This window comes from Mycobacterium heidelbergense (genome assembly GCF_050205645.1).
Taxonomy (GTDB): domain Bacteria; phylum Actinomycetota; class Actinomycetes; order Mycobacteriales; family Mycobacteriaceae; genus Mycobacterium; species Mycobacterium heidelbergense_A.
On the sequence record NZ_JBNMQT010000002.1, the window covers coordinates 168,346 to 222,182 of the forward strand.

The following is a 53,837-nucleotide window of genomic DNA, read 5'->3' on the forward strand; positions in this document are numbered from 1 at the left end:
GAGAGCACTTCGAAATGCGGACCCACAAGCGGTTGATCGACATCCTCGATCCCACGCCGAAGACCGTTGACGCGCTCATGCGCATCGATCTTCCGGCCAGTGTCGACGTCAACATCCAGTAGGAGATCCAGAACTCATGGCAAGAAAAGGCATTCTGGGTACCAAGCTGGGCATGACGCAGGTGTTCGACGAGAACAACCGGGTCGTTCCGGTGACCGTGGTCAAGGCGGGCCCGAACGTGGTGACCCGCATCCGCACGCCGGAGCGCGACGGCTACAGCGCCGTGCAGCTCGCGTACGGGGAGATCAGTCCGCGCAAGGTCAACAAGCCGGTGACGGGCCAGTACAGCGCGGCGGGCGTCAACCCGCGCCGCTTCTTGGCCGAGCTGCGCCTGGACAACCCGGACGCGGCGGCCGAATACGAGGTCGGCCAGGAGTTGACGGCCGAGATCTTCGCCGACGGTGCCTATGTCGACGTGACGGGCACGTCGAAGGGCAAGGGCTTCGCCGGCACCATGAAGCGGCATGGCTTCCGCGGTCAGGGCGCCAGCCACGGTGCCCAGGCGGTGCACCGGCGGCCGGGTTCCATCGGCGGCTGCGCCACTCCGGCGCGCGTCTTCAAGGGCACCCGGATGGCCGGCCGGATGGGCAACGACCGGGTGACCGTGCAGAACCTGTTGGTGCACAAGGTCGATCCGGAGAACGGCGTGCTGCTGATCAAGGGTGCGATCCCCGGCCGCACCGGCGGACTCGTGATGGTCCGCAGCGCGATCAAACGAGGTGAGAAGTGATGGCAGCCAACACCCTGAAGATCGACGTCAAGACACCGGACGGCAAGGTCGAGGGCTCCGTCGAGCTGCCCGCCGAATTGTTCGATGCCCCAGCCAATATCGCGCTGATGCACCAGGTGGTCACCGCGCAGCGGGCGGCCGCCCGGCAGGGCACGCACTCGACCAAGACGCGCGGCGACGTCCGCGGCGGCGGCCGCAAGCCGTACCGGCAGAAGGGAACCGGACGGGCCCGGCAGGGTTCGACGCGGGCCCCGCAGTTCACCGGCGGTGGTGTCGTGCACGGCCCGAAGCCGCGCGACTACAGCCAGCGCACGCCCAAGAAGATGATCGCCGCCGCATTGCGCGGGGCGTTGTCCGACCGGGCACGCAACGGGCGCATCCACGCGGTCACCGAGCTGGTGTCGGGTCAGACCCCGTCCACCAAGAACGCCAAGGCATTTCTGGGCACCCTGACCGACCGCAAGCAGGTGCTGGTCGTCATCGGCCGCAGCGACGAGGCCGGCGCGAAAAGCGTGCGCAACCTGCCCGGCGTGCACATCCTGGCGCCCGACCAGCTCAACACCTACGACGTGCTGCGCTCCGACGACGTGGTTTTCAGCGTTGAGGCGCTGCGTGCCTACATCGACGCCGGCACGAGTTCTACCGAGGAGGTAACGGCGTAGATGGCGACCATCACTGACCCCCGCGACATCATCCTGGCTCCGGTCATCTCCGAGAAGTCCTACAGCCTGCTCGATGACAACGTGTACACCTTTGTGGTGCACCCGGATTCGAACAAGACGCAGATCAAGATCGCCGTCGAGAAGATCTTTTCGGTCAAGGTCGCCTCGGTGAACACGGCGAACAGGCAGGGCAAGCGGAAGCGCACCAGGACCGGTTACGGAAAGCGCAAGAACACCAAGCGCGCCATCGTCACGCTGGCGCCGGGCAGCAAGCCAATCGACCTGTTCGGAGCACCGGCCTAGCCGCGCGCGAGAGAAAGACACGATTAGACATGGCAATTCGCAAGTACAAGCCGACGACCCCGGGCCGTCGCGGCGCCAGCGTGTCCGATTTCGCCGAGATCACGCGGTCGGAGCCGGAGAAGTCGTTGGTACGCCCGCTGCACGGCCACGGTGGGCGCAACGCCCACGGCCGGATCACCACGCGGCACCGCGGTGGCGGTCACAAGCGCGCCTACCGGGTGATCGACTTCCGCCGCAACGACAAAGACGGTGTCAACGCCAAGGTCGCGCACATCGAGTACGACCCGAACCGCACCGCGAACATTGCGCTGCTGCACTTCCTCGACGGCGAGAAGCGCTACATCATTGCCCCGCAAGGTCTCTCGCAGGGTGACGTGGTGGAGTCCGGTGCCAACGCCGACATCAAGCCGGGCAACAACCTGCCGTTGCGCAACATCCCCGCCGGCACCCTGGTTCACGCCGTCGAGCTGCGGCCGGGCGGTGGCGCGAAGCTCGCGCGGTCGGCCGGCTCGAGCATCCAGCTGCTCGGCAAGGAGGGCAGTTACGCGTCGCTGCGCATGCCCAGCGGCGAGATCCGCCGGGTCGACGTGCGCTGCCGCGCAACGGTCGGCGAGGTGGGCAACGCCGAGCAGGCAAACATCAACTGGGGCAAGGCCGGTCGCATGCGGTGGAAGGGCAAGCGTCCTTCCGTCCGCGGTGTGGTCATGAACCCGGTGGACCACCCGCACGGCGGCGGTGAGGGCAAGACCTCCGGTGGCCGTCACCCGGTCAGCCCGTGGGGTCAGCCCGAGGGTCGCACCCGCCATCCGAACAAGGCCAGTAACAAGCTCATCGTCCGGCGCCGGCGCACCGGCAAGAAGCACTCGCGCTAGGAAGATCCAGGAGTAACGAGCCATGCCACGCAGCCTGAAGAAGGGTCCGTTCGTCGACGACCACCTGCTCAAGAAGGTGGACGCGCAGAACGAGAAGAACACCAAGCAGGTCATCAAGACCTGGTCTCGGCGTTCGACGATCATTCCGGACTTCATCGGCCACACCTTCGCCGTGCACGACGGGCGCAAGCACGTCCCGGTGTTCGTCACCGAGGCGATGGTCGGCCACAAGCTCGGTGAGTTCGCGCCGACGCGAACCTTCAAGGGGCACATCAAGGACGACCGAAAGGCCAAGCGCCGATGAGCACCACTACGGAATTTCCCTCGGCGGTCGCCAAGGCGCGGTTCGTCCGGGTGTCACCGAGAAAGGCGCGCCGGGTCATCGACCTGGTTCGCGGCCGCTCGGTGGCCGACGCGCTGGACATCCTGCGCTGGGCCCCGCAGGCCGCCAGTGAACCGGTCGCCAAGGTGATCGCCAGCGCCGCGGCCAACGCGCAGAACAACAACGGACTGGACCCGGCCACCCTGGTGGTCGCCACCGTCTACGCCGACGAGGGCCCCACTTCCAAGCGCATCCGTCCGCGCGCCCAGGGCCGCGCGTTCCGAATCCGCAGGCGCACCAGCCACATCACCGTCGTGGTGGAAAGCCGGCCCGCCAAGGACCAGCGGTCCGCGAAGTCGACCAGGGCGCGCCGCGCCGAGGCCAGCAAGGCCGCCGCGAAGGCCCCGGCCAAGAAGGCCGCCGCAAAGAAGGCGCCGGCCAACAAGGCTCCCGCCAAGAAGGCTCCTGCGAAATCGGCGGCCAAATCACCGGCCAAAAAAGCGGCCGCCAAGAAGGCTGCGGTCAAACCAGAGGCCAAAACCGCGGAAGCCGGAGAGACTTCTGAAGCGAAGGGAGGCTCCGACTAGTGGGCCAAAAGATCAATCCGCACGGCTTCCGGCTCGGGATCACCACCGACTGGAAGTCGCGCTGGTACGCCGACAAGCAGTACGCCGAGTACGTCAAGGAAGACGTCGCGATCCGTCGGCTGCTGTCCACCGGCCTCGAGCGCGCCGGGATCGCCGACGTGGAGATCGAGCGCACCCGCGACCGCGTCCGGGTGGACATCCACACCGCGCGTCCAGGCATCGTCATCGGCCGCCGCGGCACCGAGGCCGACCGGATCCGTGCCGACCTGGAGAAGCTGACCGGCAAGCAGGTGCAGCTCAACATCCTCGAGGTGAAAAACCCTGAGTCGCAAGCACAATTGGTGGCGCAGGGCGTCGCCGAGCAGCTGAGCAACCGGGTCGCGTTCCGCCGCGCGATGCGCAAGGCCATCCAGTCGGCGATGCGTCAGCCCAACGTCAAGGGCATCCGGGTGCAGTGCTCCGGCCGCCTCGGCGGCGCGGAGATGAGCCGTTCGGAGTTCTACCGCGAAGGCCGCGTGCCGCTGCACACCCTGCGCGCCGACATCGACTACGGCCTCTACGAAGCCAAGACCACCTTCGGCCGGATCGGCGTGAAGGTCTGGATCTACAAGGGCGACATCGTCGGCGGCAAGCGCGAATTGGCCGCCGCCGCACCGGCGGGCGCCGACCGTCCGCGCCGCGAGCGGCCGTCGGGCACCCGCCCGCGCCGTAGTGGCGCGTCGGGCACCACGGCGACCAGCACCGAGGCCGGCCGCGCTGCGGGCGCCGAAGAAACTCCCGCCCCCGAGGCCGCGGCGCCCGTTGAACCGCAGAGCACGGAGAGCTGAATCATGTTGATTCCCCGCAAAGTCAAGCACCGCAAGCAGCACCATCCCCGCCAGCGCGGCATCGCCAGCGGCGGCACACAGGTGAACTTCGGCGACTACGGCATCCAGGCCCTCGAGCACGCCTACGTCACCAACCGGCAGATCGAGTCCGCGCGTATCGCGATCAACCGCCACATCAAGCGTGGCGGCAAGGTGTGGATCAACGTCTTCCCCGACCGCCCGCTGACCAAGAAGCCCGCCGAAACCCGGATGGGTTCGGGTAAGGGTTCGCCGGAGTGGTGGATTGTCAACGTCAAGCCGGGCCGGATCCTGTTCGAGCTCAGTTATCCCAACGAGCAGACCGCCCGTGCGGCGCTCACCCGCGCGATCCACAAGCTGCCGATCAAGGCACGCATCGTTACCCGAGAGGATCAGTTCTGATGGCAGTGGGAATCTCGCCTGGCGAACTGCGTGAGCTCACCGACGACGAGCTGACCGAGCGCCTGCGCGAATCCAAGGAGGAGCTGTTCAACCTGCGCTTCCAGATGGCGACCGGGCAGCTCAACAACAACCGCCGGCTCCGGACCGTGCGCCAGGAAATCGCGCGCGTCTACACCGTGCTGCGGGAACGAGAACTGGGCCTGGCTTCCGGGCCCGACGGTAAGGAATCGTGATGGCAGAATCCAAGACCGCGTCCAAGGCCGCCGCAAAAAAGGCCCCGGCGAAAGCGGCGGCGAAGGCCGCTCCTAAGCGCGCCGCCGCGAAGGACACCGCGGCGACGGACAAGGGCCCCAAGCACACACCGGCCGCGCCGAAGACCCGGGGCCGGCGCAAGACGCGCATCGGTTACGTGGTGAGCGACAAGATGCAGAAGACCATCGTGGTCGAGCTGGAAGACCGCATGCGGCACCCGCTGTACGGCAAGATCATCCGGACCACCAAGAAGGTCAAGGCGCACGACGAGAACAGCACCGCGGGCATCGGAGACCGTGTCGCGCTGATGGAGACGCGTCCGACGTCGGCGACCAAACGCTGGCGGCTCGTCGAGATCCTCGAGAAGGCCAAGTAAGGCCAAACAGCCCGCGAGCGTAACGGCACTGCGAAAAAAGATCGCAATGTTCGCAGTGGCGTTACGCTCGGCGCATGTCGACTGACTCCCGAGCCTTTCAAGGCAAGATCGAGCTGGATATTCGCGATTCGGAGCCGGACTGGGGTCCGTACGCCGCGCCGACCGCACCGCCGAACTCGCCGAACATCCTCTATCTGGTCTGGGACGACACCGGCATCGCGACCTGGGACTGCTTCGGCGGCCTGGTAGAGATGCCCGCCATGACGCGGATCGCCGAGCGTGGGGTGCGCTTGTCCCAATTCCACACCACCGCGCTGTGCTCACCGACCCGGGCGTCGTTGCTGACCGGTCGCAACGCCACCACCGTGGGCATGGCCACCATCGAGGAATTCACCGACGGCTTCCCCAACTGCAACGGTCGCATTCCGCCCGACACCGCGCTGCTGTCCGAAGCGCTCGCCGAACGCGGCTACAACACCTACTGCGTCGGCAAGTGGCATCTGACGCCGCTCGAGGAGTCCAGCATGGCGTCGACCAAGCGGCACTGGCCGACCTCGCGCGGTTTCGAACGGTTCTACGGGTTCCTCGGGGGAGAGACCGACCAGTGGTACCCCGACCTGGTGTACGACAACCACCCGGTGAATCCGCCGGGCACACCGGAGGACGGCTACCACCTGTCGAAGGACATCGCCGACAAGACCATCGAATTCATCCGCGACGCCAAGGTGATCGCGCCCGACAAACCGTGGTTCAGCTACGTCTGCCCCGGCGCCGGTCACGCGCCGCACCACGTCTTCAAGGAATGGGCCGACAAATACGCCGGCCGGTTCGACATGGGATACGAGCGCTACCGCGAGATCGTCCTGGAAAAGCAGAAGTCGATGGGCATCGTGCCGCCGGACACCGAATTGTCGCCCGTCAACCCGTATTTGGACGTGACGGGGCCGCAGGGCCAGCCGTGGCCGCTGCAGGACACGGTGCGGCCGTGGGATTCGCTCAACGACGAAGAGAAAAAGCTGTTCAACCGGATGGCCGAGGTGTTCGCCGGGTTCCTCAGCTACACCGACGCCCAAATCGGCCGAATCCTGGACTATCTCGAGGAGTCCGGCCAGCTGGACAACACCATCATCGTGGTGATCTCCGACAATGGCGCCAGCGGCGAGGGCGGTCCGAACGGGTCGGTCAACGAGGGCAAGTTCTTCAACGGCTACATCGACACGGTCGAAGAGAGCATGAAGCTGTTCGACCACCTCGGCGGCCCGGAGACCTACAACCATTACCCGATCGGTTGGGCGATGGCGTTCAACACGCCCTACAAGCTCTTCAAGCGCTACGCCTCGCATGAGGGCGGCATCGCCGACACCGCGATCATCTCCTGGCCCAACGGTATTGCCGCGCACGGCGAGGTCCGCGACAACTATGTCAACGTCTGCGATATCACGCCTACCGTCTATGACCTGTTGGACATGGCGCCGCCGGAGTCGGTCAAGGGTGTCCCGCAGAAGCCGCTGGACGGCGTGAGCTTCAAAGCGGCCCTGGCCGATCCGAACGCCGACACAGGCAAGGCAACCCAGTTCTACGCCATGTTGGGTACCCGCGGGATCTGGCATCAGGGCTGGTTCGCCAACACGATCCACGCGGCGACACCGGCGGGGTGGTCGCATTTCGACGCCGATCGCTGGGAGCTGTTCCACATCGAGGCCGATCGCAGCCAATGCCACGACCTGGCCGCCGAGCAACCCGAGAAGCTGGAAGAGCTTAAGGCGCTGTGGTTTTCCGAGGCCGACAAGTACAACGGCCTTCCGCTGGCCGATCTGGACATCATGGAAACGCTGACACGGTTCCGTCCCTACCTGGTCGGCGAGCGAACCAGCTACACCTACTATCCGAACTGCGCCGACGTCGGCATCGGCGCCGCCGCCGAGATTCGCGGCCGGTCGTTTGCCGTGCTGACCGACGTGACCGTGGATACCACCGGCGCCGAAGGCGTTCTTTTCAAGCAGGGCGGCGCCCACGGCGGCCACGTGCTCTTCGTCCAGGACGGGCGCCTGCACTACGTCTACAACTTCCTCGGCGAGCGGCAGCAGCTGGTTTCGTCGTCCGACCCGGTTCCGCTGGGCCGGCATGTGTTCGGCGTCGCCTATATGCGGACGGGAACCGTGGCGAACAGCCACACGCCGCTCGGTGACCTCACGCTGTTCGTCGACGACAAGGAAGTCGGCCGGCTCGCCGATGTGAGCACGCATCCTGGAACATTCGGGCTGGCCGGTGCCGGCATCACGATCGGGCGCAACGGCGGTTCGGGTGTGTCCAGTCGCTACAAGGCGCCGTTCGACTTCACCGGTGGCACCATCAAGCAGGTCGACGTCGACCTGTCCGGCCGGCCGTACATCGACGTGGAAGCCGAAGTTGCGCTCGCGTTCTCGCGTGAGTGAGCGCTGCCCTCAGATGATCCTCGAAAATCGTTTGTTGGACGTCGGCCGCTGCTAGCATCTGGCCCCGTGATGCCTCTATGACCGCCGGACCTCTGCCGCCTCCGGCGCCGCCCGGGGGGCGTGGCCGCCAGCTCGCGATCGCGTTCGCGATCCTGGTGGCCGTCATCGTCGTCTATGTCCTTTCGCTGATCGCCGTGCACCTGCTGGCCAAGTCGGCGCCCCCGCTGCCCGCGGTGGACCTGAGCAAGGTCGAGGCCGAGGACAGCGTCGTGCAGGTACGCCTGGAGAAGCTGGATACCGTCGCCAACCGCTTGACCGTGAATGTTCTTGTCTATCCCAAGGATTCGTTGTACGACAAGAATTTCGGCGTGCTCACCACCGATGCCGCGGTTCGGCTGTATCCCGAGAACGACCTGGGGGACCTGCAGTACCCGGTGGGCAAGGCGCCGGCACAAGTCAGCACCACCATCGGCGCGCAGGGTGATCCCGGCAACTGGCCGTTCGACTCCTACAAGACGGAGGTCATCGCGGCCGACGTGTTCACCGGCTCCGGCCCCAACCGCGAAAAGGCGCCCGCCCGTGTCGAAGCCACCGGGAAGCTCGACGGTTGGGACGCCACCGTCACCCGCGTCCACGACCCCGACGATGCCAACCCGAACGTGCAGGACAACGTCATCATCACGTTGCACAGGGCCAAGGGGCCGCTGATCTTCGACGTCGGCATCTGCCTGGTCCTGATCGCCCTGCCCGTGCTCGCGTTGTGGGTGGCCATTCCCGTGGCGTTGGGCCGGACCCCGTTCTTACCGCCGATGACAACCTGGTACGGCGCGATGCTGTTTGCCATTGTCCCGCTGCGCAACATCCTGCCCGGCAGCCCACCGTACGGTTCGTGGATCGACCAAGCCATCGTGCTGTGGGTGTTGATCGGGCTGGTGGTCGCGATGGCGCTCTTTCTGGTCGGATGGTGGCGCCAACGGGAGCGAAGGCAAAAGACCTGACCTACTGCGGGTTCGGCGCTCCGGTGATGGCGTCGACGGCGCTGGATACCCGTGCCTGGAAGTCGGGCGACAGCGGGATGTAACCGCTTTTGTTGAGGTCGATCTGTCCGGGGCCGATGGCCGCCTGCAGGAATGCCTTGACCGCCTGGGCGACGTCGGGGTCGGGGTACTTCGAGCAGACGATCTCGTAGGTGGCCATCACGATCGGGTAGACGTCGGGTTGGGCAGGGTTGTAGAACGACGAAAGGTCGAGGACGAGGTCGTTGCCATTGCCGATGATCTTCGCGCCGGTGATGGTCTTGCCGACCGTGTCGGTGCCGATCCGGACCGGGCGCAACGCCCTACGGCTTGCCGGGGTTTTGATCTCGGCGGCGTAAAGCCCTTGCTGCAGCGCGAAAGACAACTCGTTGTAGCTGACCGCACCCTCGGTGGTTTTCACGGCCGCCGAGGTGCCGACGTTTCCCGCGGCGCCGGTGCCGACCCCGCCGTTGAATATCTTGCCGGCACCCTTACTCCAGGCACCGCCCGATGCGGCCTGAAGGTAGGACTGGAAGTTGTCGGTGGTGCCGGATGCGTCGCTGCGGTAGATGACCCGGATGTCCTCCGCCGGCATGGATGCGTTGAGCGCCGTCAGGGCCGGGTCGTCCCAGCGCGTGATGGTGCCGTTGAAGATCTTGGCCAGCGTGGGAGCGTCGAGCACCAACGAATCCACGGAGCTGAGGTTGTACGTGATGGCCAGCGGGCCGAAGACCACGGGCAGGTTCCAGGCGTCGGCGCCTCCGCATCGCTGCCTGGCGGCGGGGTATTGGTCGCCCGACAGGGGTGTGTCCGATCCGCCGAAATCGGTTTTGCCGCTGAGGAATTCGCTGATGCCCGCGCCCGACCCGTTGGCGGTGTAGTTGAGCGTCTGCCCGGCGCAGGCTTTCGTGTAGGCCGCGACGAATCGGGTCATCGCGTGTGCTTGCGCGGTCGAGCCGCTGGCGGCCAGGGCCTGTTTGCCGCCGCAGTCCACCTTGGCCCCGGCCGCATACGCGAGCGTCGCATGGGAGTTGCTGCAGGCGGTGAGGGCGATGGCGCCCGCCGCGAGCACGCTCACGGCCGCGGCTGATCGCTTGTGCTTCACACGGAGACATTTACCGCCACCGAATTAACAGGCAAACCAACACCGGATGAACGGGTTCGCTGGGAGGCGAATCGCCGTTTGAGGGTTAGCCGAAATTGCCTATTGATCGCGGAAATTTCGATTCTCGGCGCGGACCGCACCGGTTCGCTACCATCGAATCCTCGTGTGCTTGCCCGCCGGGCCGCCGCAATCCCACGGAGGTGTTGACCGATGACCCACCAGGCTCCACCAGCGCCACCGCCCTCGACGCCTCCCACGCCGACGCCCGAGACCGCGCCCGATGCTCCCGCCAAACGGGGGGGACGGCGCACGCTGTTAGTAATCGGCATCCTGGTGGCTTTCGTCATCGTCTACGGGCTGTCGCTCTTTGGCGTCCACCTGCTGTCCAAATCGGCGGCACCGATCAAGCCGCCGGACTTGAACGCCACCGGCGACACCGTCGTGCTGGTGCGTCTCGAAAAGCTGGAAACCGTTGCGAATCGCCTCACGGTGAAGGTGCTTGTGATCCCCGAGGATTCCATGTTCGACAAGCGCCTCGACGTCCTCAAGACCGACACCGCGGTGCGCATGGACCCTCCTAACGATCTCGGAGACCTCCAATACCCGGCGGGGAAGTCGCCGGCACAGGTTGCCACCACGATCGAGGCGCATGGCGATCCGAACAACTGGCCGTTCGACTCCTACAGCACCGACACCCTGTCGGCGGAGGTGCTCGTCGGGCAAGGCGATGCCCGCCAGTACATACCCGCCCGGGTGGAAGTGACCGGGGCGTTGGACGGTTGGGACGTCAGGGTCCAGCGCGTGGGCGAAGCCAGCCAGGAGGCGGATCGCCCGGACAACGTCATCATCACGTTGCATCGCGCCAAGGGGCCGCTGATCTTCGACCTGGGCATTTGCCTGGTCCTGTTCGCCCTACCCACGCTGGCTTTTGCCGTGGCCATCCAAATCGCGCTGGGCAGACGGAAATTCGTGCCGCCCTTCGTGACGTGGTTCGCCGCCATGCTGTTCGCCGTGATCCCGATACGCAATTTCCTTCCGGGGTCTCCGCCGCCGGGCGCATGGATCGACCAGGTTCTGGTGATCTGGGTGCTGATGGCGCTCGTCGCGGCGATGGCCCTGTACATGTTCACCTGGTACCGACAATCGGACTGAGCCGCTTCGCGGCAGTCCTACCCTGAGGGGGTGCTTACCGAGCTGGTCGACCTCCCGGGCGGATCGTTCCGCATGGGGTCGACGAGTTTTTACCCCGAAGAGGCGCCGATCCACACCGTGACCGTCGCCGCGTTCGCGGTGGAGCGGCACCCGGTGACCAACGCGCAGTTTGCCGAATTCGTCGACGCCACAGGCTATGTGACGGTCGCCGAGCAACCGATCGACCCGACTCTGTACCCCGGTGCGGACCCGGCCGACCTGTGCCCGGGCGCGATGGTTTTCCGCCCGACGCGGGGCCCGGTCGATCTGCGCGACTGGCGGCAGTGGTGGGGCTGGGCGCCGGGGGCGACCTGGCGTCATCCGTTCGGTCCCGACGGGCCGGACAGCACCGCCGACCGAGCCGATCACCCGGTGGTCCAGGTGGCCTATCCCGACGCCGCGGCCTACGCGCGATGGGCGGGGCGGCGGCTGCCGACCGAGGCCGAGTGGGAGTACGCCGCGCGCGGCGCAACCACGACGACCTACGCGTGGGGCGAGGAGGAGAAGCCCGGCGGACGGCTGATGGCCAACACCTGGCAGGGCAGCTTTCCGTACCGCAACGACGGTGCGCTCGGCTGGACGGGAACGTCGCCGGTGGGGACCTTCCCCCCCAACGGTTTTGGCCTCGTCGACATGATCGGCAATGTCTGGGAGTGGACCGCCACCGAGTTTTCCGCGCACCACCGGCTCGACCAGCCGCCGAAGGCCTGCTGCGCGCCCGCGGGGCCCGCCGATCCGACCGTGAGTCAGACGTTGAAGGGCGGCTCGCACCTGTGCGCTCCGGAATATTGCCATCGCTACCGTCCGGCCGCGCGGTCGCCGCAGTCACAGGACACCGCGACGACCCACATCGGGTTTCGCTGCGTGGCTGATCCCACGTTCGGCTAGCAACGTCGCGTGCCGTCGCCGGTCGCGCCTGGCTCGGGTCGCCCCGTCCGGCAAGTGAACGGTGGATGTCCGGCGGATGACGGAACCGCCATACGCGCGTCGACATGCGATTTCGCCGCGCGGGCGGCGCGGCCGTTCGCTAGCATCTGAGGCCGTGGCGCCCCGACCAACTGGATCGCACCGGCCAGTTCCAGACCGGCTCCAGCAACGATGACCACGCAAGCGCGGCCCGCGCCGCCCGTCGCCCCGTCGACGGCGTCGTCGGGAAACGGGAAGCCGCCGCAGAAGCCAAAACCGTCGAAACCCCGCATCGCGATCGGTGTCGGTGTTCTGGTGACCGTCATCGCCGCGTACGCCCTGTCGCTGCTGGGCGTCCACTGGCTGGAAAGGTCGGAGGGACCGCTGCCTCCGCTGGATCTGAGCCAGGGCGGCGGAGACGCGACCATCGTGCAGCTGCGCGTCGAGGAGCTGAAGCCGGTCGCACACCGCCTCTCGGTGAATGTGCTTGTGTATCCGGGAGTTTCGGCGTACGACAACCGCTACGACGTGCTGGGCACCGATGTCGCCGTGCGCCTGTATCCCACCAGCGACCTGGGGGACCTGCATTACCCGAAGGGAAAGGCGCCCGCCCAACTGAGCACCACCGTCGAGGCGCGCGGCGATCCGGGCAACTGGCCGTTCGACTCGTACCAGACCGAGCCGATCTCGGCCGATGCATTCGTCGGAGCCGGCGAGAGCCCCAAGAAAGTGCCCGCCCGCGTCGAAGTGACCGGGGAGCTGGACGGTTGGGACATCAGCGTCCACCGCGTCCACGACCCCGCCGCGCTGCCGACCTCTCGCGCCAGCGACAACGGGAACGTCGTCATCACCCTGCGAAGGGCCAAGGGGCCGTTGATCTTTGACCTGGGTATCTGCTTGGTGCTGATCAGCCTGCCTACCCTGGCGCTGCTGGTGGCCATTCCGATGGCCCTGGGCAGGAGAAAATTTCTGCCGCCGTTCGCGACGTGGTATGCCGCAAACCTGTTCGCCATCGTCCCGCTGCGCAACATCCTCCCCGGAGCCCCGCCGCCGGGCTCATGGATCGACCAAGCCATCGTGCAGTGGGTGCTGATCGCGCTGGTGACGGCGATGAGCCTGTACATCGTCGCCTGGGTCCGGCAGGGGGACTAACTGGCGACCACGGTGGCCGGATGTCGCCGGTCGCGACACCACCGCGATGCGGGTTATCCACAACCGGCGCGCCCGCCAGAAGCGGAAGTCAGTGACGGCCTGTATAGTCGAACATATGTTCGAAGAAGTGATCGCTCGGTTTGATGAGCTGATCGAGCGGTGCCATCCGTCGACGACGCCTGACTCGGCCGCTCTGGTGGAGCGCGTGTGCGCGTCGGCGCGGGTGGAGAATCGGGCGGCGGCCGCGCAGCTGGTAGCGATCGGCGAGCTGTTCGGGTATCGGCTCTCGCGCTGTTCGGAGAACGAAGACTGGGCGATCGACACGATGGAGGCGGTGGCCGCCGAGGTGGGCGCGGCGCTGCGGATCAGCCAGGGTCTGGCCGCGAGCCGGTTGCGGTATGCGCGGGCGATGCGCGAGCGCCTGCCGCGGGTGGGCGAAGTTTTCAAAGCTGGGGATATCGACTATCGGATGTTTCAGACCGTCGTGTACCGCACTGATTTGATCACCGACCCCGCGGTGCTGGAGGCGGTAGATGCCCAGTTGGCCGCCAATGTGGCGCGCTGGCCATCGATGACGCAGGGCCGGCTGGCCGGGCAGGTGGACAAGATCGTCGCCAGGGCCGACGCGGACGCGGTGCGGCGGCGCCGCGAGCGTCAGAGCGATCGTGAGGTGTGGACCGTCGATGGCTTCGAGGGCCTCTCGGAAATCGGTGGGCGTCTGATGACCCCGGACGCGCATGCGCTGGAGAAGCGGTTGGACGGGTTGGCGGCCACGGTCTGTGAACACGATCCGCGCAGCCGTGAGCAGCGCCGCGCCGACGCCCTCGGGGCGCTGGCCGCGGGCGCCGATCGGCTGGGCTGTCGCTGCGGGCGACCCGACTGTGCGGCCGGGAAGCGACCGGCGGCGGGTCCGGTGGTCATTCACGTGATCGCCGAACAGGCCACCCTCGACGGCGGCGGTGCGCCGGCGTCGGAGGTGGGCGCCGATGGGCTGATCACCGCCGAACTCATCCAGGAATTGGCCGTGTCCGCGAAGCTGGTGCCGCTGATCCACCCCGCCGACGCCCCACCCGAGCCCAGCTATGTGCCCTCGCAGGCGCTGGCCGATTTCGTGCGCTGCCGCGACTTGACCTGCCGCTGGCCGGGCTGCGATCGCCCCGCCGTGGGCTGCGACATCGACCACACCATCCCGTACGAGGCGGGTGGCAAGACCCACGCGTCGAACCTCAAGTGTTATTGCCGCACCCATCATTTGGTCAAAACCTTCCTGGGCTGGCAAGAACAGCAATTGCCCGACGGGACGCTGATCTTGACCTCGCCCACGGGGCACACCTATGTCACCACGCCCGGCAGCGCGCTGCTGTTCCCCAGCCTGTGCCACGCCACCGGGGCCCTCCCCGCCCCCGAGGCCGACGTGGCCAGGGACCATTGGGGCGAGCGGACCGCGAGGATGCCCAAACGCCGCCGGACCCGGGCGCAAGACCGCGCCACCCGCATCGCCGCCGAACGCCGGCACAACCGCGAGCGCCGCGTGGTACGGCGCTTGAGCAATGCCGGTCCCGCACCACCCGATGGGGAACCGCCGCCGTTTTAGGTGCAGCATCTTCACATGCCCACGTCGCTACCGCCGCTCGCGGCCGAGGATCACGTCTGCGACGGCTGTTCGATCGCCTACCAAGGGATTCGGATCGACGACGCGGTCGGCGTCATCGCCGGCATACCGGACGCGGCGCGGGATGCCGTACGCGCACTGCCGGCGGAGGCTCGCCGGGTGCGGCCCAGTCCCGAGGTGTGGTCGGCCGCCGAGTACCTCTGCCACCTCCGCGACGTCTATGTGGCCTTCACCATCCGGCTCTACCGCGTCCGCACCGAGGACAAGCCCGCCCTGGAGCCGATGTTCAACGATCTGCGGGCCCGTCGATTCCGATACAACGAATGCGACATCGAAGCCACGCTCGACGAGCTGGCGAGGGCGGCGGCGGGTTTCCGCGACGAAATCGCGCGGGTGCGCGACGACGGCTGGGACCGCGTGGCCACCCGATTGCCGGGCGAGCAGCGCACGGCGCGCTGGCTGGTCCGTCAGGCGATGCACGAGGGCGTTCACCACCTCGGCGACATCCGCGGAATCGGCGAAATCGGCCGCTGACGGCAATTCGCCGACAATTTGGCTCTGAGCTGGCCGTCCCCTAGACTCTAGGGGTTGCCTTGGGCAGACCTCGGCCGGTGTGAATCGGCCCCGCGTGCCCGTCGGCCACACAGACCGCGCACGTCAGGTTTTGGGTTTCCCCTGCCGTGCACACGCAACCAGGTCAGGAGATCGAGTGATTCAGCAGGAATCGCGGCTGAAGGTCGCCGACAACACCGGCGCCAAGGAGATCTTGTGCATCCGGGTGCTCGGCGGTTCGTCGCGACGCTACGCCGGTATCGGCGACGTCATCGTTGCCACCGTCAAGGACGCCATTCCGGGCGGCAACGTCAAACGTGGTGAGGTCGTCAAAGCCGTCGTGGTGCGCACCGTCAAGGAGCGCAGGCGTCCCGACGGCAGTTACATCAAGTTCGACGAGAACGCCGCGGTGATCATCAAGCCCGACAACGACCCGCGCGGGACGCGTATCTTCGGCCCGGTCGGCCGCGAACTGCGCGAGAAGCGATTCATGAAGATCATCTCGCTGGCCCCGGAGGTGCTGTAGATGAAGGTCAAAAAGGACGACACCGTCCTGGTGATCGCCGGTAAGGACAAGGGCGCCAAGGGCAAGGTGCTCAAGGTCTACCCGGACCGCGGCCGGGTGTTGGTCGAGGGCGTCAACCGGATCAAGAAGCACACCGCGGTTTCCACCACTCAGCGCGGGGCCCGGTCGGGCGGCATCGTCACCCAGGAAGCCCCGATTCACGTTTCCAACGTGATGGTGGTCGACTCGGACGGCAAGCCCGCCCGCGTCGGCTACCGGCTCGACGAGGAGACCGGCAAGCGCGTCCGCATTTCCAAGCGCAACGGCAAGGACATCTGATGACAACCGCTGAGAAGGTGCAGCCGCGCCTTAAAGAGCGCTACCGCAACGAGATTCGGGATGCGTTGCACAAGCAGTTCGGCTACGGCAACGTCATGCAGATCCCGACGGTGACGAAGGTCGTCGTCAACATGGGGGTCGGTGACGCGGCCCGGGACGCCAAGCTGATCAACGGCGCGGTCAACGACCTGGCGCTGATCACCGGGCAGCGGCCCGAGATTCGCAAGGCGCGCAAGTCGATCGCGCAGTTCAAGCTGCGCGAGGGCATGCCGATCGGCGTGCGGGTTACCTTGCGCGGCGACCGGATGTGGGAGTTCCTCGACCGGCTCACGTCGATCGCGCTGCCACGTATTCGCGACTTCCGCGGGCTTTCGCCCAAGCAGTTCGACGGTGCCGGCAACTACACCTTCGGGCTGGCCGAGCAGTCGGTGTTCCACGAGATCGACGTCGACAAGATCGACCGGGTCCGCGGCATGGACATCAACGTCGTCACCTCGGCGACAAACGACGACGAAGGACGAGCGCTGTTGCGGGCCCTCGGCTTTCCCTTCAAGGAGAACTGACTAGATGGCTAAGAAGGCACTGGTTAACAAGGCCGCGCGCAAGCCGAAATTCGCGGTGCGCAGCTACACCCGCTGCAGCAAGTGCGGCCGTCCGCGCGCGGTGTTCCGCAAGTTCGGGCTCTGCAGGATCTGCCTGCGCGAGATGGCGCACGCCGGTGAGCTGCCCGGCGTGCAGAAGAGCAGCTGGTGACGGGACATAGGACGCAACTATGACGATGACCGACCCGATCGCGGACTTCTTGACACGTCTGCGCAATGCCAATTCGGCGTATCACGACGAGGTGAGCCTGCCCCACTCGAAGATCAAGGCGAACATCGCCCAGATCCTCAAGAGCGAGGGCTACATCAGCGACTACCGGACCGAGGATGCTCGGGTCGGCAAGTCGCTGGTCATCCAGCTCAAGTACGGGCCGAGCCGCGAACGCAGCATCGCCGGTTTGCGCCGGGTGTCCAAGCCGGGCCTGCGCGTGTACGCGAAATCCACCAATCTGCCGCGGGTGCTCGGCGGCCTGGGCGTGGCGATCATCTCGACCTCCTCGGGCCTGCTGACCGACCGTCAGGCAGCCAGACAGGGCGTGGGCGGCGAAGTCCTCGCATACGTGTGGTGAGGGGTTGAGGAAAAGCCATGTCGCGCATTGGTAAGCAGCCGATTCCGGTCCCCTCCGGAGTCGACGTCACAATCGAAGGCCAGAACGTCTCGGTGAAGGGACCCAAGGGCACCCTGGATCTGAAGGTCGCCGAGCCGATCGTGGTGTCGCGCAACGACGACGGCGCCCTCATCGTCAGCCGTCCCGACGACGAGCGGCGCAGTCGCGAGCTACACGGGTTGTCCCGCACCCTGGTGTCCAATCTGGTCACCGGTGTGACGGAGGGTTACACCACCAAGATGGAAATCTTCGGTGTCGGTTATCGGGTGCAGCTCAAGGGTTCCAACCTCGAGTTCGCGCTGGGCTACAGCCATCCCGTGGTGATCGAGGCCCCCGAGGGCATCACGTTCGCGGTGCAGTCGCCGACGAAATTCACGATCACCGGGATCGACAAGCAAAAGGTCGGCCAGATCTCGGCGAATATCCGCCGCCTGCGTCGCCCCGACCCCTACAAGGGCAAGGGCGTGCGCTACGAGGGTGAGCAGATCCGCCGCAAGGTCGGAAAGACAGGTAAGTAGCCATGGCGAAATCACAAGCTGCCGCCGTGCGAAAGTCAGTGGGGCAGAGCGTGTCCGAAGCGCGGCGGGTCTCGCGGGTGCGCAGGCACGCGCGGCTGCGCAAGAAGATCTCGGGCACTGGCGAGCGCCCGCGGCTGGTCGTGCACCGGTCCGCGCGGCACATTCACGTGCAATTGGTCAACGACGAAAACGGCACCACGCTGGCCGCGGCGTCGTCGATCGAGGCCGATGTGCGCGGCGTGGACGGCGACAAGAAAGCCCACAGCGTGCGGGTCGGTCAGCTGATCGCCGAGCGCGCCAAGGCCGCCGGCATCGAGAGCGCGGTGTTCGACCGCGGCGGATACACCTACGGCGGACGGATCGCGGCGCTGGCCGATGCCGCACGCGAGAACGGATTGAGTTTCTGATGACAACTGGAAGGACCGCATAATGGCGGAGCAGCCAGCCGGCGGGCAAGGCGCCCCAGAGGGCCGCGACGCGCGCGGTGACGGCCGCGACTCCCGCGGCAGGCGGGACGGCGGCGGCCGCGGCCGCGACCGTGACGGCGACAAGAGCAACTACCTGGAACGGGTCGTCGCCATCAACCGCGTCTCCAAGGTGGTCAAGGGTGGCCGGCGATTCAGCTTCACCGCCCTGGTCATCGTCGGCGACGGCAGCGGCATGGTCGGCGTCGGTTATGGCAAGGCCAAGGAAGTCCCGGCCGCAATCGCCAAGGGTGTGGAAGAGGCGCGCAAGGGCTTCTTCCGGGTTCCCTTGATCGGCGGCACCATCACTCACCCGGTGCAGGGTGAGGCCGCCGCCGGCGTGGTGCTGTTGCGCCCGGCCAGTCCGGGTACCGGTGTGATCGCCGGTGGCGCGGCCCGCGCGGTGCTGGAATGTGCTGGGGTGCGCGACATCCTGGCGAAATCATTGGGCAGCGACAACGCGATCAACGTGGTGCACGCCACCGTCGCCGCGCTCAAGCTGCTGCAGCGTCCCGAAGAGGTGGCCGCCCGCCGCGGACTGCCGATCGAGGACGTCGCCCCGGCCGGGATGCTCAAGGCGCGACGGGAGAGTGAAGCGCTGGCGAGTGCGAGCCTCCAGAATTCAGGGGCGCGGGAGGCGCAGCCATGAGTCAGCTGAAGATCACCCAGGTGCGCAGCACCATCGGGACACGCTGGAAGCAGCGCGAGAGCCTGCGCACGCTGGGACTGCACCGGATTCGCCATTCGGTGGTCCGCGAAGACAACCCGCAGACGCGCGGCCTGATCGCGGTCGTGAGCCACCTCGTCGAGGTGGAGCCGGCCGAGGCGGGCGCCGGAGGTAAGACCAAATGACACTCAAGCTGCATGACCTCAAGCCCGCTCCCGGGTCGAAGACCGCCCGCACCCGCGTCGGTCGCGGTGAGGGCTCCAAGGGCAAGACCGCGGGCCGCGGCACCAAGGGCACCAAGGCCCGCAAGCAGGTGCCGGCGACCTTCGAGGGCGGGCAGATGCCGATCCACATGCGGCTGCCCAAGCTCAAGGGCTTCCGTAACCGGTTCCGCACCGAATACGAGATCGTCAACGTCGGGGACATCAACCGGCTGTTCCCCAAGGGCGGCGCCGTCGGTGTGGAAGAACTGGTGGCCAAGGGCGCCGTTCGCAAGAACTCGTTGGTCAAGGTCCTCGGCGACGGCAAGCTGACGGTGAAGGTCGACCTGTCCGCGCACAAGTTCAGCGGCAGCGCCCGCGAGAAGATCACCGCCGCGGGCGGTTCGGTCACCGAGCTGTAGTCAGCGCAGCTGCGGAATCACTTCCGCGGCAAGGCGTTCCATCTGCGCGCCGTTCTCCGCGACGTCGGTGGCGACGGGGTTGAGCAGCAGCATCTCCGCCCCGGCGTCGATCACCTCGCGCAGTCCGCGTGCCACGTCGTCGGGTGTGCCCGACACGGGAACCGCATCGATGCCCGACATTTCGCCGTAGATGCGGCGCAGCCCGGCGAGCACCCGTTCACGCGCCCGCGCGGCATCGTCGTCGATCATCAGATAGACCCGCTTGCCGATGGTGAAGTGCGCCGGGTCTTTGTGTTGTTCGTCGAGTTCGCGGCGCAGGATGCCGACGGCTTCGGCGAACGCTTCGGTGGTCGAGGAGCCCGCACCCAGAAACGAGTCGCCGTGGCGCACGGCCCGGGCCAGGGCCTTGGGAGCGAGGCCGCCGAACCAGATCGGCGGGTGCGGCCGCTGCACCGGCTTGGGCTGGATGGGAAGGTCGTCGACGTCGCGGAACCGGCCGTGGAAGCTCACCCGGGGTTCGTCGGACCAGGCCGCCTTCATCAAGTCGAGGCCCTCGGTGAAATAGCTTATGTAGGTTGACTTCTCGACGCCGAACGCGGCGAACCTGCGGAATCCGCCGCCGGGTGCGACGCCGACGTCGAGGCGGCCGTGGCTGAGCCGGTCCACGGCGGTCACGGCCGAGGCCAACTGAAGCGGATCATGCAGCGAGGACACCAGCACGGCGACCCCGAGGCGCAGTCGCTCGGTGCAGGCCGCGCAGTACGCCAGCAGCTCCAGCGGCGCCAGCAGCGGTGCATCGCCGATGATCTGCTCGAGCACCCAGCCTCCCTCGAACCCGAGTTCCTCCGCGCGCGCGAGATACAAGCGCAGCCCGGTGTCATCGAAGCCGTCGAAGTCGAATTGGGGGATGGCGATCGAGAACCTCACCCCACCACCGTACGGCGGCCGATCGGTAGGCTGCGGACATGTTCGGCTTCTTGCCTTCGCTTCCCGGCATCGCACGGTGGGGGGACGAGGTGCGTGCAGTGGCCGCCCGCGTCGATACCGCCCGCCATCACGGCGTGCCCAATGGCTGCGTACTCGAATTGAACTTGCGCTCGGTGCCGCCGGAAAGCTCGGGCTTCGACCCGCTGGCGTTCATCACCGGGGGCGGCCGGCCGATGGCGCTGCGTGACGCCGTCGCCGCGATCCACCGGGCCGCCGAGGACTCCCGCGTCGCGGGGCTGATCGCCCGCGTGCAGCTTGCGGCGGCGCCGCCGGCCGCGGTTCAGGAGCTGCGCGACGCCGTCGCCGCCTTCACCGCCCGCAAGCCGTCGCTGGCGTGGGCCGAGACCTATCCCGGGACGCTGTCGTACTACCTGGCTTCGGCATTCGGCGAAGTGTGGATGCAGCCGTCGGGAAGCGTCGGCCTGGTCGGCTTCGCCAGCAACGTCACCTTTCTGCGGGACGCGCTCGACAAGGCGGGCATCGAAGCCGAGTTCGTCGCGCGCGGCGAATACAAGTCGGCGATCAACCGATACACCGAGGGCGGGTTCACCGAGGCCCACCGCGAAGCCGTCACCCGGATGCTGGAAAGCCTGCAGGACCAGGTGTGGCAGGCGGTCGCCGAATCACGCAGCATCGATTCGGGTGCGCTCGATGCGCTGGCCGACCGGGCCCCGCTGTTGCGAGATGACGCCGTCGCGTCGGGTCTGGTCGACCGGATCGGCTTCCGCGACGAGGCGTACGCGCGGATAGCGGAACTAATTGGTGTGGAAGGCATTTCGCCGGAGTCCATCGACTCCGATGAGAACGCTCCGCCACGGCTCTACCTGTCGCGGTACGCCGGCGCGGCGCAGTCCCGGTTGGCCCCGCCCCTGCCGCCGATTCCCGGCCGCCGTCCCAACCCCACGCTCGCCCTGGTCACCGTCGCGGGCCATATCGTCGACGGGCGCGGCGGGCCCCAATTCCTGCCCTTCGGCGGTACGGCCGTCGGCGGCGACACCATCGCGGCGGCACTGCGGGAGGCGGCCGCCAACGACGCGGTGTGCGCGATCGTGTTGCGGGTGGACAGCCCGGGCGGTTCGCTCTTCGCCTCCGAGACCGTCTGGCGCGAGGTGGCACGGGCCCGCGCACGCGGTAAACCGGTGGTGGCGTCCATGGGATCGGTCGCCGCGTCCGGCGGCTACTACATCTCGATGGGCGCCGACGCGATCGTGGCCAGCCCCGGCACGATCACCGGGTCCATCGGTGTGTACAGCGGAAAGTTCGTCGTTCGCGATCTGAAGGGGCGGCTGGGCGTGGCCTCGGATACCGTGCGCACCAACGCAAATGCCGATGCCTGGTCGATCGACGCGCCGTTCACGCCGCAGCAGCGGGCCCATCAGGAGGCCCAGGCGGACCTGGTCTACGCCAACTTCGTGGAGCGGGTGGCGCAGGGGCGCAAGCTGAGCGCCGATGCCGTGGATGCCGTCGCGCGGGGGCGGGTGTGGACCGGTGCCGACGCCTTGGAGCGCGGTCTGGTCGACGAACTCGGCGGCCTGCGAACCGCCGTGCGCCGGGCCAAGATCCTGGCCGGCTTAGACGAGGACACCGATGTCCGCATCGTCAGCTACCCGGGCTCGTCGCTGCTGGACTTCGTGCGACCCCGCCCGTCGTCGCAACCGGCCGCGGCGTCGCTGCCGGACGCGCTGGGCGCACTGCTGGGCCGGTCGGTTGCCGGCATCCTCGAGGACGCCGGGCGGACGCTGACCGGCACGCACGTGCTGTGGCCGGGGGAGTGGCGCTTCTAGCCGGTGAGCCCGCCGCTGATGAAGATGATTTCGCCGAGCGGGTCGTCGTTTTCGGGAGGGGGTACGTCGATGCCGTTGCGCTGGAACAGTTCGGTGCGTGTCACGCCCTCGACGTCCCACCCCGACGTCCGCAGATAGTCGACGACATGGTTGCGTTCGCCGGTATACACCAGCGATCCCATGTCGATGTCCACGCCGTGATCCCGGAATGAACCCGACATCTCCCGCGCCCGCTCGACATCGAAATCGATGATGCCGGGCACGAATTCGGTGGCGATGGTGCTCCCGGGCGCGCTGAGCGCCGTGATGTTGTCGAACAACCGGTCCTGGGCTTCCGGCGGTAGGTAGATCAGCAGGCCTTCGGCCAACCACGCCGTCGGCGCGGTGGTGTCCAGCCCCGCCGCCCGAAGCGCCGCCGGCCAGTCGCCGCGCAGGTCGATGGCGACGGTGCGCCGGGTGGCGGTGGGCTGCGCACCGATGCCGGCCAACGTGGTGGTCTTGAACTCGATCACCTGCGGCTGGTCGATCTCGTAGACGACCGTCCCGCTCGGCCACGGCAGCCGGAAGGCGCGCGAGTCCAATCCGGACGCCAGGATCACCACCTGACGGACGCCTGCGGCGGTGGCGCCGAGGAAGTAGTCGTCGAAGTACTTGGTGCGCACCGCCATTCCGTCGATCATCGCCTGCATGCGCACCGGTGAGGCGTTCTCGATCGCGTCGAAGTCGAGCTCGCCGTCCATCATCTTGGTGAACAATTCCACCCCGACCGCGCGCACCAGCGGTTCGGCGAACTGGTCGTTGATCAAACCGCGCGGATCCTTTGTCGCCATGGCGCGGCCGGCCGCGACCATCGTCGCGGTCACGCCCACGCTGGACGCCAGATCCCAGTGGTCGTCATGAGAGCGTGGCACGACGCAACTCTACTGCAGGGTCGCGGCCACGTAGCTCAAGTCACCGAAGGCGGCGGCCATCGCGTCCTCAGGGAACTCAAACCCGTTGCGGGCATACAATTCCCGGGCGGGATGGGCCGTCACCTGCCATCCGTGGCCGTTCAGGTAGTCGACGACTACGTTGCGCTCACCGCGGTAGAACAGGTCGGCCGCGTTGAGGTTGAAACCGAAGCGCTGCCACCGCTCGCTGATGCGCGCTAACCGCTCGTCGGTAAACGCGTTCGGGTCGGGTACGTGTTCGGTGGCCAGCCGGCTGCCCGGCGCGCTCAGCGCGGTGATGCTGTCGAACAGTCGATCCTGTGCCTCCGGGGGCAGATAGGGCAGCAGGCCTTCGGCGCTCCACGCGGTCGGCTGCCCGACGTCAAAGCCGCTCTCCCGCAACGCCGCGGGCCAGTCGTCGCGCAGGTCGATCGCGATCGGGCGGTGCTCGGCGGTGGGGGAGGCGCCGAGACCGGCCAGCGTGCCGGTCTTGAAGGCGATGACCTGCGGCTGGTCGATCTCGTAGACCACCGTGCCCGCCGGCCACGGCAATCGGTAGGCCCTGGTGTCCAGCCCGGAAGCCAGGATCACCGCCTGCCGGACACCGTCGTTGGTGGCGCCGGTGAAGAAGTCGTCGAAAAACCTGGTGCGCACCGCGATCTGCTCGCGTCGCGCCTTGCGGTTGAACAGCGGGTCGTCCTCGAAGTCGAGTTCGCCGTCGACGATGCGGACGAAGGGATCCAACCCCACGGCGCGGACCAGGGGATCGGCGAGTGGATCGTCGAGCAGCGCATCGGGTCCCTGCGACGCCACGGCGCGGGACGCGGCGACCATGGTCGCGGTCGCTCCCACGCTGTGCGCCGGTCCCCAGCTGTCGCCGTCGCTGCGTCCCGAGTCGACTGTCATTTCAGGTACCCGCTCACGTAAACCATGTCGCCCATGCGTGTGTCGTCGTCGTCAAAGGGTGGAAGTCCGTTGTCCGCGAACAGCTCTCGGATGCTGATTCCGTTGATTGCCCAGCCGTGATCGGCCAGGTAGGGAGCCGCCTCGTTGCGCTCACCGAAGTAGACCAGCCCCGCCATGTCGAGATCGAAGCCGTGCGCACGCCAGCGCTCGGCGATGCGTTGCATGCGTTCCTTCAACTTGTCCTCGTCCCCGGGCTGCGGGTTGGGTGCGCTCTCGGTGGCGAACCGGCTTCCCGGGGCACTGAGTTCGGTGACGGTGTCCAGCAGGCGGTCCTGCGCCTCGGGCGGGAGGTAGCCGAGCAGACCCTCGGCGCTCCACGCGGTCGGCCGGGCTGGGTCGAATCCGGCGCCGCGCAGCGCGGCGGGCCAGTCGTCGCGCAGGTCGACCGCGACCGTTCGCCGCTCGGCGGTGGGCGCGGCGCCCAGCTCGGCCAGCGTGCGGGTCTTGAATTCGATGACCTGCGGCTGGTCGACCTCGTAGACGACGGTCCCGGCCGGCCACTGCAGTCGGTACGCGCGGGAATCCAGGCCCGACGCCAGGATCACGACCTGCTCGATGCCGGCGTTCGTCGCGTCGATGAAGAACTCGTCGAAGAACTTGGTGCGCACGGCCATGTTGTCGGCCATCCGCGACATGGCCCCGGGGGACCCCGCGGATTCCGCGGTGCCGTCGTGCACGTCGTTGAGCTCGTCCGGGCTCACCTCGCCGGTCGCCAGCCGGGTGAGGAGGTCGACGCCGACCGCTCTGACCAGCGGCTCCGCGTAAGGGTCGTCGATCAGTGGCCGGTCGTCCCGGCTCGCCACCGCCCGGGCCGCCGCGACCATCGTCGCGGTCACGCCGACGCTGGATGCCAGGTCCCAGGTGTCGCCCTCATATCTCGTGGAAGTCATGTTCTCCCCTACCCGGATGTAGTCAGTCTAATATTTAGCCAATATAACAAGCGCCAACCACTGTACGCCTATTCCATTTCGCGGCAACCTTGACTGATGGCATACGCGGCAGCGGGCAAACGGGTGCTCATCACCGGCGCGTCGTCGGGTCTGGGGGCGGCCCTGGCGCGACAACTCGCCGCCCGCGAAGCGGTGGTGGGACTGATCGCCCGCCGGCGCGCTCGCCTCGACGAGGTGCTGGCCGACTGCCGGGGGAGCGCGCCGGAATCGGCGATGTGGGTGGCCGACCTGGCCGACACCGCGGCCCTGCGCGACCTGGCGCTGCGTGCGTGGGACGTCCTCGGCGGCATCGACGTGCTGATCAACAATGCCGCGATGCCGAAACGCCGGCCCGTCACCGAGCTGGATCCCGACGAGGTGGAGAGCGTCATGCGGGTCAACTTCTTCGCGCCGATGCGCCTGACGCTGGCGCTGCTGCCGCGGATGCTGGCGCGCGGGTCGGGCCTGATCGTCAACGTGTCCAGCGTCGGCGGGCGGCTCGGCATCATCCACGAAACCGCCTATTGTGCAAGCAAATTCGCGTTGTGCGGCTGGAGCGAGGCGATGGCCGTGGACCTTCACGGCAGTGGGGTCTTGGTGAAGCTTATCGAGCCCGGCCCGGTCGACACCGAGATCTGGAATCACCCGGGCAGCGAGGAGCCGCTCTACCAGGGCCCGAAGGTGGCCGCCGACGTGGTGGCCGAGGGGATCATCGACGCCCTGGGCAGCGACACCTTCGAGCACTACGTGCCGGACATGAAGGCCGTCGTGGACGCCAAGAACGCCGACCTCGATGCGTTCATTGCGGGCACGGCCGCGATGGCGCCGCGGTGAAGGCGCTCGTCTATGGCGTCCCGCCGGAGCCGTCGCCGGGACCCGACGACGCACTGACCCACAGCCCGGTCGCACTGCGGCAGTTGGCGGATCCGCAACTGCCGCATCAGGATTGGGTGATCACCCGCCCCCGCCTGACCGGCATCTGCGGCTCGGACTCCAAGCAGATCCTGATGGACTTCGGCGAGGACGACGTCGACAACGCGATGGCCGCGTTCTGTTCCTTCCCGCAAGTCATGGGCCACGAGGTGGTCGCCGACGTGGTCGCCGTGGGGCCCCAGGCGCGCGGGCTGGAGATCGGGCAGCGGGTCGTGCTGAACCCGTGGCTGTCCTGCGGGCCGCGCGGCATCGAACCGCCCTGCCCCGCTTGCGAAAGCGGCGACTACAGCCTGTGCTGGAGCTTCACCGACGGCGACATCAAGCCCGGCATCCACACCGGGGTGTCCGCCGATGTCACCGGTGGATACGCCGAGCTGATGCCCGCCCACGACAGCATGCTGTTCGGCGTTCCCGACTCGATTCCCGACGAGCTGGCCGTGTTCGCCGACCCGTTTTCGGTGTCCCTGCACGCGATCACCCGCCACCCGCCGCCCCGCTCGGGCCGGGCGCTCGTGTACGGCGCCGGTTCGCTGGGGCTGTGCGCGGTCGCGATCCTGCGGGCGCTGTATCCCGAGGTGGCAGTCGCCGTGGTGGCGCGCTTCGATGCCCAGGCGGAGTTGGCCCGACGGTTCGGGGCTGCCAAAGTGCTGGCGCACGAACCGCGTCTGGCCGTCATCGAAGAGCTCGTGGCGTGGGGCGGTGGCCGGCTGCGTCAACCGCTGCAGGGTCTGCCCATGGCCTACCCGGGACCGATCGACGTCGTGTACGACACCGTCGGCAAGCCCGAGACGTTCGAGGTCGGGGTGCGGGTCCTGTGCTCCCGGGGGACATTGGTGAAGGCCGGCGTGCACGCGCCCGGCCGGTGGGAGTGGAGTCCGTTGTATTTCAAGGAGATCAGCTGGGTCGGGTCGAACGCGTTCGGGATCGAGGAGGTCGAAGGGCGGCGTCAGCACGCGATCGCCCACTACCTCGACCTGGTCCGCGCCGGCCGGGTGGACCTGGGGCCCATGCTGACCCACACCTTCCGGCTCGAGCAGTGGCGCGACGCCTTCCTCGCGATCGCCAACCAGGGCGAGAGCGGCGCCGTCAAGGTCGCGTTCGACCAGCGCTAGACCAGCGCTCCCGGGGATCCGGTGATGGGCAAGTCGATTGGGGTGATGACGCCCGGTCGTGCGTCGCACAAGAATGGGATGGCGTTGACGGCCGCGACGGCGGTGCTGTCCATCAACACGGTCATCACGTCCTCGCCGGGCTTGCCGAACCGGATCGTCGCGTCGACGTATGGCTCGCCCTCGATTACGACGCTAAAACCCTTGGGGTCGGTCCATTTCGGCTCGAGCGCGTCGTCGCTCATGGTCCAGCAGATGGCCAGCTCGACCACCGGGCGACCGCCGCGATAGCCGCGATAGGTGCGCCGTTGGCCCCCGGCGGTGCCTGCGGCGTAGTCCACCCAGCCCAGATTCAGATCGCGGGTGAGCACCGCGGGCTCGACGAACGCCTCCTTGGCGTCGAGTTCCGTACCCAGCATGGTGGCGATCATGTCCAGCGTCTCGAAGTAGCCGAGGCCATAGCGTTGCGTCGCCGGGTCGAGGTGAGTCACCGGCTCGCGGGGCGGTTTGCCGAATCCGAGTACTTTCCACACGTCTGGTACGGGATACGTGGTGCAGTCCAGGGTTTCGACGAGCTTGACGCTGCGCACCCGCGCACACGCGCCGGTGAGGAAGCCGGCGACGACGTTGATGAAGCCCGGCTCGAATCCCGTGCCCAGGAAGGTCGCACCGCCGTGGCGCGCCGCCTCCTCGAGCGCCGGGAGTTCGACGGGGTGATGGGTGCCGGTCACGAAGTCTCCGGTGGTGACCACGTTGATGCCGCGGCGCAGCATCCGTTCCACCAGTTCGTAGTCGATGGCGCGCGGCATGTAGTTCACGCAGTCGGGCGCGAGGTCGAGCAACGCGTCGACATCGTTCGTCGCGGTGACTCCCGTCGGGGGCCGGTCCGCGAGTACCCCCGCATCGCGCCCCACTTTGTCCGCGCCCAAGGCGTGGACGCCCACCACGTCGAAGTCGTCGCGGTCGAGCAGGATGCCGAGCGCTCGCTTTCCGATGTTGCCGGTTGACCACTGAACCACTCGGTAGGGCGCCATGCTTGACGAGCGTAACGGGCACCCTCAGGGGCGGGTCGCGCGATAGTACGTGAGCCGTCCGACCACGCGTTGCCGATGCGTGGCGACCTCGGTGCAGTCGAAACCGGCTCCGCGCAACAGGCGCGGAATCGCGTCGCCGAGATTGCCGGCCGCGTGCGGGCTGCGCCTGATGAGCCGCGCCATCAGGCCGTGGTCGGTGGCCGCGTCGCCGCCGATATCGACCAGGTGCAGCCTGCCGCCGGGGCGCAGTACCCGGAAGATCTCCTCCGCCGCAGCGGTTTTCGCGTCGTCACTCACATGGTGCAGCATCATCGACGACAGCACCCGGTCGAATTCGCCGTCGGCGTACGGCAGCCGCTCGGCGTAGCCCCGCTCGAAGCGGATCCCGTCCGTCTTTCTCCGCGCCCGGTCGAGCGCCCGCGGGTCGGGGTCGCACCCGACCGCGTCCAACTGGGGGTAGCCGCGTTTGGCCCGAATGATGAGATTGCCGGTGCCGCAGCCGATTTCCAGCACACGACGGCAGTCGGCGAGCTCGGCCTGTGCGATGACGGCCTCGTGGACCCTTTTCATGCCCAGCAGGCGTGAGATCAGGTCGTAGCAGGGCAGCAGCGCGTCGTGGCCGGCGGCGGGCAGGTAATCATGTGGATGATGTTTCGTCACGGAATCCATGGTGAACCGGTGGACTGACCGAGAATTGGGTGATCATCGGTGAAAGTAGGACTATCTTTGGCGGCATGACACGGCCAGCTCGGATGGTTCGGCAGCGCGCTGGCGTGCCGATCTATGCGTACCGCACCGATCCGGACACGCCGCCGGTGTCGGTGGTGCGGTCGGGGCCCGAGGATTTCGTCGAGCGCGGTCGCCACATTCACGACTTTCCGGCGCTTTGGTACCTCCCCGCGGCCGGTCTGGTCCATGTGGCGGCTGCGGGACGGGTGCTCGAACCCGGGCGGCTGGAGCTTCGCGACGCCGGGGTCGCCGTGTTCTTCGACCCCGCCGCGCTCGGGGAGGACGCGCGATCGCCCTGGCCGGCGTGGCGGGCGCACCCGCTACTGTTCCCGTTCCTGCACGGCCAGGTCGGCGGGATATTGCGCCTGGAGCTGCCCCAGGCCCGGCGATCGGCGTGGGACGCGGCGATCAGTTCGATCGAAGCGGAACTGGCCGGACGGCAGGGCGGCTATCGGCAGGCAGCGCTGGCACATCTGACCCTGTTGCTGATCGACCTCGCGCGGCTGGCCGGGCCCGTGGTGGCCGAGCTGCGGCGCAGCGGCGTACCGCTGCTGGCCGAGGTTTTCGACGTGATCGACCGGCGTCATGCCGAGGCGTTGTCGCTGCGCGACGTCGCCGGCGAACTCGGCATGACCCCGGGACACCTGACCACCGTGGTGCGCCGCCGCACCGGACGCACCGTCGGGGAGTGGATCACCGAACGCCGCATGGCCACGGCTCGCGTGTTGCTCGCGGAAACCGACCTGCCGGTCGCGGAGGTTGCCAGAAGGGTCGGCGTGCCCGATCCCGGCTACTTCAGCCGGCTATTCGGCCGGGCGCACGGCGCCTCGCCCCGCGAATGGCGTCACAGCGATTCGATGTCCAGCCAGTAGTCGACGTCGAAGCGATCGTCGACGGCGCGGATCGTCGCACCACCGCGGCCGGCATAGTGCGCGGGTATCACGGCGGCGTTCGCGCGGGCGGCCTCGGTGAATATCCGGCGGCGAGTGACCGCGGCGGCCGGGGCGTCCACGTCGAAGGCGCAGGCGTCGTCGGGTCGGCGCAGCTGCAGCGGGCTGTGCGTGAGGTCGCCGACGAAAACCGCGGTCCGACCGGCATCCAGCCAGAGCACCGACGAACCCGGCGTGTGGCCGGGCGCGGGCCGCAGCCGTAGCGACTCGCTGATCCGATAGTCATCCGACCATTGCACGATCTGCCCACCGATGGGCACGACGCTGTCGGCGAAGACGAGTTGATTGCCGGGCTCCTGGCCCGCGGGTCCATCCGGCGAGAAGTGGTGGTAATCGGCGGCCGGTACCAGGTATCGGGCGTTGGGAAAGGTCGGCACCCAGGTGTCGTTCTCGCGCATGGTGTTCCAGCCGACGTGGTCGGAATGGATATGGGTGTTGACCACGACGTCCACCGCGTTGCGGTCGATGCCCGCCGCCTGAAGCGCCGCCCGGAACCCGGTGTTCAGGTGGTCCAGGAAGGGCATGTGCGGGCGCTCGCGGTCGTTGCCCACGCCGGTGTCCACGACGACGGTCAGCCCGTCAACCTCGATGACCCAGCTCTGGACCGCGGCGTGCCACTGATCGGCGTCGGGATCGAAGAAGTCCGGCACCAACAGGTCCGCGTTGTCCCGCCACCCCGACGGTGGAGTCCCGGGGAAGAAACGGGTCCCCAAGTTGAGCGGAAGCTCCAGCACCCGCGCCACGCTCGCGCGGCCGAACCGGACCCGGCCCATCAGGCGTTGGCGCGCAGATAGCCGTAGACCATCCCAAAGTTGCGGTTCACGTCCTCGGGGATATCCACCGGCCCTCCGAGAGCCCTTGCGCCCCAGACGATTTGCGCGGTGCGCTCGACGAGCGCGGTGATGTGCATGACCTTGTCGGGGCGCGGCCCCACGGCCACCAGGCCGTGGTTGGCGATCAGTGCCGCGCCCCGCCCCTCGAGCGCCTTGACCGCATTGAGCCCCACCTCCGGTGTGCCGGAGGCCGCGTATTCGCTGCACCGAATGTCGCCGCCGCAATAGACCGCGAACTCGTCGATGCAGGCGGGAATCGGCTCGTGCGCGATGGCGAACATGGTCGCCCAGACGGGATGGCTGTGAATGACGCTGCCGATGTCGTCGAAGGCCTGGTAACAGGCCAGGTGCAGCTTCATCTCCGACGACGGCGCCCGGCCCTCCGCGGCGTTCAGCACAGCGCCGTCGGGATCGACGAGCACCAGGTCGTCGAGTTGCATGTCCTGGTAGTCGACGGACGACGGCGTGATGACGATGTTGCCGTCGGAGCGCCGGGCCGAGATGTTGCCGGCGGTTCCCTCGACCAGGCCCCGGCGCAGCATGTCCTTGGCGGCGTCCAGCACCGCGGTTTCCGGGTTGTCAACGAACTTCATGAGGCCAGCACCTCCGGGTTGACGATATTGGCGGGTGTCTTGCCGGACAACAGCGCTTCCAGGTCGTCGGCAACCATCTGCGCCTGCCGAGCCTCAGTGTTCCACGTGGCGCCCCCGATGTGCGGGGTCAAGACGACGTTGGGCATGCCCACCAGCGGGTGATCGGTCGGCAGCCATTCGCCGACGAAGTGATCCAGGCCGGCGGCGACCACCTTGCCGGCGCGCAGGGCGTCGACGAGCGCGTCGGTGTCGTGTAGCTGAGCCCGCGCGGTGTTGAGGAAGACCACGCCGTCGCGCATCGCAGCGAACTGCTCGGCGCCGATCATCCCGGCCGTGTCGTCGGTGACCGGCGCATGCAGCGAGACGACGTCGGACTCACCCAGCAGTTCGTCGAGGCCATGGCGGGCTTCGTCGTTGTACGGGTCGTAGGCGATGACGCGCATGCCCAGTCCCTCCAGCCGCCAGCGGAGCGCGCGGCCGACGGCGCCGAGGCCCACCAGCCCGGCGGTGAGCCCGGCGATCTCCCAGCCGCGGAACCGCTGATACGGGATCATGCCGTCGCGAAACATGTTGCCGCCGCGGACATCCGCGTCGGCCGTCAGCAGGTGGCGGGTGGCGGCCAGCAGCAGCGCCAGCGTCATCTCGGCGACCGCGTCGGCGTTGCGGGCCGGGGTGTTCAGCACCGGTATCCCGGCGGCGGTGGCGCCGGCGACATCGACGTTGTTGGGGTCGCCGCGGGTGGACGCGACCGCGCGCAAATCCAAGTCGAACACCGGGCCGTGGACCGAGTCGCTTTCCACCACAACCACATCGGCCGCCTCGGCGGTGATCCGCTCGGCCAGCTGCTCCGGGCCATAGATGCGCAGCGGGCTCTGGTCGATCCACGGGTCGTACACCACGTCGGCCAGCTCCTGCAGCTTGGCGAACCCCGGTCCACGCAGCGGGGCGGTCACCAAGGCGCGCGGTCTTGACGTCACGAACCCCAATGCTGGCGTACGGTGACGCCCGTGTCACGTGAAGGCCTGACAATCGGCGTCGACGTGGGCAGCACCGCGGTCAAGGCGGTGGCCGCGGACGCCGACGGCCGGGTGGCGGCCCGGGTGCGGATTCCGCACGCCTTGCGGGTGCCGGCGCCCAACCGGCTGGAACACGACGCCGACGGGGCCTGGCGCCGGGGCCCGCTGGCTGCCCTTGCGCAGCTGGACCGCCCGGATGCGAGGGCGGTGGCCGTCGCGGCGATGGTCCCCTCGCTGACCGCCGTCGACGCCGCGGGCACGCCGCTGACACCGGGACTGCTGTACGGCGACGAGAGGGGCCGGTTGCCGGGCGCCGACCAGCAGCCGCTGCCGGCGCTGGGCGAGGCCGCCGAGTTCCTGCGCTGGACGGCCGCCGAGGCCCCCGGCGCGGCCGGATACTGGCCGGCGCCGGCGGTGGCCAACCACGCCCTGGCGGGCGAAGCGCTGATCGACGTCGCCACGGCGGCCACCGCCTTCCCGCTGTTCGACGGGACGGGCTGGGACCCGGCGGCATGCGCCGACCGCGGCGCGACCGTCGAGCAGATGCCCCGGGTGGAGACGATCGGGACGGCCGCCGGGCAGCTCCCCGGGACGGACGCCGTATTGGCGATCGGCGCCATCGACGCGCTGTGTGAACAGATCGTCGCCGGCGCCGACCGTGACGGCGACGTCCTCGTGCTGTGTGGCACCACCCTGATCGTGTGGAACACGATCCCCGAGTCACGGCAGGTGCCCGGCCTGTGGACCATCCCGCACACCGCCCCCGGCTTGAGCAAGATCGGCGGCGCCAGCAATGCCGGTGGGCTGTTCCTCGGCTGGGTCGATCGCCTCCTCGGGCCGGGTGACCCCGAGTCGGTCGACCCGCGCCGGGTGCCGGTGTGGTCGCCGTACATTCGCGGGGAGCGCACGCCGTTCCACGACCCGGACCGGCGCGCCGTGCTCGACGCCCTGGACCTCACCCACGACGCCGCCTCGCTGCGCCGGGCCGCATACGAGGCGTCGGGCTTCGTCGTTCGTCAGCTCATCGAGCTCAGCGGCGCGTCGGTATCGCGCATCGTCGCCACCGGCGGTGGTACCCGGCTACAGCCCTGGATGCAAGCCATCGCCGACGCTACCGGCCGGCCGGTCGAGGTGTCCGCGGTCGCCGAGGGCGCGGCGCTGGGGGCGGCTTTCCTCGCCCGCATCGCGGCCGGCCTGGAGACGACGATCGACGACGCGGCCCGCTGGGCCGCCACCGACCGCGTCGTCGATCCCGACCCCGCCTGGGTGGGGGCGGTCGAGGACCGGTATCGCCGGTTCCTGGAGCTGGGGAATCGGCGATCTGAAGCGATACCCCCGGCGATACCACCGGGCGCGTTCTAGGCTGGTGCAATGACCGACCACGACCGCAAAGCCGCCCGCCGCGAGATCGCCGACGCCCTGTTGAACGCCCTCGAACGCAGGCATGAAATCGCCGACGTCGTGGTCGAGTCCGAGGACAAGGCGGCCGCGGTCGAGGCGATCGTCAAATTGCTCGACACGTCGCACGTGGCCGCCGAAGCGGTGATGGGCATGTCGTTCGATCAACTCACCATCAACTCGCGCAGGCAGATCCTCGCCGAACTCGAGGACCTGAACAAACAGCTGAGCTTCACGGTGGGCGAGCGGCCGGCCAGCTCGGGCGAGACCCTGCAGCTGCGGCCCTTTTCCGCCAAGCACGACCGCGACATCTTCGCCACCCGCACCGAGGACGTCGGCGCCGCCGGCGACGGCTCCGGCGGACCGGCGGGCAACCTCGACGACGAGATCCACGCGGCGCTGCAACGTGTCGACGACGAAGAGGCGGCGTGGTTCGTGGCCGTCGATTCGGGGCACAAGGTCGGCATGGTGTTCGGCGAGCTGGTCAACGGCGAGGTGAATGTGCGGATCTGGATTCACCCCGATCACCGGAAGAAGGGTTACGGCACCGCCGCGCTGCGCAAGTCGCGCTCGGAGATGGCGTGGTGTTTCCCCGCCGTGCCGCTGGTGGTCCGGACCCCGGCCGCCAAACCGGGCTAAGTCGGCCTAAGTCAGGCTAAGTCAGCACCGCCGACACATAGCGGATATCGCCAAACGCGACCATGGACGGTTGGTCCGGGAATTCAAAACCGTTGGCGGCGTAGAGGTCCTGCGTGCTGTGCACCGTCGCCCGCCACCCGCGGTCGCCCAGGTAGGCGACGACGTCGTTGCGCTCGCCGGGGTAGACCAAGTCGGCCCAGTTGAGGTCCAATCCGAGGCGCCGCCAGCGCTCGCTGATCTCGTGGCCCCGCTTTTCGATGCGTTCGCGGATGTTCGGCACGTAGCCGGTGCCCAGCCTGCTGCCCGCGGCGCTCAGCGCCGTGATGTTGTCGAACAGGCGGTCCTGCGCGTCGGGCGGCAGGTACCCCAGCAAGCCTTCGGCGATCCAGGCCGCGGGCCGCGTGGTGTCAAATCCGCTGTCGCGCAACGCCGCCGGCCAGTCGTCGCGCAGGTCGATCCCGACGGCTCTGCGGTCGGCGGTCGGGGCCGCGCCGAGGTCGGCCAGCGTGCGGGTCTTGAACTCGATCACCTTGGGCTGGTCGATCTCGTAGAGCACGGTGCCGGACGGCCACGGCAGCCGGTAGGCGCGGGTGTCGAGGCCGGAGGCCAGGATGACGGCCTGGCGTATGCCGGCCTCGGCGGCCTCGATGAAGAAGGAGTCGAAGAACCGGGTGCGAACGGCCATTCCCTCACCGAGTCGCCGCGGGGTGAAGGCCGGATCGTCCTCGGCGACTTCGATTTCCCCGTTCATCATCCGGATGAAGGCGTCCACACCCACCGCGTTCACCAGAGGCTCGGCGAAGGGATCGTCGATGAGCGGGTTCGGCCCCTTGGACGCCATCGCCCGCCGGGCTGCCACCGCGGTGGCGGTGGCTCCGACGCTGGACGCCAAATCCCAACTGTCGCCGTCGAATCGCTTGGTGTCGCTCTGTGTCATGGGCGTCCTAACCGAGTGTTGCGGTGACGCAGGTGATGTTGCGCATCTGCGCCAGCTCGTCGTCGTCCGGGAAGACTCGGCCGTAATCGGCGAACATCTCCCGGCGTGGCCGCGAGTGCACCTGCCAGCCCCGACCGCTCAGGTAGTCGATGACATTGCTGCGCTCACCGTCGAAGAACAGTCCGGACAGGTCGATGTCGCAGCCCAAATTGGCCCAGCGCTGGTTGAATTCGGCCGCGCGGTCGGACATCGCGACGCCGGAGTCGGGATGGTATTCGGTGGCCAGCTTGCTTCCCGGCGCGGACAGCGAGGTGATGTTGTCGAAGAGCCGGTCCTGGGCTTCGGGCGGCAGGTACATCAGCAGGCCCTCGGCGCTCCAGGAAGTCGGCTGCGTGACGTCAAACCCGCTGGCGCGCAACGCCTCCGGCCAGTCTTCCCGCAGGTCGATGCCGACGGTTCGCCGGTCCGCTGCCGGCGCGGCGCCCAGGGCCGCCATCGTGGCGCTCTTGAACTCGATGACCTGGGGCTGATCGACCTCGTAGACCACGCTGCCCAGCGGCCAGGACAGCCGGTAGGCGCGGGCGTCCAGGCCGGCGGCCAGGATCACCGATTGGCGAACCCCGTCGCGGGCCGCATTCAGGAAGAAATCGTCGAAGAAGCGGGTGCGCACCGCGATCGAATCGGTCTCCAGCGCCAGGTCCCGTTCGCCGCCGTCCGGCTTTTCGGTCGAGACGATCTCGCCGTCGACCAGGCGGCGGAAGAAATCGAGCCCGACCGCGCGCACCAGCGGCGCGGCGAACGGGTCATTGATGATCGGGTCGGTTCCGCCACTGGCCAGCGCCCGCGCCGCGGCGACCATCGTCGCGGTGGCACCCACGCTGGAGGCCAGGTCCCAGCTGTCTTGATCGGTCCGTGTCATCGCGCTCCCCACTTATTTAGCAAATGCAACGAGCCATCAGAACTCTACGCCTCGCCGCTGTCGGCTTGCTGTGCTCTCAACGGCCCTTGACAGGTCCTACGCAAATCAGCTGTTAGTCTCGTACACGATTTGACGCGCTGGAGATATAGGGCGGCCGTACGTCCTGGCCTGCGGGTGTTGGGCGCGTGACGGAGGACCACCCACGGCTGCGCAGGAGGAAGAGTGCTTTCGGCTTTCATCTCATCGCTGCGGACAGTCGACCTGAGACGGAAGATTCTCTTCACGCTTGGCATCGTCGTCCTGTATCGGCTCGGTGCCGCGCTGCCGTCGCCCGGCGTCAACTTCCCGAACGTGCAGCAGTGCATCAAAGAGGCCAGCGGCGGCGAAGCGGGCCAGATCTACTCGCTGATCAACCTGTTCTCCGGCGGCGCGCTGCTGAAACTCACCGTGTTCGCGGTGGGGGTGATGCCGTACATCACTGCCAGCATCATCGTGCAGCTGCTCACCGTGGTCATCCCGCGGTTCGAGGAGTTGCGCAAGGAAGGCCAGTCCGGCCAGGCCAAGATGACTCAGTACACCCGGTATCTGGCCATTGCGCTGGCCGTCCTGCAGGCCACCAGCATCGTGGCCCTGGCGGCCAACGGCGGGCTACTGCAGGGCTGCTCGCTGGACATCATCGCCGATCAGAGCATTTTCACCCTGGTCGTCATCGTGCTGGTGATGACGGGCGGCGCGGCGCTGGTGATGTGGATGGGCGAGCTGATCACCGAACGCGGCATCGGCAACGGCATGTCCCTGCTGATCTTCGTCGGTATCGCCGCGCGCATCCCGTCCGAAGGCAAAACCATCCTGGACAGCCGCGGCGGGGTCATCTTCGCCGCCGTGTGCGTGGCCGCGCTGATCATCATCGTCGGCGTGGTGTTCGTCGAGCAGGGCCAGCGCCGCATCCCGGTGCAATACGCAAAGCGCATGGTGGGGCGGCGCATGTACGGCGGAACGTCGACCTATCTGCCGCTCAAGGTCAACCAGGCCGGCGTTATTCCGGTCATCTTCGCGTCGTCGCTCATCTACATACCGCACCTGATCACCCAGCTGATCCGGAGCGGCAGTGGCGGCATGGGCAACAGCTGGTGGGACAAGTTCGTCGGCAGCTACCTGTCCGATCCGAGCGATCCGGTCTACATCGGCATCTATTTCGGGCTGATCATCTTCTTCACGTACTTCTACGTCTCCGTCACCTTCAATCCCGACGAGCGCGCCGACGAGATGAAGAAATTCGGCGGCTTCATTCCGGGCATCCGGCCGGGCAAGCCGACCGCTGACTACCTGCGTTATGTGCTGAGCCGGATCACCCTGCCCGGCTCGATCTACCTGGGCGCGATCTCGGTGCTGCCGAACCTGTTCCTGCAGATCGGCAATGGCGGAGCGGTCCAGAACTTGCCCTTCGGCGGTACAGCGGTTCTGATCATGATTGGCGTCGGTTTGGATACGGTCAAACAAATCGAGAGTCAACTCATGCAGCGCAACTACGAAGGGTTCCTCAAGTGAGAGTCGTTTTGCTGGGACCGCCGGGGGCGGGCAAGGGGACGCAGGCAGGACGGCTCGCCGAGAAGCTCGGGATCCCGCAAATCTCCACCGGCGAGTTGTTTCGCCGCAACATCGAGGACGGCACCAAACTCGGCCTGGAGGCCAAGCGCTACCTGGACGCCGGCGACCTGGTGCCCTCCGACCTGACGAACCAGCTCGTCGACGACCGGCTCAGCGATGCGGACGCGGTAAACGGTTTCATCCTGGACGGGTATCCGCGCTCGCTCGAGCAGGCCAAAGCGCTGCACGAAATGCTCGGACGCCGCGGCACCGACATCGACGCGGTGCTGGAGTTCCGGGTGTCGCAGGAGGAGCTGTTCCAGCGGCTCAAGGGCCGCGGCCGGGCCGACGACACCGACGACGTCATCCTCAACCGGATGAACGTCTACCGCGACGAGACCGCCCCGCTGCTGGAGTACTACAGCGACCAGTTGAAGACCGTCGACGCCGTGGGCTCGATGGACGAGGTGTTCGCCCGCGCGCTGCACGCGCTGGGCAAGTAGCGATGAGCCCGCTGGCACGGCTGCGGGGTCGCAGGGTCGTGCCGCAGCGCAGCGCGGCGGAACTCGACGCGATGGCCGCCGCCGGCGCCGTGGTCGCGGCCGCGCTGGACGCCGTGCGCGCCGCGGCCGTCGCGGGGGCGTCGACCCTGAGCCTGGACCAGATCGCGGAGTCGGTGATCCGCGAAGCCGGCGCGATCCCGTCGTTCCTGGGCTATCACGGGTACCCGGCGTCGATCTGCGCGTCGGTCAACGACCGGGTGGTCCACGGCATCCCGTCCGCCGCGGAAACGCTGGCACCGGGCGACCTGGTATCCATCGACTGCGGTGCGGTCCTGGACGGCTGGCACGGCGACGCGGCGATCACCTTCGGGGTCGGCGCGCTGAATCCGGCCGACGAAGCGCTGTGCGCGGCGACCAGGGAATCGCTGGAAGCCGGCATCGCGGCGATGGTGGCCGGCAACCGGCTGACCGACGTCTCGTTTGCGATCGAGACCGGCACGCATGCCGCCGAGGCCCGCTACGGCCACGCCTTCGGAATCGTGGAGGGGTACGGGGGCCACGGCATCGGCCGGCAGATGCACATGGACCCGTTCCTGCCCAACGAGGGCTCACCGGGTCGGGGCCCCCTGCTGGCCCCCGGTTCGGTGCTGGCCATCGAACCCATGCTGACGCTCGGCACCGGCAAAACCTCCGTGCTGGACGACCAATGGACGGTCACCACCACCGACGGCTCACGTGCGGCACATTGGGAACACACCGTCGCGGTCACGGAGACCGGGCCGCGCATCCTGACGCTCGCGTCCTGACCCCCGACGCTTTAGTGAACTAAATACCTGCTCGACTCGTTCCAGTTGGCAGGAGGTGATCGAGTGGCTCGGGTTGCCGGCACTTGGAGGGCGTCCGGCGCTGCCGAAGCCGCTCTGATGAAGGCGCTCTACGACGAACATGCCGCGGTCCTATGGCGCTATGCGCTGCGCCTGACCGGGGACCCGAGCCAATCGGAAGACGTGGTCCAAGAGACATTGTTACGGGCGTGGCAACATCCCGAAGTCATCGGCGACACCGACAGGTCGGCGCGGGCGTGGCTGTTCACCGTGGCCCGCAACATGATCATCGACGACCGGCGCAGCGCGCGGTACCGCAACGTTGTCGGTTCGCTGGACGAGGCGGGCGCGCCCGAGCAATCCACGCCCGACGAGGTGAACGCGGCGCTCGATCGGCTGCTGATCGCCGACGCCATGGTGCAACTATCCGCGGAGCACCGGGCCGTCATCGAGCGCTCCTACTACCGCGGATGGACCACCGCGCAGATTGCTGCGGATCTCGAGATCGCGGAAGGAACAGTGAAGTCGCGACTACACTATGCCGTACGGGCATTGCGGCTCACTCTGCAGGAACTTGGAGTTACGCGATGACGGCCCGGGGTTGTGTTCGAGGACCCATCCGGGCGGTCGTCGGCTCCGAATACTTGAGGGTGACGGGAGATGAATGACATGAGGACGCCGCAATGGGGCATCGGCCCGCCCGGTGACAACGAGGTACTTGGCTTGACTATCGAAGACAGCCACCGCTACGCGATGTGGGATGCCGCATACGTGCTCGGGTCGTTGTCTGCCGTCGACCGCCGCGAATTCGAGGCGCACATGGCCGACTGCCCGGCGTGCCGGGAGGCCGTCGCCGAACTCAGCGGCGTGCCCGCCCTGCTCTCGCAACTCGACCATGACGAGGTGGCCGCGATCGGCGAATCCGGCCCCACGCAAGCCGCCCCACCGGAGATGTCGCCCGAGCTGTTGCCGTCGTTGCTGGCGACGGTGCGCTGGCGCCGCCGCCGTAACCGCGTGGCGACCTGGGCGGCCTCGTCCGCCGCGGCCGCCGTGTTGGGGGTCGGGGTGCTGGTCGGCGTGCAGGGGCATTTCTCGACGCCGCCGCAGCAGGTGGCCGCGTCCGCGCAGGACATGTCGCAGGTCGGCACCACCCTGCTGACCTCCACCGTGTCGCTGTCCAGCCAGCACTGGGGGACATTCATCAACCTGAAGTGCGTCTGCCTGGCCCCGGTTTATGCGCACCACGACACGCTCGCGATGGTCGTGGTCGGTCGCGACGGCAGCCAGACCCGGCTGGCGACCTGGGTGGCCGAACCCGGCCACACCGCCACGCCCGCGGGCAGCATCTCGACGCCGATCGACCAGATCGCCGCCGTGCAGGTGGTCGCCGCCGATACCGGGCAGGTCTTGCTGCAGCGCTCGCTGTAAATCTCGCACCCCCGGTGAACTGAAGTTACCCGCCGGTCGTGTTACACACATGCCTCGGACGCAGCGGGTGGTCGACCACGTCGTCGAGCGTCTCGCGTCAATCGGAATCGACCACATCTTCGGTGTGGACGGCGCCAACATCGAGGATCTTTACGACGCCGCGCATTTCCGCTCCGACATCACCGCGATTCTGGCCAAGCACGAATTTTCCGCCGCCACGATGGCCGACGGCTACAGCCGCAGCGGGGCCGGACTCGGTGTGGTCGCGGCGACGTCGGGCGGCGGCGCGCTGAACCTTGTTGCGGCCCTCGGGGAGTCGCTGACGAGCCGCGTTCCCGTGTTGGCCCTGGTCGGACAAACGGCCACCACGATGGATGGCCGGGGCAGTTTTCAGGACACCAGCGGCTGCAACGGATCGCTGGACGCCGAGGCGGTGTTTTCCGCCGTGTCGCTGTCGTGCCGGCGGGTGCTCTCGCCGGCCGACATCGCGCCCGCGCTGTCGGAGGCCATTGCGGCGGCACGCACGGGCGGCCCGGCAGTGTTGTTGTTGCCCAAGGACATTCAGCAGGGATACGTCGACCTTGATGGCGGCGACGATAGTTCGCATGATCCCCGTCCCATCGGCAACCCGGCTCCGATCGTTCCGGTGCTGCGGGAGGCCGACGGCCCGGTCACCATCATCGCGGGCGAGCAGGTCGCCCGGGACAACGCCCGCGCCGAGCTCGAAGCGCTGCGTGCGGTGTTGCGGGCGCGGGTGGCCACCGTGCCGGACGCCAAGGACGTCGCGGGCACACCCGGCCTCGGGTCCTCGTCGTCGCTCGGCGTGACCGGCGTGATGGGTCACCCGGGCGTGGCCGAAGCGGTGGCCGCGAGCGCCGTGTGCCTCGTCGTCGGCACGCGGCTGTCGGTCACCGCGCGGACCGGACTCGACGATGCGCTGGCCGCGGTGCGGGCGGTCTCGATCGGGTCGGCGCAGCCGTATGTTCCGTGCACGCACGTGCACACCGAGGACCTGCGCGGCTCGCTGCGCATGCTCACCCAGGCGCTGTCCGGGCGGGGACGGCCGACGGGCGTGCGGGTGCCCGATGTGGTGCGGCGCACCGAACTGACGCCGCCGCCCTGCGAGGGCGACGGTGTGCGCTACCGCGACGCCATGGCGGTGCTGGACGACGCGCTGCCCGACGGGACGGACATCGTGGTCGACGCCGGCAACACCGGCGCGGCGGCGATCCATTACCTCGGCGCGCGCCGCGGCGGCAGATTCGCGGTCGCGCTCGGCATGGGCGGCATGGGATACAGCTTCGGCGCCGGCATCGGGATGGCGTTCGGGCGCGCCACGAGTGGACGGCCCCGGGGCCGCACCGTGGTGATCGCGGGCGACGGGGCGTTCTTCATGCACGGCATGGAGGTGCACACCGCCGTGCATTACCGGCTGCCGGTGACGTTCGTGCTCTTCAACAACAACGCCCACGCCATGTGCGTGACCCGCGAGCAGCTGTTCTACGACGATCTGTACAGCTACAACCGATTCCGACCCAGCCGGCTCGGCGCGGGTCTGGCCGCCATGTTCCCGGGCCTGACATCCGTTGACGCGACCGATCTAGGCGGGTTCGCCGCCGCGATGCGCGCGACCCTGGACGCCGACGGGCCGGCGGTGGTCAGCGTCGAGTGCGCAGCCGACGAAATCCCGCCGTTCGCACCGTTCCTCGCCCAGACACCGGCCAAAGCCACTGCCCGAGAAAAGATTCCAACCTCGAAGGAGAACCGAACCGATGTCGCTGCCAGCGCTTGAGGACATCCCCACACCCATCGACGGGGTCGTCCGCATCGAAACCAGCCCCAGAGAAAAGGCCACACCGATCATCATGGAGATGATGCGTTCGGTGTACCCGCACGACCAGGTGTTCGGCGAATACTGCACCGTCAACGATTACATCGACTGCCCGCCCGACGAGCTGTTCGAGTACATGTCCGACACGCGCAGCCTCGAGGAGTGGACGTACAGCCTGCGCGGCTTCACCACCACCGACGAGCCGGACCTATGGCTGGCCCACGACCGGCTCGGCTCGGAGACCGAGATCTACACCCGCACCGTCGTCAACGAGCAGGCGCGGACCGTCGACTACCACTGCGCCTGGGATCAGGGCAAGCACCTGTGGATGATCTATCTGATGCGCGTCATCGACGCCCAGGTGGTGCTCGACAAGCCGGGATCGGTTGTGCTGTGGACCAATTGCCACCACCCGTTCTACGACCACAACCCCTATCCGGAGACCGCGCCGCCCGGGCGCCCGGTGTGGGTGGGTGACTTCTGGGACATGTTCGGCGCCGGTCACCTGCTGGAGATGAAGAACCTCAAGGCGATCGCCGAGTACCGCCACCGCAACGGCCTTCCGGTCACCCCCAAATGGATGAGCTGAGGACGCCATGAGCCAGCCCGCCGTCAGCCTGATCGACGTCTCCACCTATCTGCCGGGTGAGCCGATCGGCGCCGAGTACTACGCGCAATTCGCCGAATCCGATGACCTGCGCGACAACGTGATGTTCCGCGCCCCGAAGTACCGCCACCACGTCGCCCCGGACGAGACCGCGATCGACATGATCGAACGAGCCGCGCAGGGGCTGATCGAACGCCACGGCCACGACGCCGTTGAAGGCGTGGACGTGTTGATCACCCACACCCAGGTGCCGGACATGGCCTTCTACGGCGAAGGGGGCGGCATCGCTCACCGGCTGGGCCTGCGGCCCTCCTGGGTGCTGGATCTGAACAACGGCGGCTGTGCCGCATTTGTGTTGGCGCTCAACGTGGCTCGCAAACTGCTGTCGACCGGCGAAGGCCATAGCGCGCTGATCGCCATCGCGCAGAACGCGGCCGGTCAGTTCTTCGACCAGCCGACGATTCGGCGCAAGGCGCAGTCGGCGGTACCGGGTGACGGCGCCGCGGTCGGACTGGTCACGGTCGGTGACGACTCGTCCATCCTCGACGTCGAGTGCCGCACCTACGGCGAATACGCGGGTGAGATGACGCTCTCCTACGATCCGCCCCGCAAGTGGTGGGCGGCCGGGCTCGGCGAGGGCAGCATCGGATTCACCGAAAACAAGATCACCAAGGTGCTCGCCCGGGGCAACCGGCAGGTCCCCGAGGTGGCGCTGGCGGTCTGCGACCGAATCGGCCTGCCCGCCAAGGAGATCGACCTGCTGGTCACTAACCAGCCGAACCGGGCGTTCTTGCGCAACTGGCGTGAAGCGCTCGAATTACCGAAGGAACGTCATCGGGACACCTTCGAAGAGTGCGGCAACCTGTTCGGCGCCGGGATCCCGGTGAACCTCGACCGCGCGATATCCGACGGTCAGGTCCGGGCGGGCGACGTGGTGATGATGGCGGGCTTTGCGCACGCCGGCGACTTCGCCGGCGCGGCCGCGGTGCGGTGGGGCGGACGAGGCTGATGGTCGCGGGCCCGCTGGCGGTCGAGATCGACGACGCGTTTCCCGACGCGATCGATCCGCATGCGTTGTCGCTGAACGAAAACCCGTTTCCACCGCTGCCGGCGGTGCGGTCGGTATTGATCCGCTCCATCGATGCGGCCAACCGCTATCCGGAGTTTCTGCCCGAGCGGTTGCGCAACCTGATCGCCGGGCGCATCGGCGTGCCCACCGACCAGGTGGTGCTGGGCGCCGGCGCGACCGGGATAGTGCTGCAGGCGCTGCAGGCGCTGACCGCGCCGGGGGACACGATCGCCATGTCGACGCCGACCTTCGACGGCTATCCGATCATCGCCGAGATGACGCGGCTGCGGTCGGTGACCGTTGCGCTCGATGAGCATGGCCACAACGACCTCGACGGGCTGGCCGACGCCGCCGCGGCCGCGCGGGTCGTCGTGGTGTGCCGGCCGCACAACCCGACCGGCACGCTCGAGCCGGCGGCCCAGCTGTTCCGGTTCCTGCGCCGAGTGCCACGCGATACCGTCGTGGTGCTCGACGAGGCGTACATCGAGTTCGCCGCGGCCGAGCACCGGATCGACGTGGCGGCGCTGGTTCGGCGCTTCCCTAACGTCGTGGTGGTACGGACCTTCTCCAAGGCCTACGGGTTGGCCGGCCTGCGGATCGGTTACGGCCTGGCGTCCTGCGAGTTGGCCCGCATGCTGTGGTCCCAGCAGCTGCCGTTCGGCATCGCGATGACCAGCCTGCCCGCGGTCGCGGCGTCGTACCACGCCGAAGACCAACTGCTGCAACGGATCCGGGCGATCACCGCCGAACGTCGCTATCTCCGGATGCGCCTGAGCGCGCTGGGCATATACACCACCGATGCCCACGCGAACTTCGTGTACCTGCCGTCGAGGGGTCGGCTGTGGCGCGAGGTGTTCGCCGACAGCGGGCTGCAGGTTCGCTGCTACGCGGACGGCGGCGCGCGCATCACCGTGGGCAACCGGGCGTCCACGCAGGCGGTGCTGTCTGCGGTGGGAAAGTCCACGCCGGGGCTGTAAGTGCGGTAAGAAAAGGGCGTGGCCGCCTCTAAACGTGATCCGATCGCGGCGGCACGCGCCAACTGGGAGCGTGCCGGGTGGGGCGATGTTTCGCAGGGGATGGTCGCGGTGACCTCGGTGATGCGCGCCCATCAGATCCTGCTGGCTCGCGTCGAGACCGCGCTGCGCCCCTACGACTTGAGCTTCTCTCGGTTCGAATTGCTGCGATTGCTGGCCTTCAGCCGCACCGGCGCGTTGCCGATCACCAAGGCGTCCGACCGCCTGCAGGTTCACGTCACCAGCGTGACCCACGCGATCCGCCGGCTGGAGGCCGACGGGCTGGTTGCGCGGGTGCCGCATCCGACCGACGGCCGGACGACGCTGGTGCAGATCACCGATCTCGGCCGCTCCACCGTCGAGGACGCCACCGTCACCCTCAACGAGCAGGTGTTCGCCGACATCGGGATGAAGGCCGACGAATCGCAGGCGTTGGTGTCGTCTATTGAAAGTCTGCGGCGCAACGCGGGAGACTTCTAGAGCATGGACCCACTCACCGCTCACCAGCGCGCTCAGGACGCGTTCGCCCGCGTCCTCGCCAACGTCAGCCCCGACCAGCTGGGCGCCCCGACGCCCTGCTCGGAGTGGGCGATTCGAGATCTGGTCGAACACGTCATCGGCGGTAACGAGCATGTCGGGCAATGGGCGGAAACCCCGATTGAGCCGCCGGCCCGGCCCGACGACCTCGTTGCGGCGCACCGGGCGGCGGCCGCCGCGGCACAGTCGGTCTTCGCCGGGCCGGACGGGATGTCCATGATGTTCACGCTGCCGATCGGGCAGCTTCCCGGGCAGCTCTTCCTCGGATTGCGCACGGCCGACGTGCTGACCCACGCGTGGGATCTCGCGGCCGCCACCGGGCAGTCGACGGATCTCGATCCGGAGTTGGCGGCCGAGCAACTCGCCGCCGTGCGGGCGCTCGTCGGGCCCCAGTTCCGTGGGCCGGGCAAGCCCTTCGCCGAGGAGCAGCCGTGTGCACCCGAGCGTGCGGCCGCGGATCAACTGGCCGCGTTTTTGGGCCGAAAGGTCCAGTGACAGGCGCTTTCTGACGCCGTGTAACCCGCACCCATATCTGTTGGCGAGCGCCCAATGGGCGGCCCGTTGCTGACATGGAGGGGAACCCGCGTGCTTGATTCCGAACCGGGGCGCGGCGTGCCGACCCGGCGCCGCGTGCTGATCGGCTCGTGCGCGTTGGGTGCCGTAGCCGCGATCGCCGCGTGCGGCGGCGAGAAACCGAAGGCGGCACCGGGCGGCCCCGGCGGCGGCGATCAGGCCGCGGCGCCGGCGCCGTCGCAGGTATTGCGCCCCGGCGACATTCCCGTCGGCGGTGGCGTCATCCTGGGCGACCAAGACACGGTGGTGACCCAGCCACAGCCGGGCCAGTTCAGGGCGTTCAGCGCCACCTGCACGCATCTGGGTTGCCAAGTGGAGCGGGTCAGCGACGGCACCATCAAGTGTCCTTGCCACGGCAGCCAGTACAGCGTGGCCGACGGATCCGTCGTTCATGGCCCGGCCCCAAAGCCACTGCCCGCCAAGACGGTAACACTCAACAACGGCGCGTTGACGATCTCCTAGGAGGCTAAGTGAGCATCGATCCAGATCCGCGCGGCATGACGCGCCGCCAACTCATCCGGCACACCGCGTGGTTCGGCGCGGCCGTCGGGCTGGCCGTCGCCGGCGGCGAAGTGATCTCGCACATAGGCGGCAGCACCGCCGCCGCCACGGCGCCGGTCCAGCCCACGCTGCGCTTCGCCCAGGTGAGCGACAGTCACATCGGGTTTGACGGAAAGGCCAACCCTGACGTCATCGGTTCCTTCAACCGGGCCATCGACCAAATCAACCATTTGGGCTACACGCCCGATTTCGTCATCCATACGGGCGACCTCACCCACCTGGCCACCCCCGAACAGTTCGATCAGGTCAAGCAGATGATGACCCGGTTTTCCACGCCGCATGTGTTCACCGTTCCCGGGGAGCACGACTCCACCGACGATGCCGGGCAAAAGTATCGGCAGGCCTTCGGCGCCGGATCCCGCGGTGACGGGTGGTACAGCTTCGACATCGCCGGCGTGCACGTGATCGCATTGGTGAACACGTTGAACCTCGAGAAACTCGGGCACCTCGGCAATGACCAACTCGAGTTCGTCCAGAAGGACGTTGCGGGATTGTCGAGCGACACCCCAATCATCGTGTTCAGCCACATCCCGCTGTTCGCGATGTATCCGCAGTGGGGTTGGGGCACCGACGACGCCGGCCAGGCGCTGAGCTATCTGCGCCGATTCTCGTCGGTCACCTGCCTCAATGGCCATGTCCACCAACTGTTCTCGAAGACCGAGGGCAATATCACTTTCTACAGCGGCACCACAACGGCTTACCCGCTGCCACATCCCGGCGACGGGCCCGCCCCCAAACCGGTCACCCTGCCCGCCGGGAAGCTGCATGACGCGCTGGGGATTCGCGAGGTCAGCTACATCAAGGGCCGGCAGGCATTGGCGCTGAAGGAGCAGAAACTGCAATGACATTCACCAACATGGTGCTGCGGGCCGGGCTTGCCCTAACGCTGACCGCCAGCGGCATAGACCATGCCTACCTCTACTCCGACGGCTATCGCAGCATCTCGGTGGTCGGGTTCGGCTTCCTGGCGCAGGCGAGCGTGTTTTGCGCGATCGCGCTCCTCATCGCGGTCGGCGGGCCTGATTGGTTGGTGTGGCTGGCGGGGATGCTGGCGGCCGGAGCGCTGGGCGCCTTCGTGTTGTCGCGCACCGTCGGGTTGTTCGGCTTCGTCGAACGGGGATGGCAACCCGCGCCGCACCCGGCGATCAGCGTTGCCACCGAAGTGGGGACCGTCGTCTTGTTCGTGGGGTGGCTGCTGAGCCGCCGAAAGGCCGTGTGAGACGGCGCTCAGCTGCCGCGCAGCACCTCGATCACCGCGCTGAAGTCTTTGTCGGCATGGTCGGCGGCGAACTTCGCGTAGATCTCCGCGGCGTGACTGCCCAGCGGCGCCGACGAACCGGTTGACGTCACCGCGTCCATCGCCAGGCCCAGGTCCTTGTTCATCAGCGCGGTCGCGAATCCAGGCTTGAAGTCGTTGTTGGCCGGCGAGGTCGGAACCGGGCCCGGCACAGGGCAATTGGTGTGCACGGCCCAGCAGTTGCCGGTCGCACCGGTGATCACGTCGAACAACGCCTGCGCCGACAGCCCCAGTTTCTCGGCCAGCACGAACGCCTCACCGATCGCGATCTGCTGCACGGCCAGCACCATGTTGTTGCACACCTTGGCCGCCTGCCCGGCCCCGGCCGCGCCGCAGTGGATGACCTTGCCCGCCATCGGTTCCAGCACCGGCCGCGCTGTCTGCAGCGCGGACTCGTCGCCCCCGACCATGAACGCCAGCGTCCCGGCGACGGCGCCCTTGACCCCGCCGGAGACCGGTGCGTCCAGCTGGGAAACCCGTTGCGATTCCGCGAGCGCGTGCACCTCGCGGGCGTCGTTGACCGAGATCGTGGAGCTGTCGATGAACAGCGCGCCCGCCCGCGCGGCGGGCAACACGTCGACGTAGCAGCGCTTGACCAGCTCGCCGTTGGGCAGCATCGTGATCACCACGTCGGCCGCGGCGACCGCCTCGGCGGCGCTGTCGAATATGGTGACGCCACCCGCGGCTCCTGCGGCGGCCGCCGCCGGCACCGGATCGAACCCGCGCACGATGTGGCCGGCGGCAACCAGATTCGCCGACATCGGCGCGCCCATGTTGCCCAGTCCCAAGAACGCGACTGCCGACATTGGCTCCCTCTCCTACACGCTGGCCCGGAACCGCGCGGCCTCGGCCCGCCCGATGACGACCCGCATGATTTCGTTGGTCCCCTCCAGGATTCGATGCACCCGCAGATCGCGGACGATCTTTTCCAGACCATACTCGCGCAGGTAGCCGTAGCCGCCGTGCAGCTGCAGGGCTTTGTCCGCGACCTCGAAGCAGGTATCGGTGACATAGCGTTTGGCCATCGCGCACAGCTCGACCTTGTCGGCGTCGTCGGCGTCCAACGCACTTGCCGCGCGCCACAACAGCATTCGCGAGGTCTCCAGCCCGGTGGCCATGTCGGCCAGGGTGAACCGGATGGTGGGCTCGTCCAGCAGGGGAGAGCCGAACGCCTGCCGCTCGCGCACATAGGCTCCCGCTTTGTCGAAGGCGGACTGCGCGCCGCCCAGCGAGCAGGCCGCGATGTTGAGCCGGCCGCCGTTGAGACCGTTCATCGCGATGCCGAAGCCGGCGCCTTCGCCATCCGCGCCGCCCAGCATCGCGTCGGCGGGTACCCGCACGCCCTCGAAGATCACCTGCGCGGTGGGTTGCGCGTGCCAGCCCATCTTCTCCTCGGGCGAGCCGAAACTCAGCCCCGGCGTGTCCTTTTCGATGATGAAGGCCGAGATGCCGCGGGGCCCGTCGCCGCCGGTGCGGGCCATCACCACGTACACGTCGGAGGCGCCGGCGCCGGAAATGAACTGCTTGACCCCGTCGAGCACGTAGTCGCCACCCTGCTTGACGGCGCGCGTGCTCAGGGCGCCGGCGTCGGATCCCGCGTTCGGCTCGGTCAGGCAGTAGCTGGCGATGACGTCCATCGGCGCCAACCGCGGAATCCATTCCTTGCGTTGCTCGTCGGTGCCGAACGTGTCGATCATCCACGCGCACATGTTGTGGATGGACATGAACGCGGCCGTCGTCGGGTCGGCGATCGCCAGCTGCTCGAAGATCCGGACCCCGTCGAGCCGGCGCAGCCCGCTGCCGCCCACGTCATCGCGGCAATAGATCGCCGCCATGCCGAGCCCGGCGGCCTCGCGCAACACGTCCGTCGGAAAATGCTTGGTGGTGTCCCATTCCAGGGCATACGGGGCAAGGCATTTGGCGGCGAACGCGGCCGCCGTCTCGGTGATGACGCGTTCGTCGTCGTTCAGAGTAAACATGATGCTCTAATTCATTGTGGGGATGACGAATTCGGCGCCGTCCTTGATGCCGGACGGCCAGCGCGACGTGACGGTCTTGACCTTCGTGTAGAACTGGATCGACGCCGGCCCGTGCTGGTTGAGGTCGCCGAAGCCGGAGCGCTTCCAGCCGCCGAAGGTGTGATAGGCCACCGGGACCGGGATCGGCACGTTGACACCGACCATGCCGACCTGAACCCGGGAGACGAAGTCGCGGGCGGTGTCGCCGTCGCGGGTGAAGACCGCCACGCCGTTGCCGTACTCGTGCTCCGACGGCAGCGCCACTGCCTCTTCGTAGTTGTGCGCCCTTACGATGCACAGCACCGGCCCGAAGATCTCGTCGGTGTAGATCGACATGTCGGGGGTGACGTGGTCGAACAGGGTCGGCCCGATGAAGAACCCGCCCTCCAGGCTGGCGTCGCCGTACGCCAGGTCGTCGCTGGTGCGGTCGCGGCCGTCGATGACGATCTCGGCGCCGGCGGCCACGCCCTGATCGATGTAATCGCGCACCCTGGCTACCGCGGCGTCGGTGACCAGTGGACCGTAGTCGGCCTTGGGGTCGAGGCTGTGCCCGACCCGCAGGTTGTTGATTCGCTCAATGAGCCTGGCGCGCAACCGTTCCGCGGTTTGCTCACCGACGGGCACCGCGACGCTGATCGCCATGCAGCGTTCGCCGGCGCTGCCGTACCCCGCCCCGATCAGCGCGTCTACGGCCTGGTCGAGGTCCGCGTCGGGCATCACGATCATGTGGTTCTTGGCGCCGCCGAAGCACTGTGACCGCTTGCCGGTCGCCGCGGCGGTCGAATAGATGTAGTGGGCGATGTCGGAGCTGCCGACGAAGCCCACGGCCTTGATGTCGGGATGGTGCAGGATGGCATCGACGGCTTCCTTGTCGCCGTGCACCACCTGGAACACGCCGGGCGGCAGGCCGGCCTCCAAGAACAGCTCGGCCAGACGCACCGGGACCGACGGGTCACGTTCGCTGGGCTTGAGCACGAACGCGTTGCCACAGGCCAGCGCCGGTCCGGCCTTCCACAGCGGGATCATCGCCGGAAAGTTGAACGGCGTGATGCCCGCGACCACGCCCAGGGGCTGACGCAACGAATAGACGTCGATGCCGGGGCCGGCACCCTCGCTGTACTCGCCCTTGAGCAGATGCGGGATCCCGATGCAGAACTCGATCACCTCGATGCCGCGCTGGATGTCGCCCTTGGCGTCGGCGACCGTCTTGCCGTGCTCGAGGGACAGCAGCTCGGCCAGCTCGTCGCTGTTGGCGTTGACCAGCTCGATGAAGCGCATCATCACCCGGGCGCGGCGCTGCGGATTCCATGCCGCCCAATCCCTTTGGGCCTCGACGGCCGAGGCCACCGCCGCGTCGACGTCGGCCTTACCGGCCATCGGCACCTTCGCCTGCACCGCGCCGGTGCTGGGGTTGAAAACATCGGCCGTGCGGCTGGATTGGCCGGCGGTGCGCTTCCCATCGATGAAGTGCGGGATCTGTGTGGTCATGGTGTCCTCGGAAGTCGTATGCGCGCGATTACTTGCATATCCTAGTAACCGCCCGAGGGGGTGGCAACCCGGGTTAGCCTTTACCCCGTATGCACACCATCGAGGCCGACTACCTCGTCGTCGGGGCCGGCGCCATGGGCATGGCGTTCATCGACACGCTGATCTCTGAGACAGAGGCACGCGTGGTGGTGGTCGATCGCTACCACCAGCCGGGCGGGCACTGGACGACGGCCTACCCGTTCGTGCGGCTGCATCAGCCCTCCGCGTTCTACGGCGTGAACTCGTTGCGCCTCGGCAGCGACACCATCGACCAAGTCGGCTGGAACAAAGGGCTGTACGAACTCGCGACGGCCGGGGAAGTCTGCGCGTACTACGACCACGTGATGCGTCAACGGTTCTTGCCGACGGGCCGCGTCAGCTACTTCCCGATGAGCGAATACCTCGGCCTGCATGACGGTCAAGGCCGCTTCGTGACGATGGCCGGGACCGAGTACACCGTCACCGTGGCGCGCCGCGTCGTCGATGCCACCTACATGCGCGTCATGGTTCCCTCGATGCGCCCGCCCCCGTATCGGGTTGCGCCTGGTATCGAATGCGTCGCGCCCAACGACCTGCCCGCGCGTGGCGCCCGCGAACGCTACGTCATCGTCGGGGCCGGCAAGACCGGAATCGACACCTGCCTATGGCTGCTGGGCCAGGGCATCGCGCCGGACCGGCTGACGTGGATCATGCCGCGGGACTCGTGGTTACTGGATCGCGCGACGATCCAGCCCGGCTCGTTGCTCGCCGATCAGATCAAGGCCGCCTTCACCGCGCAACTGCGGGCCGTCAGGGACGCCGAGTCCGTCGAGGACCTGTTTGCGCGTCTCGAGGACGCCGGCGCGCTGCTGCGGATCGATCCCGCGGTCCGCCCCACCATGTACCGCTGCGCGACCGTCACCCGGCTCGAACTCGAGCAGCTGCGGCGCATCTCCGACATCGTGCGGATGGGCCACGTGCTGCGTATCGACGCCGACGAAATGATCCTCGACGGTGGATCGGTCGCGATGGACGGCGGTGCGCTGTACATCGACTGCAGCGCTGATGGCGCCGAAAAGCGGCCCGCCACACCCATTTTCGATACCGGCCGCATCACGCTGCAAAGCGTGCGCGGTTGTCAACAGATATTCAGCGCCGCACTGGTCGGCCACGTCGAAACCGCTTACCCCGACGACGCCGTGAAAAACCAGCTGTGCGTGCCACTGCCGCATCCGGACACCGACCTCGACTGGTTGCGCATCGCCTTGGCCGACTACGGAAACCAGCTGCGCTGGATGGAGGACCCGGACCTGACCTCGTGGCTCACCGACGCCCGCCTGGACCTTTTCGGTCACCTGATGGGCCACCTCCTGGCGCCGGCGTCGGCGAAGCCGCGAGTCCAGGACCGGATACGGGGCATGGCCAAGTCGGCGCTGTCCGCCACCGCCACCAAACTCGACCAGCTGATGGTCCAGGAATCCTCGCTTACAGCGCCGTCGGTGTAACCCGAGCTGATATTGGTCGGTAAAGGAGGCACGTGGCGGCGCAAAACGAACCCGTCGGCCCGCGACCATTGCGCGCGGTGCCGGACGATGGCTATACCGACTGGAACGCGGTGTATCAGGACAACGCGGCCTGGGTGTACCGGACGCTGTTCGCACGCGTCGGCAACCGGGCCGACGCCGAAGACCTCACCGCCGAGGTCTTCCTTGCCGCGCTGCGGCCGCTGCGCCTGACCGCGAGCGTCGGTGAGGTGCGCGCGTACCTGCGGGCCACGGCCCGAACGGTGCTGGCCGCGCATTGGCGCGAGACCATGGGCCGCGAAATCACCGCGATCGAGGACATCGAACAACCGCCCGAGAGCGAGGAAGCGATCAGCACCGCACCCCAGCGGGTCGCGCAGGTTCTCGACAATCTGCCGGACCGCTATCGCCGCATTTTGGAACTGCGGTTCCTGCAAGGCAATTCGATCAAGGAGTCCGCGACCGAACTTGGGATCAGCGTCGCCAACGCCAAAGTTCTCCAGCACCGCGCTCTGCGACTGGCAGCGCAAGTCAACGATGGGGGCCAGCCATGAACGCGCGCGGACTACG

Annotated in this window: 66 protein-coding genes (2 of these 66 only partly in view); 51 read left to right on the forward strand and 15 right to left on the reverse strand. The window is 67.8% G+C overall.

The genetic code is table 11. The annotated features are described in order from the left end of the window. The 13 genes from rpsJ to ACQI5H_RS02355 all read left to right on the forward strand — a co-directional run. Nucleotides 1-122, forward strand: the 3' portion of a protein-coding gene (gene rpsJ / locus ACQI5H_RS02295) for a 30S ribosomal protein S10 (RefSeq protein WP_003873519.1). Its footprint begins 184 nt before the window's first position; the window shows 122 of its 306 coding nt (coding positions 185-306); its start codon lies beyond the left edge, outside the window; the stop codon is at nt 120-122. Nucleotides 123-136: 14 nt separating this feature from the next. After that, nucleotides 137-790 (forward strand): 50S ribosomal protein L3, encoded by a 654-nt coding sequence (gene rplC / locus ACQI5H_RS02300; protein WP_076244694.1) that lies wholly within the window; start codon nt 137-139, stop codon nt 788-790. Then, on the forward strand, nt 790-1,452 hold the full coding sequence (gene rplD / locus ACQI5H_RS02305; protein ID WP_427077811.1) for a 50S ribosomal protein L4: 663 nt from the start codon (nt 790-792) through the stop codon (nt 1,450-1,452). Before rplC ends, rplD begins: the two co-directional genes overlap by 1 nt. After that, complete coding sequence (gene rplW / locus ACQI5H_RS02310; RefSeq protein ID WP_076061501.1) at nt 1,453-1,755, forward strand: 50S ribosomal protein L23; 303 nt, start codon at nt 1,453-1,455, stop codon at nt 1,753-1,755. A 29-nt stretch (nt 1,756-1,784) separates the two neighbouring features. Then, entirely contained in the window at nt 1,785-2,627 is an 843-nt protein-coding gene (gene rplB, locus ACQI5H_RS02315) for a 50S ribosomal protein L2 (protein ID WP_427077812.1), read from the forward strand. A gap of 22 nt (nt 2,628-2,649) precedes the next feature. Then, on the forward strand, nt 2,650-2,931 hold the full coding sequence (gene rpsS / locus ACQI5H_RS02320; protein WP_007167837.1) for a 30S ribosomal protein S19: 282 nt from the start codon (nt 2,650-2,652) through the stop codon (nt 2,929-2,931). Then, a complete protein-coding gene (gene rplV, locus ACQI5H_RS02325; protein WP_427077813.1) occupies nt 2,928-3,536 on the forward strand; it encodes a 50S ribosomal protein L22 in 609 nt (202 codons plus the stop codon). Before rpsS ends, rplV begins: the two co-directional genes overlap by 4 nt. After that, nucleotides 3,536-4,363, forward strand: coding sequence for a 30S ribosomal protein S3 (gene rpsC, locus ACQI5H_RS02330; RefSeq protein ID WP_076061507.1), 828 nt, complete (start codon nt 3,536-3,538; stop codon nt 4,361-4,363). The genes rplV and rpsC overlap by 1 nt, the downstream gene beginning before the upstream one ends. 3 nt (nt 4,364-4,366) lie before the next feature. Next, nucleotides 4,367-4,783, forward strand: a complete 417-nt coding sequence (rplP, locus tag ACQI5H_RS02335) for a 50S ribosomal protein L16 (RefSeq protein ID WP_076061509.1) — start codon at nt 4,367-4,369, stop codon at nt 4,781-4,783. Continuing rightward, nucleotides 4,783-5,016, forward strand: a complete 234-nt coding sequence (gene rpmC / locus ACQI5H_RS02340) for a 50S ribosomal protein L29 (RefSeq protein ID WP_076061511.1) — start codon at nt 4,783-4,785, stop codon at nt 5,014-5,016. The genes rplP and rpmC overlap by 1 nt, the downstream gene beginning before the upstream one ends. Beyond that, nucleotides 5,013-5,411 (forward strand): 30S ribosomal protein S17, encoded by a 399-nt coding sequence (gene rpsQ, locus ACQI5H_RS02345; protein WP_427077814.1) that lies wholly within the window; start codon nt 5,013-5,015, stop codon nt 5,409-5,411. The genes rpmC and rpsQ overlap by 4 nt, the downstream gene beginning before the upstream one ends. A 74-nt stretch (nt 5,412-5,485) precedes the next feature. Continuing rightward, nucleotides 5,486-7,846, forward strand: a complete 2,361-nt coding sequence (locus tag ACQI5H_RS02350) for an arylsulfatase (RefSeq protein ID WP_427077815.1) — start codon at nt 5,486-5,488, stop codon at nt 7,844-7,846. Nucleotides 7,847-7,923: 77 nt separating this feature from the next. Continuing rightward, nucleotides 7,924-8,844 carry a DUF4436 domain-containing protein gene (locus tag ACQI5H_RS02355; protein ID WP_427077816.1) on the forward strand — a complete coding sequence of 307 codons (921 nt, stop codon included), beginning with the start codon at nt 7,924-7,926 and terminating at the stop codon, nt 8,842-8,844. 1 nt (nt 8,845) lies between these two features. On the opposite strand, the gene pstS is transcribed toward ACQI5H_RS02355, so the two are convergent. Further along, on the reverse strand, nt 8,846-9,967 hold the full coding sequence (gene pstS, locus ACQI5H_RS02360; protein WP_427077817.1) for a phosphate ABC transporter substrate-binding protein PstS: 1,122 nt from the start codon (nt 9,965-9,967) through the stop codon (nt 8,846-8,848). A gap of 210 nt (nt 9,968-10,177) precedes the next feature. Between pstS and ACQI5H_RS02365 the strand changes: the two genes are divergently transcribed. From ACQI5H_RS02365 to rplO, 15 genes are all read left to right on the forward strand, one after another. Then, nucleotides 10,178-11,119: a DUF4436 domain-containing protein gene (locus ACQI5H_RS02365; protein WP_427077818.1), complete on the forward strand. Its 942-nt coding sequence runs from the start codon at nt 10,178-10,180 to the stop codon at nt 11,117-11,119. 30 nt (nt 11,120-11,149) lie between these two features. After that, on the forward strand, nt 11,150-12,046 hold the full coding sequence (locus tag ACQI5H_RS02370) for a formylglycine-generating enzyme family protein (RefSeq protein ID WP_427077819.1): 897 nt from the start codon (nt 11,150-11,152) through the stop codon (nt 12,044-12,046). A 210-nt stretch (nt 12,047-12,256) separates the two neighbouring features. Next, nucleotides 12,257-13,216 (forward strand): DUF4436 domain-containing protein, encoded by a 960-nt coding sequence (locus ACQI5H_RS02375; protein WP_427077820.1) that lies wholly within the window; start codon nt 12,257-12,259, stop codon nt 13,214-13,216. A gap of 115 nt (nt 13,217-13,331) precedes the next feature. Beyond that, a complete protein-coding gene (locus tag ACQI5H_RS02380; protein ID WP_427077821.1) occupies nt 13,332-14,810 on the forward strand; it encodes an HNH endonuclease signature motif containing protein in 1,479 nt (492 codons plus the stop codon). Nucleotides 14,811-14,825: 15 nt separating this feature from the next. Further along, the gene (locus ACQI5H_RS02385; RefSeq protein ID WP_427077822.1) at nt 14,826-15,362 is read left to right on the forward strand and encodes a DinB family protein; all 537 of its coding nucleotides are present in this window, start codon (nt 14,826-14,828) and stop codon (nt 15,360-15,362) included. Nucleotides 15,363-15,537: 175 nt separating this feature from the next. Beyond that, nucleotides 15,538-15,906, forward strand: coding sequence for a 50S ribosomal protein L14 (gene rplN, locus ACQI5H_RS02390; protein WP_076061527.1), 369 nt, complete (start codon nt 15,538-15,540; stop codon nt 15,904-15,906). Continuing rightward, nucleotides 15,907-16,224: a 50S ribosomal protein L24 gene (gene rplX, locus ACQI5H_RS02395; protein WP_427077823.1), complete on the forward strand. Its 318-nt coding sequence runs from the start codon at nt 15,907-15,909 to the stop codon at nt 16,222-16,224. Then, nucleotides 16,224-16,787: a 50S ribosomal protein L5 gene (rplE, locus tag ACQI5H_RS02400; RefSeq protein WP_427077824.1), complete on the forward strand. Its 564-nt coding sequence runs from the start codon at nt 16,224-16,226 to the stop codon at nt 16,785-16,787. Before rplX ends, rplE begins: the two co-directional genes overlap by 1 nt. Before the next feature lie 4 nt (nt 16,788-16,791). Beyond that, nucleotides 16,792-16,977, forward strand: a complete 186-nt coding sequence (locus ACQI5H_RS02405) for a type Z 30S ribosomal protein S14 (protein WP_076061532.1) — start codon at nt 16,792-16,794, stop codon at nt 16,975-16,977. A 19-nt stretch (nt 16,978-16,996) separates the two neighbouring features. Continuing rightward, complete coding sequence (rpsH, locus tag ACQI5H_RS02410; RefSeq protein ID WP_076061534.1) at nt 16,997-17,395, forward strand: 30S ribosomal protein S8; 399 nt, start codon at nt 16,997-16,999, stop codon at nt 17,393-17,395. A gap of 17 nt (nt 17,396-17,412) precedes the next feature. After that, nucleotides 17,413-17,952, forward strand: a complete 540-nt coding sequence (rplF, locus tag ACQI5H_RS02415; protein ID WP_427077825.1) for a 50S ribosomal protein L6 — start codon at nt 17,413-17,415, stop codon at nt 17,950-17,952. A gap of 38 nt (nt 17,953-17,990) precedes the next feature. Beyond that, nucleotides 17,991-18,359, forward strand: coding sequence for a 50S ribosomal protein L18 (gene rplR / locus ACQI5H_RS02420; protein WP_139329682.1), 369 nt, complete (start codon nt 17,991-17,993; stop codon nt 18,357-18,359). 22 nt (nt 18,360-18,381) lie between these two features. After that, nucleotides 18,382-19,065: a 30S ribosomal protein S5 gene (gene rpsE, locus ACQI5H_RS02425; RefSeq protein WP_427077826.1), complete on the forward strand. Its 684-nt coding sequence runs from the start codon at nt 18,382-18,384 to the stop codon at nt 19,063-19,065. Further along, nucleotides 19,062-19,268, forward strand: coding sequence for a 50S ribosomal protein L30 (gene rpmD / locus ACQI5H_RS02430; protein ID WP_076126242.1), 207 nt, complete (start codon nt 19,062-19,064; stop codon nt 19,266-19,268). The genes rpsE and rpmD overlap by 4 nt, the downstream gene beginning before the upstream one ends. Then, complete coding sequence (gene rplO, locus ACQI5H_RS02435; protein WP_427077827.1) at nt 19,265-19,705, forward strand: 50S ribosomal protein L15; 441 nt, start codon at nt 19,265-19,267, stop codon at nt 19,703-19,705. The genes rpmD and rplO overlap by 4 nt, the downstream gene beginning before the upstream one ends. Here the strand turns inward: rplO and ACQI5H_RS02440 are convergent, their stop codons facing one another. After that, nucleotides 19,706-20,632: an LLM class flavin-dependent oxidoreductase gene (locus tag ACQI5H_RS02440; protein WP_427077828.1), complete on the reverse strand. Its 927-nt coding sequence runs from the start codon at nt 20,630-20,632 to the stop codon at nt 19,706-19,708. It lies immediately after the preceding gene. A gap of 38 nt (nt 20,633-20,670) precedes the next feature. On the opposite strand from ACQI5H_RS02440, the gene sppA reads away from it, so the two are divergent. Next, nucleotides 20,671-22,476, forward strand: coding sequence for a signal peptide peptidase SppA (gene sppA / locus ACQI5H_RS02445; RefSeq protein WP_427077829.1), 1,806 nt, complete (start codon nt 20,671-20,673; stop codon nt 22,474-22,476). Here sppA and ACQI5H_RS02450 read toward each other — a convergent pair. Genes ACQI5H_RS02450 through ACQI5H_RS02460 form a run of 3 tightly spaced genes read right to left on the reverse strand, consistent with a single transcriptional unit; the run spans nt 22,473 to nt 25,261 of the window. Beyond that, nucleotides 22,473-23,387 (reverse strand): class I SAM-dependent methyltransferase, encoded by a 915-nt coding sequence (locus tag ACQI5H_RS02450; RefSeq protein WP_427077830.1) that lies wholly within the window; start codon nt 23,385-23,387, stop codon nt 22,473-22,475. The genes sppA and ACQI5H_RS02450 overlap by 4 nt on opposite strands. A 9-nt stretch (nt 23,388-23,396) precedes the next feature. Further along, nucleotides 23,397-24,311 carry a class I SAM-dependent methyltransferase gene (locus ACQI5H_RS02455; protein WP_427077831.1) on the reverse strand — a complete coding sequence of 305 codons (915 nt, stop codon included), beginning with the start codon at nt 24,309-24,311 and terminating at the stop codon, nt 23,397-23,399. Continuing rightward, nucleotides 24,308-25,261, reverse strand: a complete 954-nt coding sequence (locus ACQI5H_RS02460; RefSeq protein ID WP_427077832.1) for a class I SAM-dependent methyltransferase — start codon at nt 25,259-25,261, stop codon at nt 24,308-24,310. Before ACQI5H_RS02460 ends, ACQI5H_RS02455 begins: the two co-directional genes overlap by 4 nt. Nucleotides 25,262-25,357: 96 nt before the next feature. Between ACQI5H_RS02460 and ACQI5H_RS02465 the strand changes: the two genes are divergently transcribed. Further along, nucleotides 25,358-26,134, forward strand: a complete 777-nt coding sequence (locus ACQI5H_RS02465) for an SDR family NAD(P)-dependent oxidoreductase (protein WP_427077833.1) — start codon at nt 25,358-25,360, stop codon at nt 26,132-26,134. Beyond that, the gene (locus ACQI5H_RS02470; RefSeq protein WP_427077834.1) at nt 26,131-27,345 is read left to right on the forward strand and encodes a zinc-dependent alcohol dehydrogenase; all 1,215 of its coding nucleotides are present in this window, start codon (nt 26,131-26,133) and stop codon (nt 27,343-27,345) included. The genes ACQI5H_RS02465 and ACQI5H_RS02470 overlap by 4 nt, the downstream gene beginning before the upstream one ends. Here the strand turns inward: ACQI5H_RS02470 and ACQI5H_RS02475 are convergent. After that, nucleotides 27,342-28,376 (reverse strand): dihydrodipicolinate reductase, encoded by a 1,035-nt coding sequence (locus ACQI5H_RS02475; protein WP_427077835.1) that lies wholly within the window; start codon nt 28,374-28,376, stop codon nt 27,342-27,344. The genes ACQI5H_RS02470 and ACQI5H_RS02475 overlap by 4 nt on opposite strands. A gap of 24 nt (nt 28,377-28,400) precedes the next feature. Next, nucleotides 28,401-29,036 carry a class I SAM-dependent methyltransferase gene (locus ACQI5H_RS02480; RefSeq protein ID WP_427077836.1) on the reverse strand — a complete coding sequence of 212 codons (636 nt, stop codon included), beginning with the start codon at nt 29,034-29,036 and terminating at the stop codon, nt 28,401-28,403. 74 nt (nt 29,037-29,110) lie between these two features. Between ACQI5H_RS02480 and ACQI5H_RS02485 the strand changes: the two genes are divergently transcribed. Continuing rightward, the gene (locus ACQI5H_RS02485) at nt 29,111-29,977 is read left to right on the forward strand and encodes a helix-turn-helix transcriptional regulator (RefSeq protein WP_427077837.1); all 867 of its coding nucleotides are present in this window, start codon (nt 29,111-29,113) and stop codon (nt 29,975-29,977) included. Here ACQI5H_RS02485 and ACQI5H_RS02490 read toward each other — a convergent pair. The 3 genes from ACQI5H_RS02490 to ACQI5H_RS02500 are packed head-to-tail and all read right to left on the reverse strand — an operon-like array spanning nt 29,950 to nt 32,458. After that, nucleotides 29,950-30,828, reverse strand: coding sequence for an MBL fold metallo-hydrolase (locus tag ACQI5H_RS02490; protein WP_427077838.1), 879 nt, complete (start codon nt 30,826-30,828; stop codon nt 29,950-29,952). The genes ACQI5H_RS02485 and ACQI5H_RS02490 overlap by 28 nt on opposite strands. Beyond that, the gene (locus ACQI5H_RS02495) at nt 30,828-31,481 is read right to left on the reverse strand and encodes an L-fuculose-phosphate aldolase (RefSeq protein WP_427077839.1); all 654 of its coding nucleotides are present in this window, start codon (nt 31,479-31,481) and stop codon (nt 30,828-30,830) included. Before ACQI5H_RS02495 ends, ACQI5H_RS02490 begins: the two co-directional genes overlap by 1 nt. Next, the gene (locus tag ACQI5H_RS02500) at nt 31,478-32,458 is read right to left on the reverse strand and encodes an NAD(P)-dependent oxidoreductase (protein WP_427077840.1); all 981 of its coding nucleotides are present in this window, start codon (nt 32,456-32,458) and stop codon (nt 31,478-31,480) included. The genes ACQI5H_RS02495 and ACQI5H_RS02500 overlap by 4 nt, the downstream gene beginning before the upstream one ends. 30 nt (nt 32,459-32,488) lie before the next feature. Between ACQI5H_RS02500 and ACQI5H_RS02505 the strand changes: the two genes are divergently transcribed. Together ACQI5H_RS02505 and ACQI5H_RS02510 are read left to right on the forward strand one after the other, a co-directional pair. Continuing rightward, on the forward strand, nt 32,489-33,859 hold the full coding sequence (locus tag ACQI5H_RS02505) for a xylulokinase (RefSeq protein ID WP_427077841.1): 1,371 nt from the start codon (nt 32,489-32,491) through the stop codon (nt 33,857-33,859). Between the two features lie 9 nt (nt 33,860-33,868). Then, entirely contained in the window at nt 33,869-34,534 is a 666-nt protein-coding gene (locus ACQI5H_RS02510; protein WP_427077842.1) for a GNAT family N-acetyltransferase, read from the forward strand. 16 nt (nt 34,535-34,550) lie between these two features. Here ACQI5H_RS02510 and ACQI5H_RS02515 read toward each other — a convergent pair whose 3' ends face one another. Both ACQI5H_RS02515 and ACQI5H_RS02520 read right to left on the reverse strand, forming a co-directional pair. Then, nucleotides 34,551-35,471, reverse strand: coding sequence for a class I SAM-dependent methyltransferase (locus ACQI5H_RS02515; RefSeq protein ID WP_427077843.1), 921 nt, complete (start codon nt 35,469-35,471; stop codon nt 34,551-34,553). Nucleotides 35,472-35,478: 7 nt separating this feature from the next. After that, the gene (locus tag ACQI5H_RS02520; RefSeq protein WP_427077844.1) at nt 35,479-36,390 is read right to left on the reverse strand and encodes a class I SAM-dependent methyltransferase; all 912 of its coding nucleotides are present in this window, start codon (nt 36,388-36,390) and stop codon (nt 35,479-35,481) included. A gap of 222 nt (nt 36,391-36,612) precedes the next feature. On the opposite strand from ACQI5H_RS02520, the gene secY reads away from it, so the two are divergent. The 14 genes from secY to ACQI5H_RS02590 all read left to right on the forward strand — a co-directional run bounded on the left by secY (nt 36,613) and on the right by ACQI5H_RS02590 (nt 48,142). Further along, nucleotides 36,613-37,938, forward strand: a complete 1,326-nt coding sequence (secY, locus tag ACQI5H_RS02525; protein ID WP_076126277.1) for a preprotein translocase subunit SecY — start codon at nt 36,613-36,615, stop codon at nt 37,936-37,938. Then, entirely contained in the window at nt 37,935-38,480 is a 546-nt protein-coding gene (locus ACQI5H_RS02530; protein WP_427077845.1) for an adenylate kinase, read from the forward strand. Before secY ends, ACQI5H_RS02530 begins: the two co-directional genes overlap by 4 nt. A gap of 2 nt (nt 38,481-38,482) precedes the next feature. After that, nucleotides 38,483-39,286 (forward strand): type I methionyl aminopeptidase, encoded by an 804-nt coding sequence (gene map, locus ACQI5H_RS02535; protein ID WP_427077846.1) that lies wholly within the window; start codon nt 38,483-38,485, stop codon nt 39,284-39,286. Nucleotides 39,287-39,349: 63 nt separating this feature from the next. Continuing rightward, on the forward strand, nt 39,350-39,895 hold the full coding sequence (locus tag ACQI5H_RS02540; RefSeq protein ID WP_076061581.1) for a sigma-70 family RNA polymerase sigma factor: 546 nt from the start codon (nt 39,350-39,352) through the stop codon (nt 39,893-39,895). A 78-nt stretch (nt 39,896-39,973) separates the two neighbouring features. Then, nucleotides 39,974-40,732, forward strand: coding sequence for an anti-sigma factor family protein (locus ACQI5H_RS02545; RefSeq protein WP_427077987.1), 759 nt, complete (start codon nt 39,974-39,976; stop codon nt 40,730-40,732). A 49-nt stretch (nt 40,733-40,781) separates the two neighbouring features. After that, on the forward strand, nt 40,782-42,524 hold the full coding sequence (locus tag ACQI5H_RS02550) for a thiamine pyrophosphate-binding protein (RefSeq protein WP_427077847.1): 1,743 nt from the start codon (nt 40,782-40,784) through the stop codon (nt 42,522-42,524). Next, the gene (locus ACQI5H_RS02555; protein WP_427077848.1) at nt 42,505-43,152 is read left to right on the forward strand and encodes an SRPBCC family protein; all 648 of its coding nucleotides are present in this window, start codon (nt 42,505-42,507) and stop codon (nt 43,150-43,152) included. Before ACQI5H_RS02550 ends, ACQI5H_RS02555 begins: the two co-directional genes overlap by 20 nt. Before the next feature lie 7 nt (nt 43,153-43,159). Then, nucleotides 43,160-44,179: a 3-oxoacyl-ACP synthase III family protein gene (locus ACQI5H_RS02560; RefSeq protein ID WP_427077849.1), complete on the forward strand. Its 1,020-nt coding sequence runs from the start codon at nt 43,160-43,162 to the stop codon at nt 44,177-44,179. Further along, complete coding sequence (locus ACQI5H_RS02565) at nt 44,179-45,216, forward strand: pyridoxal phosphate-dependent aminotransferase (protein ID WP_427077850.1); 1,038 nt, start codon at nt 44,179-44,181, stop codon at nt 45,214-45,216. Before ACQI5H_RS02560 ends, ACQI5H_RS02565 begins: the two co-directional genes overlap by 1 nt. A gap of 18 nt (nt 45,217-45,234) precedes the next feature. After that, on the forward strand, nt 45,235-45,732 hold the full coding sequence (locus ACQI5H_RS02570; RefSeq protein WP_427077851.1) for a MarR family transcriptional regulator: 498 nt from the start codon (nt 45,235-45,237) through the stop codon (nt 45,730-45,732). Between the two features lie 3 nt (nt 45,733-45,735). Beyond that, nucleotides 45,736-46,284, forward strand: a complete 549-nt coding sequence (locus tag ACQI5H_RS02575) for a TIGR03086 family metal-binding protein (RefSeq protein ID WP_427077852.1) — start codon at nt 45,736-45,738, stop codon at nt 46,282-46,284. Nucleotides 46,285-46,374: 90 nt separating this feature from the next. After that, the gene (locus ACQI5H_RS02580; protein ID WP_427077853.1) at nt 46,375-46,824 is read left to right on the forward strand and encodes a Rieske (2Fe-2S) protein; all 450 of its coding nucleotides are present in this window, start codon (nt 46,375-46,377) and stop codon (nt 46,822-46,824) included. Between the two features lie 35 nt (nt 46,825-46,859). Further along, a complete protein-coding gene (locus tag ACQI5H_RS02585; RefSeq protein ID WP_427077988.1) occupies nt 46,860-47,768 on the forward strand; it encodes a metallophosphoesterase family protein in 909 nt (302 codons plus the stop codon). Next, nucleotides 47,765-48,142, forward strand: coding sequence for a hypothetical protein (locus ACQI5H_RS02590; RefSeq protein WP_427077854.1), 378 nt, complete (start codon nt 47,765-47,767; stop codon nt 48,140-48,142). Before ACQI5H_RS02585 ends, ACQI5H_RS02590 begins: the two co-directional genes overlap by 4 nt. A gap of 8 nt (nt 48,143-48,150) precedes the next feature. Here the strand turns inward: ACQI5H_RS02590 and mmsB are convergent, their stop codons facing one another. The 3 genes from mmsB to ACQI5H_RS02605 are packed head-to-tail and all read right to left on the reverse strand — an operon-like array spanning nt 48,151 to nt 51,726. After that, nucleotides 48,151-49,026 (reverse strand): 3-hydroxyisobutyrate dehydrogenase, encoded by an 876-nt coding sequence (mmsB, locus tag ACQI5H_RS02595; RefSeq protein ID WP_427077855.1) that lies wholly within the window; start codon nt 49,024-49,026, stop codon nt 48,151-48,153. Between the two features lie 12 nt (nt 49,027-49,038). Further along, on the reverse strand, nt 49,039-50,199 hold the full coding sequence (locus tag ACQI5H_RS02600; RefSeq protein ID WP_427077856.1) for an acyl-CoA dehydrogenase family protein: 1,161 nt from the start codon (nt 50,197-50,199) through the stop codon (nt 49,039-49,041). Between the two features lie 6 nt (nt 50,200-50,205). After that, nucleotides 50,206-51,726, reverse strand: a complete 1,521-nt coding sequence (locus ACQI5H_RS02605) for a CoA-acylating methylmalonate-semialdehyde dehydrogenase (protein ID WP_427077857.1) — start codon at nt 51,724-51,726, stop codon at nt 50,206-50,208. Nucleotides 51,727-51,815: 89 nt separating this feature from the next. Between ACQI5H_RS02605 and ACQI5H_RS02610 the strand changes: the two genes are divergently transcribed. The 3 genes in view from ACQI5H_RS02610 to ACQI5H_RS02620 are tightly spaced (at most 32 nt apart) and all read left to right on the forward strand, a layout consistent with a single transcriptional unit that may run on beyond the window. Next, nucleotides 51,816-53,249: an NAD(P)-binding protein gene (locus ACQI5H_RS02610; protein ID WP_427077858.1), complete on the forward strand. Its 1,434-nt coding sequence runs from the start codon at nt 51,816-51,818 to the stop codon at nt 53,247-53,249. Nucleotides 53,250-53,281: 32 nt separating this feature from the next. Further along, a complete protein-coding gene (locus tag ACQI5H_RS02615; RefSeq protein WP_076248399.1) occupies nt 53,282-53,821 on the forward strand; it encodes an RNA polymerase sigma factor in 540 nt (179 codons plus the stop codon). Beyond that, nucleotides 53,818-53,837, forward strand: the start of a protein-coding gene (locus ACQI5H_RS02620; RefSeq protein ID WP_427077859.1) for a Rieske (2Fe-2S) protein. Its footprint extends 676 nt past the window's final position; the window shows 20 of its 696 coding nt (coding positions 1-20); the start codon lies at nt 53,818-53,820; its stop codon lies off the right edge, out of view. Before ACQI5H_RS02615 ends, ACQI5H_RS02620 begins: the two co-directional genes overlap by 4 nt.

Excerpts from the sequence above, each read along its gene's own strand:
- ACQI5H_RS02520 (WP_427077844.1), bottom strand. The coding sequence starts at position 36,390 with ATGACACGGACCGATCAAGACAGCTGGGACCTGGCCTCCAGCGTGGGT.
- ACQI5H_RS02385 (WP_427077822.1), top strand. The coding sequence starts at position 14,826 with ATGCCCACGTCGCTACCGCCGCTCGCGGCCGAGGATCACGTCTGCGAC.
- ACQI5H_RS02375 (WP_427077820.1), top strand. The coding sequence starts at position 12,257 with ATGACCACGCAAGCGCGGCCCGCGCCGCCCGTCGCCCCGTCGACGGCG.
- ACQI5H_RS02515 (WP_427077843.1), bottom strand. The coding sequence starts at position 35,471 with ATGACACAGAGCGACACCAAGCGATTCGACGGCGACAGTTGGGATTTG.
- ACQI5H_RS02585 (WP_427077988.1), top strand. The coding sequence starts at position 46,860 with ATGACGCGCCGCCAACTCATCCGGCACACCGCGTGGTTCGGCGCGGCC.
- ACQI5H_RS02575 (WP_427077852.1), top strand. The coding sequence starts at position 45,736 with ATGGACCCACTCACCGCTCACCAGCGCGCTCAGGACGCGTTCGCCCGC.
- rpsE (WP_427077826.1), top strand. The coding sequence starts at position 18,382 with ATGGCGGAGCAGCCAGCCGGCGGGCAAGGCGCCCCAGAGGGCCGCGAC.
- ACQI5H_RS02590 (WP_427077854.1), top strand. The coding sequence starts at position 47,765 with ATGACATTCACCAACATGGTGCTGCGGGCCGGGCTTGCCCTAACGCTG.
- rplO (WP_427077827.1), top strand. The coding sequence starts at position 19,265 with ATGACACTCAAGCTGCATGACCTCAAGCCCGCTCCCGGGTCGAAGACC.
- ACQI5H_RS02350 (WP_427077815.1), top strand. The coding sequence starts at position 5,486 with ATGTCGACTGACTCCCGAGCCTTTCAAGGCAAGATCGAGCTGGATATT.
- ACQI5H_RS02555 (WP_427077848.1), top strand. The coding sequence starts at position 42,505 with ATGTCGCTGCCAGCGCTTGAGGACATCCCCACACCCATCGACGGGGTC.
- ACQI5H_RS02545 (WP_427077987.1), top strand. The coding sequence starts at position 39,974 with ATGAGGACGCCGCAATGGGGCATCGGCCCGCCCGGTGACAACGAGGTA.
- rplD (WP_427077811.1), top strand. The coding sequence starts at position 790 with ATGGCAGCCAACACCCTGAAGATCGACGTCAAGACACCGGACGGCAAG.
- ACQI5H_RS02405 (WP_076061532.1), top strand. The coding sequence starts at position 16,792 with ATGGCTAAGAAGGCACTGGTTAACAAGGCCGCGCGCAAGCCGAAATTC.
- rplP (WP_076061509.1), top strand. The coding sequence starts at position 4,367 with ATGTTGATTCCCCGCAAAGTCAAGCACCGCAAGCAGCACCATCCCCGC.
- rplC (WP_076244694.1), top strand. The coding sequence starts at position 137 with ATGGCAAGAAAAGGCATTCTGGGTACCAAGCTGGGCATGACGCAGGTG.
- ACQI5H_RS02365 (WP_427077818.1), top strand. The coding sequence starts at position 10,178 with ATGACCCACCAGGCTCCACCAGCGCCACCGCCCTCGACGCCTCCCACG.
- ACQI5H_RS02495 (WP_427077839.1), bottom strand. The coding sequence starts at position 31,481 with ATGAAGTTCGTTGACAACCCGGAAACCGCGGTGCTGGACGCCGCCAAG.
- rpmD (WP_076126242.1), top strand. The coding sequence starts at position 19,062 with ATGAGTCAGCTGAAGATCACCCAGGTGCGCAGCACCATCGGGACACGC.
- map (WP_427077846.1), top strand. The coding sequence starts at position 38,483 with ATGAGCCCGCTGGCACGGCTGCGGGGTCGCAGGGTCGTGCCGCAGCGC.
- mmsB (WP_427077855.1), bottom strand. The coding sequence starts at position 49,026 with ATGTCGGCAGTCGCGTTCTTGGGACTGGGCAACATGGGCGCGCCGATG.
- ACQI5H_RS02490 (WP_427077838.1), bottom strand. The coding sequence starts at position 30,828 with ATGGGCCGGGTCCGGTTCGGCCGCGCGAGCGTGGCGCGGGTGCTGGAG.
- ACQI5H_RS02605 (WP_427077857.1), bottom strand. The coding sequence starts at position 51,726 with ATGACCACACAGATCCCGCACTTCATCGATGGGAAGCGCACCGCCGGC.
- ACQI5H_RS02465 (WP_427077833.1), top strand. The coding sequence starts at position 25,358 with ATGGCATACGCGGCAGCGGGCAAACGGGTGCTCATCACCGGCGCGTCG.
- ACQI5H_RS02485 (WP_427077837.1), top strand. The coding sequence starts at position 29,111 with ATGACACGGCCAGCTCGGATGGTTCGGCAGCGCGCTGGCGTGCCGATC.
- ACQI5H_RS02560 (WP_427077849.1), top strand. The coding sequence starts at position 43,160 with ATGAGCCAGCCCGCCGTCAGCCTGATCGACGTCTCCACCTATCTGCCG.
- ACQI5H_RS02600 (WP_427077856.1), bottom strand. The coding sequence starts at position 50,199 with ATGTTTACTCTGAACGACGACGAACGCGTCATCACCGAGACGGCGGCC.
- ACQI5H_RS02610 (WP_427077858.1), top strand. The coding sequence starts at position 51,816 with ATGCACACCATCGAGGCCGACTACCTCGTCGTCGGGGCCGGCGCCATG.
- rplF (WP_427077825.1), top strand. The coding sequence starts at position 17,413 with ATGTCGCGCATTGGTAAGCAGCCGATTCCGGTCCCCTCCGGAGTCGAC.
- ACQI5H_RS02455 (WP_427077831.1), bottom strand. The coding sequence starts at position 24,311 with ATGACAGTCGACTCGGGACGCAGCGACGGCGACAGCTGGGGACCGGCG.
- rpmC (WP_076061511.1), top strand. The coding sequence starts at position 4,783 with ATGGCAGTGGGAATCTCGCCTGGCGAACTGCGTGAGCTCACCGACGAC.
- rplB (WP_427077812.1), top strand. The coding sequence starts at position 1,785 with ATGGCAATTCGCAAGTACAAGCCGACGACCCCGGGCCGTCGCGGCGCC.
- ACQI5H_RS02475 (WP_427077835.1), bottom strand. The coding sequence starts at position 28,376 with ATGGCGCCCTACCGAGTGGTTCAGTGGTCAACCGGCAACATCGGAAAG.
- ACQI5H_RS02565 (WP_427077850.1), top strand. The coding sequence starts at position 44,179 with ATGGTCGCGGGCCCGCTGGCGGTCGAGATCGACGACGCGTTTCCCGAC.
- rplX (WP_427077823.1), top strand. The coding sequence starts at position 15,907 with ATGAAGGTCAAAAAGGACGACACCGTCCTGGTGATCGCCGGTAAGGAC.
- ACQI5H_RS02510 (WP_427077842.1), top strand. The coding sequence starts at position 33,869 with ATGACCGACCACGACCGCAAAGCCGCCCGCCGCGAGATCGCCGACGCC.
- rplE (WP_427077824.1), top strand. The coding sequence starts at position 16,224 with ATGACAACCGCTGAGAAGGTGCAGCCGCGCCTTAAAGAGCGCTACCGC.
- ACQI5H_RS02460 (WP_427077832.1), bottom strand. The coding sequence starts at position 25,261 with ATGACTTCCACGAGATATGAGGGCGACACCTGGGACCTGGCATCCAGC.
- rplW (WP_076061501.1), top strand. The coding sequence starts at position 1,453 with ATGGCGACCATCACTGACCCCCGCGACATCATCCTGGCTCCGGTCATC.
- sppA (WP_427077829.1), top strand. The coding sequence starts at position 20,671 with ATGTTCGGCTTCTTGCCTTCGCTTCCCGGCATCGCACGGTGGGGGGAC.
- rpsS (WP_007167837.1), top strand. The coding sequence starts at position 2,650 with ATGCCACGCAGCCTGAAGAAGGGTCCGTTCGTCGACGACCACCTGCTC.
- ACQI5H_RS02380 (WP_427077821.1), top strand. The coding sequence starts at position 13,332 with ATGTTCGAAGAAGTGATCGCTCGGTTTGATGAGCTGATCGAGCGGTGC.
- ACQI5H_RS02355 (WP_427077816.1), top strand. The coding sequence starts at position 7,924 with ATGACCGCCGGACCTCTGCCGCCTCCGGCGCCGCCCGGGGGGCGTGGC.
- rpsH (WP_076061534.1), top strand. The coding sequence starts at position 16,997 with ATGACGATGACCGACCCGATCGCGGACTTCTTGACACGTCTGCGCAAT.
- rplV (WP_427077813.1), top strand. The coding sequence starts at position 2,928 with ATGAGCACCACTACGGAATTTCCCTCGGCGGTCGCCAAGGCGCGGTTC.
- ACQI5H_RS02550 (WP_427077847.1), top strand. The coding sequence starts at position 40,782 with ATGCCTCGGACGCAGCGGGTGGTCGACCACGTCGTCGAGCGTCTCGCG.